Here is a 54,667-nt window from a genome sequence, read left to right as displayed (position 1 = left end):
GCCGTGGAGTTCCGTAGCTGGATCCGGGACGCCGCCGAGACCGTCACGGCGGGGCGGACCGGATAGGCGGTCCACCAGGTCGACCGGCCCGGCGGGCGGCCGGCTCACCCGGTGCTCGAAGTGTCGGTCGAGCCGGCGGGCGCCGCGAGCAGGGGCGCCAGGGCGCCCGCCGCCAGCCGGACCACGTCGGCAGGAAGCCCGCTGCGGGCGCACACGGAGAGCCGGAGCGGCTCGGGGGTGGGGAGGTCGTCGCGGCGGACCAGTCCCTCGGGGGTCTGGCCGAGGGTGGCCATGAGGGCGACGCCGAGCCCGGCGCCGACGGCGGCCTGGACGCCGGCGAGCTGGATCGCCTCGGCGCCGATGACCGCCGGTACGGCGTGCGCCGCGAGGGTCTCCAGGGCCCGGCTGCGCAGGCTGCAGGGGCTGTCGAAGGCGACGACCGACACCGGTTCCGGGGCGTGGGGCGGCGACCACGTGGGGGAGGAGTACCAGGCGAGGTCGAGCTCGCCGACGGGTACGGCGTCCGGGTCGTCGGCGTTGAGCACGAGGGCCAGGTCGATGGATCCCGCCAGGAGTCCCTCGCGCAGCCGGTTGCCGCGGTCGATGCGGAACCGGAACCGGTAGCCGGGGTCCGCCTGCTCGAGGGCGGCCGCGAGCGAGGGCAGCAGCTGGGCCGCGGCGTGCTCGGTGGAGCCGATGGTGACCTGGGCGACCTGCTCGACCGCGAAGCTGCGCAGGGTGTCGTCGTGCGCCGCCAGGATCTGCCGGGCGTGCTGCACCAGCCGCTCGCCGCCGGAGGTGAACCGGGACCCCCGCCCGTGCTTCTCGACCAGCTTGGTGCCGACCACGCCCTCGAGGCGTCGTACGTGCTGGCTCACCGCGCCCTGGCTGAGGTGGAGATGGGTCGCCGCGCGCTGGAAACCGCCGCAGTCCGCGACGGCGACCAGGCTGCGCAGCGGGGCAATGTCCAGAATCTTGCTCATAAAACAAGAGTAACCGACACCGATCACGCCCCGTGATCGGTTCGGATCACGAACCCGCGTTGGACCGCCCTCCTTAATCCGAGTAACTTGGTAGACAAACAACGGGACGAGGCGGGAGTGGGGTCGGATGGCGACGAAGCGGCAGATCCACCTGGGTGCGGTGCCCTACGGCACCGGCGGTCCGGGGAGCCACACGCTGTGGCTGGACCCGGACATCCCGGGCGACGCGAGCGTCAGCCTCGACTGGTACACCGAGATCGCGCAGCTCGCCGAGCGCGGCCGCTTCGACCTGCTGTTCGTCGTGGACAGCCAGTTCATCACCCCGCACTCGCCGCCCCACTACCTCAACCGGCTCGAGCCGCTGACCCTGCTCAGCGCGCTCGCCGGGCGCACCACCCACCTCGGTCTGGTCGGCACCGCGACGACGAGCTTCAACAGCCCCTTCAACCTGGTCCGGCGGCTCGGCTCCCTCGACCTGATCAGCGGCGGCCGGGCGGGGTGGAACGTGGTCACGACCGGCGATGCCGGCACGGCAGCCAACTACGGGCTGGACGAGCACTACGACTACGACACCCGCTACGGCCGGGCGCAGGAGTTCGTCGAGCTCGCGCGAGCGCTGTGGGACTCCTACGAGGACGACGCCTTCGTCCGTGACCGGGAGACCGGCGTCTTCCTCGACCGCGCCAAGCAGCACGTGCTCGACCACGAGGGCAGCTACTTCCGGGTCCGCGGCCCGCTCAACCTGGTGCGCTCGGCCCAGGGGCACCCGGTCGTCTTCCAGGCCGGCGACTCCGACCAGGGCCGCGACCTCGGTGCCCGAGTGGGCGAGGGCATCTTCACCCACGCACCCGACATCCCCACGGGCCAGGCGTTCTACGACGACATCAAGGGCCGCGCGCGGACCAGGTTCGGCCGCGACCCCGAGCACCTCAAGATCCTGCCCGGCATCAAGGTCGTCGTCGGCGACACCGACGAGGAGGCCCGCGAGATCGAGGCCGCCGACAACGACCGCGACCACACCTTCGCCGCTGCCCTGGCGGAGTTCGGCCGCCCCTTCGGCTGGCACGACTTCACCCGGTACGACCTCGACGCGCCCTTCCCGGTCGAGACCCTGGAGCACGGCCGGCGCTCGTTCTTCACCCAGGCCAAGGCGGTCACCGAGCGAGCGGTCGAGAACGGCTGGACGCTGCGCCAGACCGTCGAAGCCACCCGGCACTTCCGCAAGAGCGAGTTCGTCGGCTCGCCGGCGACCGTCGCCGACAAGCTCGTCGAGTGGTGGGAGGCGCGCGCCTGCGACGGCTTCAACGTCGGCGTCGACCACCCGGCGAACTTCCGCCGGTTCGTCGACGAGGTCGTGCCGATCCTCACCGAGCGCGGCGTCTTCCGCGCCGCGTACGACGCCACGACCCTGCGCGGGCATCTCGGGCTGCCCGTCCCGGTCAACCGCCACACCGCGGCGCGCGCCACCGCTGCCGCTACCGCGCCCGTCTAGACCCCGGGCGCCCGGTCGCACTCGCCGGGCGCCCGGCCACCTGACCCGAGACACCCCGAGACACCCCGAGACACCCCGAGACACCCCGAGACACCCCGAGACACCCCGAGACACCCCGAGACACCCCGAAAGCAGACACCGATGCCTCTCCGTACCCGCAAGCCCGCCGTGAAGCTCGACCGCCGGACCCTTCTCGGCGCCAGCCTCGGCGCCGGGCTGATCCTGGCGCTCGAGGCCTGCGGCGGCACCTCGGCGGGCAGCAGCGGCGGCGCCGGCGGCACCCTCACCTGGGCGTGGCAGCTGCCGACGACCTGGGACCCGGTCACCTCCTCCGCCGGGTCCGACGTGCAGATGCTCGCGCTGGTCTACGACCCCATCACCGCGCTCGACCAGGAAGGCAACGCGATCCCGTGGCTCGCCGAGTCGTGGGCCTACGACGCGTCGGGCACGAAGGTCACCTTCACCCTGCGCGCGGGCCTGACCTTCAGCGACGGAAGCCCGCTCGACGCCACTGCCGTCGCGAAGTCGATCGAGCGCGGCCGCAGCCAGCAGGGCTCGCTCATCGCCCCGCAGATGAAGACGATCAAGAAGGTCAGCGCGTCCGGCGACCGGGACGTCGTACTGGAGCTGAGCGAGGTCGACTACCAGTACCCGCTGCTGTTCGCCGGCAAGACCGGCATGGTCGTGAACCCGGCGGTCTTCGAGAAGGACGCCGCGTCCCTGGCCACCCAGCCCGCGGGCTCGGGTCCGTTCGAGGTCACGACGTACGTCCAGAACGACCACGCCTCGATGAAGAAGAACCCGAACTTCCTCGCCGCGGACGAGATCAAGGTGTCCGCCTTCGACCTCTACCCCCAGGCCGACCCGGCCACGGTCGTCGCCGCGGTCCAGTCGGGGCAGTACAACGTCGCCCGCCTCGGTGGCGCGCAGGTGCAGCAGGCCAAGGACGCCGGTCTGGACGTGCAGGTCCTCGACTCGATGTTCGTCTACTGCCTCGACGTGCACACCGGCATGAAGCCGTTCGACGACCCCGCCGTCGTCGAGGCGCTGAAGTTCGCCATCGACCGGGAGAAGATAAAGGAGGTCGCCAACTTCGGCATCGGCGACGTCAACTACCAGCCCTTCCCGCCGGGATACGTCGGCTACAACCCGGACCTGGGCGAGGTCTATGCCTACGACCCCGACAAGGCGCGGCAGCTGCTGGCCGACGCCGGCTACACCGCCCCGGTGCCGGCCGTGTTCACCAGCTCCGGGATCGCCCAGGCCGCCGTGGAGCTGATCCAGGCGCAGCTCAAGGAGGTCGGGATCGAGGCGACGATCGACACGATCCCCCAGACCCAGCACACCCAGCTGGTCTACATCGAGCACTCCAAGGCCCTGGCGTACGACGGCTTCGCGGGCCGCGAGTCGCCGGTGCAGGCCTTCCAGGTGCTCTTCGGCGCCGAGGGCCTGATGAACCCGAACCGGACCACCAGCCCCGAGCTCGAGGCGCAGCTGAAGAAGGTCAAGGAGACCCCGACCGACGACCCGGCGTACCCCTCCCTCCTCCAGGAGGCGACCCGGATCGCGGTGACCACGTTCCCCAACGTCTTCCTCTACCTCGCGCCGTCGATCGTCGCGCGCAAGGGCGTCTCCGATCTGCCGAAGTCCCCGAGCCTGCGCCGCTTCGAGGGGGTGACCACGTCGTGACGCTGGTCGCCTCCGCACCCGCTCCTCCGGCGGCGCCCGCGGCACTCGCCCCCGACGGAGCGGGCGCGGCGGTGCGTCGTACTCTTCCCGCGCTGAGGTCGTTCGCGAGCGTCGCGGCGGTGACCGTCACGGTGCTCCTCCTCGCCTCGGTCGTCACCTTCGCGCTCGGAGCGCTCAGCGACAGCAACCCGGCGGCCGCGGCGCTGGGGGAGACCGCGACGCCTGCGGACATCGCCCGGCTCGACCACGAGTTCGGACTCGACCGCCCGCTGCCGCAGCAGTACCTCAGCTGGGTCGGCAACGCCCTCACCGGTGACCTCGGCCGGTCCTGGTTCACCACGATCCCCGTCGCCGACAGCATCCGCACGGCACTCCCGGTCGACCTCTCGATCGCGTCCCTCGCGCTGGTGCTGGCGATCCTGATCGGTGGCGGCGCCGGGATCGGCGCGGCGCTCAGCAACGGCGGGGTCGTCGACCGTGCCGTGACCTTGGTCTGCTCCCTGCTCGGCACGCTGCCGCCGTTCGTGATCGGGATGGCGCTCATCGTCGTGTTCGCGGTGAAGCTCCAGCTGCTGCCGGCCGGCGGGTACGTGCCGATCCAGGCGGATCCGCTGGAGTGGCTGCGCTTCGCCATCCTGCCCGCCCTCGCGCTGAGCCTCGACGTGGCGGCCTCGATCGCCCGCCAGCTGCGGACCTCCCTGGTCGGCGAGCTGCATGAGAACTACGCCGTCGGCGCCGAGATGCGCGGCTTCGGGCGCCGCCGCGTGCTCTTCGGGCATGTGCTCCGCAACGCCGCGGGACCGACACTCGCGGTCATCGGCCTCGCGATCCCGCTCATCATCGGCGGCGCCGTGATGACCGAGAAGCTGTTCGGCCTGCCGGGCGTGGCCCAGCTGTCGCTGCAGGCGGCCGAGAAGGGCGACGTGCCCGTCGTCCTGGGCACCCTGCTGGTCACGGCCGTGGTCGTCGTCATCGCGAGTCTCGTGGTCAACCTGCTGCAGGTGCTGCTCAACCCGGTCGCCCGGCGTGGCAGCGGCGCGACGGGAGCCGCGCGATGAGCACCCTCGTGGCTCTCTGGCGCATCCCCAGCGCGCGGTTCGCGCTGCTGGTCCTGGCCGCCGTCGCCCTCCTCGCCGTGTTCGGCGGTGCGCTCGCCCCGCACGACCCGCTGAAGCAGTACACCGACGACGTGCTGCAGGGCCCGAGCGGAGCACACCTGCTCGGCACCGACTACGTCGGCCGTGACGTGCTGAGCCGGCTGATGGAGGGCACCCGCCTGTCCGTGCTCGGCGCGGTCGAGGCGGTGCTGATCGGCGGCCTGCTCGGCGTACCCTCCGGCCTGGTGTCGGCCTGGCTCGGCCCGCGGCTGGAGTGGATCACCCTGCGGATCAGCGACACGCTCGTCGTCTTGCCGTTCACCGTCTTCGCCATCGCCGTCGCCGGCACGCTCGGCAACGGGCTGCAGCAGGCCATGATCGCGATCGGGATCCTGATCAGCCCGATCTTCTATCGCGTCACCCGGGCCGCCGCGCTCGGCCTGCGCAAGGTGCAGTACGTCGAGGCGGCCGAGCTGATGGGCGCCACCGAGTGGTGGACGCTGCGCCGGCACATCTGGAACAAGGTGCTGCCGAACGTCGCCGTCACCGCCGCCCATGCGACCGGCGCCGCCCTGCTCGTGGTGGCCTCCCTTGCCTTCCTCGGCCTCGGTGTCACGCCGCCCGCGCCCACCTGGGGCGGCATGCTCTCCTCCGATCTCGGCTACCTCGCGCAGCAGCCGTGGGCGCCGATCTTCCCGGCCCTGCTGATGATGGCGACGGTCGGCTCCCTCAACCTCCTCGCCGACGCCGTCCGTGAGGCCACCGGCGCGACGACGGCGCCGCGCCGGCGTACCCGCCCCACTCCGTCCGCCTCCCGAGAGGAGCAGCGCGATGTCGTCACTTCGTGAAGAGCCCAGCACGCTGGAGGTGAGCGACCTCCAGATCTCCGTGGCCGACGGGCTGGTCGCCGTCCAGGATGTGTCCTTCCAGATCCGCCGGGGTGAGTCCGTCGGCCTGGTCGGCGAGTCCGGCAGTGGCAAGACGCTGACCTGCCGGGCCGCGCTGGGCCTGCTGCCCGCCGGCGGACGGGTCGACGCCGGCCGGATCGTCCTCGGCGACGGACCCGAGGCCGTCGAGCTGACCGGGGCGCGCCGGTCCACCTGGGACGGCGTCCGCGCGAGCCGGATCGGTGCGGTGTTCCAGGACCCGGCGTCGTACCTCAACCCGTCGCTCACGGTCGGCCACCAGCTCGCCGAGCAGCTGCGGGTCAAGCGCGGCCTGCGCCGTCGTGAGGCCCACGCCCGCACCGTCGAGCTGTTCGCCGAGGTCGGCCTGCACGACCCGGCCGGCGTCTTCCACCAGTACCCGCACCAGCTCTCCGGCGGCATGCTCCAGCGGGTCCTCATCGCCATCGCGATCTCGTGTGAGCCCGAGCTGCTCATCGCCGACGAGGCCACCACCGCGCTCGACGTCGTCATCCAGGCCGAGATCCTCGCCCTGTTGCGGGGTCTGCGGGCGACCCACGGCCTCTCCCTGCTCCTGGTGACCCACGACCTCGCCGTCGTCGCCGAGAGCTGCGAGCGGATCCTGGTGATGTACGGCGGCCAGATCGTCGAGAGCGGCCCCACCGACCAGGTCCTCGGCGACCCGCAACACCCCTACACCCGCGCACTCATGGGCGTCGCGACCATCGGCGACTGGGGACGCCGCCGGCTCGACGTGATCCCCGGCCAGCCACCCGCCGCGGGCGAGCGCCTGCCGGGCTGCCGCTTCGCGCCACGCTGCGGGTACGCCGAGGCCGCGTGCCTGACCGGGCCGGTGCCGGTGACCGATCTCGGGGCGGGCCGCACCTCCCGCTGTGTCCGGACGTCCGCATCCCTCGCAGAGGCGGTGCCGGCATGAACACCCCACGCTGTTCTTCTCCTCCGCTTCGCTCCCCCGAACAACACCGCGGGGACCCCGTATGAGCACCACGCACCTTCGCCTCCCGGAGCAGGCCGAGGCCGTCCCGACCCCGGCGCCGCTGCTGCGGGTCCGCGGCCTCTCGGTCTCCTATGCGCCGCCCCGCAAGGGCACCCACCTCGGCACCGGGGCCGCCCTCCGCGACGCCGAGCTCGAGGTCCGCCCAGGCGAGATCGTCGGCATCGTCGGCGAGACCGGGTCCGGCAAGACCACGCTCGCCCGGGCCACCGTCGGCCTGGTCGCACCGGCCGCCGGCACCATTGAGTTCGCCGGCGACGACATCGGCCGGCTGCGCGGCCGGGCCCGCCGTGCCTTCCGCCGCTCCGGCCAGGTCCAGCTCGTCTTCCAGGACCCGCTGCGCTCGCTCGACCCCGACCTGACCGTCGCGGAGCTGGTCCGCGAGCCGCTCGACATCGCCGGCCTCCTGTCCCGGTCCGAGCGGCAGCAGCGGGTGGCCGCGTCGCTCGACCTCGTCGGCCTCGACCCCGAGGCGGTCGGGCACCGCCGGCCGCGCGAGCTGTCCGGCGGCCAGCGCCAGCGGGTCTCCCTCGCCCGCGCCATCGCCACCCGGCCGCGGCTGCTGTTCTGCGACGAGCCGGTCTCCGCGCTGGACGTCTCGAACCGCAACCTGGTGCTCAACCTGCTCGACCGACTCCGGGTCGAGCTCGACCTGGCCGTCGTGATCATCGCCCACGACCTCAGCTCGCTGGCCGGGATCGCCGACCGGGTCGCGGTGTTCTACCGCGGCCGGATCGTCGAGCAGGGCCGGATCCGCGCCGTGCTGGAGGAACCGGCCCACCCCTACACGGCGCTGCTCACGGCCTCCGCCCCGAGCGTCGCCCAGGAGGATCGGCTGCGTCCCGACCAGCTCCGGCCCGCCGCCGGCACCCCGGCCTGGCCGGCCGACCTCGGCTGCGTCTTCGCCCATCGCTGCCCGGTCGCGCACGACGCCTGCGCCGAGCAGCCGGCCCCGGCCGTCGTACCGCAGGCGCCGGGCCGGCTGGTCGCCTGCCACGACGCCGTCGACTGGCGCGAGCGCCTCGACCATTCCCACCCGCAGAAGGAGTCAGCATGACCCACGCATCCCCGTCCCCGTACGACGACGTCGAGATCCTCGGCATGATCGGCACCGCCGACGCCTCCGAGATCCGGCCCGGCAACGCCGCCGTCGTCGACCCCGACTACACCGCCCGGTTCGCCCGCGCCCACGAGGAGGGCGGCTTCGACCGGGTCCTGATCGGCTACGGCTCGGGCTGGGCCGAGGGCACCCAGGTCGCGGCGTACGCCGCCGCGCACACCGAGCGCCTGGGCCTCCTCGTCGCGCACCGCCCCGGCGTCGTGCACCCGACCCTGGCGGCGCGGACGTTCACCACCCTCGACCAGTTCAGCTCGGGCAGGGTGGCGCTCAACATCGTCACCGGCAGCACCGATGCCGAGCAGCGTCGCGAGGGCGACTACCTGCCGCACGACGAGCGCTACGACCGCACGGACGAGTACCTCCAGATCCTGCGCACCGCGTGGGACACGAAGGGCCCGCGCGACTTCGAGGGCCGCTACTACCGCTTCGAGGGCGCCACCCCGCAGGTCTTCCCCCACCAGGACCGGCACCTGGAGCTGTTCTTCGGCGGCAGCTCGCCGGCGGCGTACGTCGTCGGCGCGAAGCACGCGGACACCTACATGCTCTGGGGCGAGCCGCTGGCGGAGACCGGCGAGCAGATCGCCACCGTCGCCACCCGCGCGGCGGAGGCCGGCCGCGCGCGGCGGCCGCGGATCTCGGTGTCCTTCCGCCCGATCCTCGGCGCGACCGACGAGGCCGCGTGGGAGCGCGCGCACGGCATCCTCGACACCATCAACGGCGCCGTCGGCGCGCAGTTCAAGCAGAAGGTCGGCCAGATCCACCCGCAGGGCCGGGGGCCCGAGAACGCCGGATCGCAGCGGCTGCTGGCAATCGCGGAGAAGGGCGAGCTGCACGACCGCTGCCTGTGGACCCCCACCACGAAGGCGGTCGGTGGCGGCGGCAACTCCACCGCGCTGGTCGGCTCGCCCGAGACGGTCGCCGCGGCGATCCTCGACTACGTCGAGATCGGCGTCGACACCGTGCTCATCCGTGGCTACGACCCGCTCCAGGACGCGATCGACTACGGCCGCGACCTGCTGCCGCTGGTGCGCCAGGAGCTGGCGCACCGGGCCGCGACCCGGCCCACGGACGCCGTCACGGAGCAGGCGGCCGTCTGATCCATGAGGCCATTGGAAGGAGTGCGGGTCGTCGAGCTCGCGCACGTCGCCGCCGGGCCGTTCGCGGGCATGCTGCTCGCGGACCTCGGGGCCGACGTGGTCAAGGTGGAGCCGCCGAGCGGTGACCAGATGCGGGCCTGGCCGCCGTTCGCCACGGAAGATGACGGGAGGGGCGGCAGCGAGCGGTTCAGCCACAACTTCGCCTCGGTCAACCGCAACAAGCGATCCGTCGTCGCCGACCTCAAGGATCCCGCCGACCTGGCGCGGGTCCGGGACCTGGTCGCGGCGGCCGACGTGGTCGTCGAGAACTACCGCCCGGGTGTGCTCGACCGCCTCGGCCTCGGGTACGACGAGGTCCGGGTCGGGCATCCCGGACTCGTCTACTGCTCGATCTCGGGCTACGGCCTGACCAGCCCGTACGTCAACGACGGTGCCTATGACGTCGTCATCCAGGGGATGTCGGGACTGATGAGCGTGACCGGCGAGCCCGACGGCGGACCGGTGAAGGCGGGCGTGCCCGTCGGCGACTTCACCGCGGGGCTGTACGCCGCGTACACGATCGCCGCCCTGCTGCCCCAGGTCCGCTCGAGTGGGACGTCGGTGCGGGTGGACTGCCCGATGCTCGACTGCCTGCTCGGCGTCTCGGCGCTGCAGACCAGCGAGTACTGGGGATCCGGTGCCGAGCCGCGCCGGCTCGGCACCGCGCACCCGCGCAACGCCCCCTACCAGGGCTTCGCCGCGGCCGACGCCGACTTCACCGTCGCCGCCGGCAACGACCGGCTCTGGGCCGCGGTCGCCGAGGTGGTCGGCCTGCCCGACCTGGTCGACGACCCGCGGTTCCGCACGCAGGTCGACCGGGTGGCCCACCAGCGTGAGCTCGAGGGGCTGCTCCAGGCCCGGTTCGCCGAGGAGAAGCGCGAGCACTGGCTGGCCGAGCTGCGCGCCCGCGGCGTGCCCTGCGGCCCGGTCAATGCCTTCGGCGAGATCCTCGCCGACCCGCACGTCGAGGCCACCGGCCTCGTGGGCACCGTCGACGTCCCCGTCGCGGGGCCGACGCCGACAGTGGTCTTCCCGGTCCGGGTCGAGGGCCTCGCGCCCCGGCTGGACCGGGGCGCACCCCGCCTGGGCGCCGACGTCGAGGTGTACGACGAGTGGGCGGCCCGCCGATGAATCACCCCACGAGCCTCCGGCTCGACCGCGGTGACATCTGGACGGTCACCCTGGACCGCCCGGAGCGGGCCAACGCCCTCTCGGCCGACCTGGTCGAGGCCCTGCACGACGTCCTCGACGAGGCCGCGGCGGCGCGGCCCGAGGCCTTGGTGCTGCGCGGCAACGACCGGCACTTCGCGGCCGGCTTCGACCTCGGCGGGCTCGCCGCCGAGACGGACGCGACCCTGGCCCTCCGGTTCCTGCGCATCGGGCTGCTGCTCGAGCGGCTGATCGCCGCGCCGTACCGCACGGTCGCCGTCGCGAACGGCGTGGCCGTCGGCGCGGGTGCCGATCTGGTGCTCGCCTGCGACCACCGGTTGGTGGACCCCGCGGTCACCCTGCGCTTCCCCGGCGCCGCGTTCGGCGTCGCCCTCGGCACCGTGCGCCGGGCCGAGCTCGGCGCCGGCTTCGTGACCGGCGTCCCAGGAGCGCTGGCCGAGGCGCTCGCCGCGGAGTCCCCGCCCCGGCTGCCCCACGACACCGATGCCGAGCTCGCGGCGCTGGCCCGCTCGGTCGCCGTACCCGGTCTGCGTGACCGGATCGCGGCCTACACCGCCGCCCTGACGAAGGAGAGCGCATGACCCAGCAGCAGATCGTCCCCGTCGACACCGACGTTCCCGAGCTGGCGGACTTCGCCCGGCGGGTCGCCCGGCTGATCGCCCAGGACCTCGACGAGCGGACGCTCACCGCCGCGGTGCGCGACGACCTGGCGGTGACGCTCGCCGCCGGCTTCGCGCTGCCGTCCGAGAAGACCGTGCCGGACCCCGAGCGCTACGTGATGTATCCGCTGCACGTCGCCTCCGACGGCTCGTTCTCGATCGCCAGCGCGGTGTGGAACGTCGGGCAGGGCACGCCCGTGCACGGCCACGAGACGTGGGGCGTGGTCGGCATCCACAGCGGCACCGAGGTGGAGACCCGGTTCGCGAAGCCCTCCGCGCCCGGCGTACCGCTGGTCGAGGAGGGCACCGACGAGTGGACCGCCGGGCAGGTGACCGTCTGCTGCACGACCGACGACGACGTGCACCAGGTCCGCTGCGGCGGCGACGAGCCGGTCGTCGGCATCCACGTCTACGGCGCCGACATCGGCACCCTGCCGCGTCGTTCCTATGACCCCGACACCGGGGCCGTGCACTGGTTCACGTCCACGTGGGCCCACCCGAGAGGAGAGCACCGATGACCGTGACTGCCTGGGACGAGCCCGTCGGCGGTACGCCGCGCGGGACGCTGGTGGTGCTGCCGGGACGCGGTGAGACCGCAGCGTCCTACGAGCGGTTCGGGCGGAGACTCTCCGCCGACGCCTGGCGGGTGCGGCTGGTGGGCGTCGACCTCGACGACCTCGACGCGACGCGGGAGCGCATCGAGAAGGTCCTCGCCGACGAGGCGCTGCCGGCGCCGACGGTGCTGGTCGGCACTGACGCGGGCGCGACCCTGGCCGCGCTGCTCGCGCCGACCCTTCCCGTGGACGGCGTCGTGGTCGCCGGCCTGGCCCTGCCGCGCTCCGGAGGTGCCCGGTCGTGGGGCTCCTGGGAGGAGGAGGTCGATGCCCGCACCGCGTGCCCCGTGCACCGGCGGGTGATCGCCGAGGACGACGGCTTCGGCCGAGGAGGGCTCGACCGGCCGCTGCCGTGGGGCTCGGTCCGCGTGGTCGCCCCCGGCAAGCCGGTCCTGGTCCTGCACGGCGCCGACGACGCGGTCACCCCGGTCGCCGACGTGCTCGCGGCGTACGACGCCCAGCCGGACGCGGTGATCCGTCTCGTCGACGGCGGCCGGCACGACATCCTCAACGACGCCTCGCACCGTGCCGTCGCCGCCACGATCGTGCTCTTCCTGGAGTCCCTGCGGCTGGGGCCGGACCTGCCGGACGTGGTGCGTGCTCCCGAGCGAAACGTGGCGGTCCGATGACCGTCGCCGTCGTCGTCGGCAACCCCAAGCCCGCCAGCCGCACCCTCGCCTCCGCGCTGTACGTCGCGCGGGAGCTCGCCGGCGAGCCCGACCTCGTCGTCGACCTCGCCACCGTCGGTCCGGCGCTCCTCGACTGGTCGGACCCCGGCGTCGCCGACCTGGTCACCCAGGTGGGTGCCGCGGACCTCGTCGTGGTGGCGAGCCCGACCTACAAGTCGGCGTACACGGGGCTGCTGAAGCTGTTCCTCGACCGCTTCGCCGCCGGCACCGGCCTCAACGGCCTGGCCGTGCCGCTCATGCTCGGCGGCGGGCCGGCACATGCGCTCGCGCCGGAGTACACGCTGCGCCCGATCCTCGCCGAGCTCGGCGCGACCGTGCCCGGCCGGGCGCTGTACGTCCTCGACAGCGCGCACGACGCCGACGCGTCGTACCGGCCCTGGCTCGACGCGGTCCGCCCGTTCGTGACCGCCCACCTGGAAAGCAGGACCACCGTATGACGACGCTCGCCGGCAGCTTCGCGACCAACCAGGACCTCGACGCGGACCTGCTGCGCCAGGCGTTCGGCTTCTTCCCCAGCGGGGTGGTCGCCGTCGCAGCCGAGATCGACGGCCGACCGATCGGGCTCGCGGCGAGCTCGTTCACCTCGGTGAGCATCGATCCGCCGCTGGTCTCGGTCAACATCGCCGTCTCGTCCAAGACCTGGCCCGACCTCAAGCGCGCCCCGCACCTGGGCGTCACCATCCTCGCCGACCACCACGCGTCCGTCTGCCGCCAGCTCGCCGGTCCCGTCGAGACCCGTTTCGCCGGCGTCGCCCACAGCGTCACCGACGACGGCGCACTGCTCCTCGACGACGGCCTGGCGCGCTTCGACTGCACCGTCTACCGCGAGGTCGAGGCCGGCGACCACGTCCTCGTCCTGCTCGAGCTGCACGCCGTCGACCACGTCGAGCAGGGCGCCGCCCTCGCGCCGCTCGTCTTCCACCGCAGCGGGTTCAGCCGGCTCCGGCGCGGCTGATCCGGTCGAGACGTGCAGTTGCCTGTATCCTTGAACGCGCGAGGGGGCATTACCCCCCGAGAAGTGGGCCCGATACCCGGCCGGACGACCGTGGTGTCGGGCTTCGCGCCTTCTACAGGTCGATCACGTCGACGATCGGCTCGACAGTGGCGCGGTGCTCGCCGCCGCGGGCCCAGGCCCATCCGACGGCGTCGGCGACCCACAGCAGCGGCTCCTCGTAGCGACGCTGGTGGTGATAGGCGAACGGTGGCGTTCGGTGCCCGACCTGTTGAGCGCCGGAGATGATCCACGAATGGTCGCGGTCGACGACCGAGTCGATGGTGTCGAGCACGACCCGCGCAAGCCTCAGTCGGCACGCGTCCTGAGCCAGCTGCTGGACGCATCGTCGGCGAGCCTCCATGGACGCTGTCTCCCGATCGACGCGATAGATGAGAACCTGCGGATCCATCGCGACGATGGTGCGGAGAATCCTCGGCGCCCGATTCCGCTCGTTCTTCATGTGAAGACTGCGCTGGCCCGGGAGCAGGAGGCCCCGCATCGCTGCGCGTGTGGCGGTGACGTCGCCACCGGCGATGACGGCGCACATCACCAGGTAGTCGCGGGCCGTCGACTCGTCGACGTACATGTGGCCGCCTGCGGTCGGACGGCGTGCGGCAGCGGCCATGGCGACGGAGCCTAGGTGTCGGGTCCGACGCTCGGCGCGTCCCGTGATCCGCGGCGACGCACGTCATCTTCGCCGGCGGCGGTCGTCAGCCGATCCGGTCGAGCAGGCCCGCGACGAGGTCGACCTGCCGCGCGTCGTCGCTGGTGGGGATCAGCTGGACCTCGTCGGTGCCGATCGCCGCGAACCGGTCCAGCACGACGCGCAGCTCCTCGAGCGTGCCCGCGAAGCCGGCGGTCGGGGCGAGGGCGTCGACCAGGTCGGCGGGCAGCCAGTTCATGTAGTGCCGCAGGTGCCGGTGGATCTGCCGGCGCGGATCCGGTGAGGTCTCGGCGAGCGCGAACCAGAAGGACGTCGTCAGCCGGGGGGCCGGGCGCCCGGCCTCCGCCCACGCGGCGCGGGCGACGTCGAAGAGCGCCGCGGTGCCCTCGACGTCCACGTCCAGGGTCATCCCGGCGACGCCGTCGGCCCACCGCGCCGCGTGCCGGGTCGTGCGGTGGCCGAGGGTGCCGACGAGCAGCTCGGGGCCGCCGGGCCGCACCGGTCGCGGGCCGACCGGTCGGGTGGCGCCGGTGAGGTTCTCGCCGTTCCAGACCCGGCGCAGGGTCGCGGCGCGCTCGGCCATCCCGGCCATGGTCCGGCTGCTCCAGTCGGCCGACACCGCCGCGTAGTCCTCCTCGCGGCCGCCGACCCCGAGGCCGACACTGAGCCGCCCACCGCTGAGCCGGTCGCCGGTCGCGAGCGCCTTGGCGAGGTGCACCGGGTCGTGCAGCTGCGGTACGACGACCGTCGTAGCGATCCGCACGCGGCGGGTCCACGCGGCGACCGCGCCGAGCAGGGTCAGCGCGTCGGGGTTGTCGAAGGCGACCCGCTCGCCGAAGCACAGCGAGCTGAACGGACCGGCATCGATCCGCTCGGCCCAGTCGCGCAGCACCTCCGGCGCGATGTCTGGCTCCATGACGGGCAGGGTCATACCGACGTCCAGTGCGTGGTCCACAGGGTCAGCCTCGCGTCCGCAGCCCGGTCGTCACCAGGTCGACCAGAGCCTGGTACGCCTGGGCGTCGTCGAGCCCCGTCGCGGCGCCGATCCGGCCGTCGCCGATCGCGTCCATCACCTCGGCCACCGCGGCGCCCACGAAGGTCGCGTTCACCCGGCGCAGCGTGCCCGCCTCGACGCCCTCGGTGACGAGGGCCTGGACGCGCTGCGCGGCATGGACGGTGTTGGCGCGGTAGACCTCCGCGCCGGGCGGGAAGCCGGCCAGGTCGGCGTAGAAGCGCGGGGAGGCGGGGGCGAGCTCGTCGGCGACCGCGGTGAGGTACGTCGCCAGGCGGTCCGCCGGGTCCGCGACCGCGGCGACGCGCTGCTCGATCCGCTCGGCCGCGCGCTTGAAGAAGTGCCGCACGGTGGCGGTGATGACCTGCTCCTTGCTCGGCGCGACGAGATAGAGGGTGCTCCGGGAGCAGGACAGGCGCTGGGCCAGCTCGCCGATCCCGAAGCCGGCGAAGCCCTCGGCGAGGAACAGGTCGACGAGGTCGTCGAGCAGGACGTCCCGGCGCTGGCGGGAGCGCGCGGGGAGGGTCCGGGGCTGCTGCACGCTCGCAGGCTAGCAACGAGAGGAGTACCGTGGTCCGTACCAGCATCGCGTTTTCAGTACTCATGGAGGAACCATGCCCGCACGTCGCCTGATGGCGTCCGAGGAGACCGCCGACCTGCTCCGCCTGGCCCGCCAGCTCGCCACCGACGAGCTGCTGCCGCGCGCCGCGGAGGCCGAGGCGACGGGGACCTTCCCCCGCGAGGTGTTCCGGCTGCTCGGCCGGTCCGGCTTCCTCGGCCTGCCCTACCCGGAGGAGGTCGGGGGCGCCGGGCTGCCCTATGAGGTCTATCTGCAGGTGCTCGAGGAGATCGGCGCCGTCTGGTCGAGCGTCGGCGTCGGTGTCTCGGTGCACGCCCTGAGCTGCTTCGGCCTGGCGACCTTCGGCACCGACGAGCAGCGCGCGCGGTGGCTCCCCGAGATGCTGGGCGGCGAGCTGCTCGGCGCCTACTGCCTCTCCGAGGCGCACGCCGGGTCCGACCCGGCGGCGATGCGCACCCGCGCCCGCCGCGACGGCGACGAGTACGTCATCGACGGCGCCAAGGCGTGGGTGACCCACGGGGGGCAGGCCGACTTCTACAAGGTCATGGCGCGCACCGGCGACGGTCGCGGCGACATCTCCTGCTTCCTCGTCCGCGCCGGGACCCCCGGCCTGTCGGCCGACGCGCCCGAGGACAAGATGGGGCTGATGGGCTCGACCACCGCGACGATGCGGTTCGAGGGTGTGCGGGTGCCTGTCGAGCAGCGCCTCGGCGACGAGGGCCAGGGCCTGCGGATCGCGCTGGCCGGGCTGGACGCCGGCCGGCTCGGCATCGCGGCCGTCGCGACCGGCCTGGCCCAGGGCGCTCTCGATCGCGCCGTGGCCTACGCCCAGCAGCGTGAGGCGTTCGGGCAGCGGATCATCGACCACCAGGGCCTGGCGTTCGTCCTCGCCGACATGGAGGCCGCCGTGCAGTCCGCACGCGCCACGCTGCTGCACGCCGCCCGACTCAAGGACCTCGGCCTGCCGTTCTCCCGTGAGGCCTCGATCGCCAAGCTGGTCGCGACCGACACGGCGATGAAGGTGACGACCGATGCCGTCCAGGTCCTCGGCGGGGCGGGCTACACCAAGGACTTCCCGGTCGAGCGCTACATGCGGGAGGCCAAGGTGATGCAGATCTTCGAGGGCACCAACCAGATCCAGCGGATGGTCATCGGCCGCTCGCTCGACCGGGAGTCCGGCGCCGGCGCCATCGTCTCCGTCTGAGGTGCTGCGGCCCGCCTGGGCGCCCGAGCTGCGTCGTACCCGGCATCCGGGTCGGGTCCGCGCCTGTCCGGCGACCCGGATGCCGGGTACGACGTCCCTGGCCGACCCCGGCACGTCCTAGGGTGGGCGCCGTGAGCGACGCGGAGCTGCCCGAGCCGGTCGAGCGCCGGCTGCAGCGGCTGTGGGCCGAGGCGGCCGAGCGCGGCGGACCGATGCCCAGCGAGCTCGCGCTGGCGTCTTCGCTGGAGATCAGCCGGCCCGCCGTACGCGAGGCGCTGGTGCGGCTCGAGGAGCGTGGGTTCATCCATCGCCGCAAGGGCGCGGACACCGCGGTCAACAGCTCGTTGCTCGGCATCCCGGCGCGCTTCGAGCAACGCCTCGAGAGCGCGGAGCTGATCGCCGCGATGGGCCGGACGCCGTCGGTACGCCTCGTGACGGCCGAGATCGGCGAGGTCACCCTCGACGAGGCGCGCGAGCACGACGTCTCACCGCGCCGGTCCGTGCTGCGCACGACCAAGGTCTGGTCGGCCGACGACGAGCCGGTTCTCGTGGCCCGCGACGTCGTCCCGGTGCTGGCGCGGACCGACCTGGCCGACCTCGATCCGGCCGCGCCGATGCCGGAGCTCGCCCGCGCGCTGGTGGGGGAGCAGGTGGGCTGGGAGCTGGTGTGGCCGGGCGCCGACGGACTCTCCGAGGAGGAGGCCGGCCTGACCGGCCGCGCGGTGGGCGAGCCGGCGATGACGCTCGACGCGACGGGGATCAGCAGGTCCGGCACCGTCTGCTACTGGACCCGCGAGGTGCACCTGCGGGGTGCGTTCCGCTACGCGCTGGTGCGCCGCGCGGACTGGTAGCGCCGACTACCGCACCAGCTGCGTCGTCGTCTCCGACTCGGCGACGACCCGACCGGCCCGGACCACCCAGCGCGGGCGGGCGTGCTCGGTGAGCACGTCGCGCAGCCGCTCGTCCGGGTGGACGCACAGGTTGGCGGGATTGCCCTCGCCGATCGCGTGGTCCGGTACGCCGAGCACGTCGGCCGCCCGCGTCGTGATCATCTCGAGCAGCAGCCGCTGGTCGGCGCCGGTCAGGAAGCGCAGGGTGTGCGCGGCCAGGAACGCCACCTCCAGCATGCTGTGCCGCCCGAACGGGTAGTAGGCGTCCTCGATGTCGTCCTGGCCGAGTGCCACCGGGATGCCGTCCTCGAGGAACTCCCGCACCGGCAGGTGCAGCGGCCCGGTGTGAGGGTCGGACACGAAGCCCAGCCCGGCCGCGTGCGCGAGGTCCATCAGCCGTTGCAGGGTGGGCTGCGGGTAGGTCGCCAGGGCCCGTGCGTGGCAGGCGACGCCGCGTCCGCGCAGCCCGTGCTCGATCATCGCCTCGGCCAGCATCTGCGTGGTGCGCAGGCCCGGGTCGCCGGCGTCGTCGACCAGCATCGCGACGCGGCGGCCGTGCGCCGAGGCGAGCCGGCAGGCCCACTCGACGTGGGCCCGGGCGTCGGTGTCGGTCATCTCGATCCAGGGGATGCCGCCGACGACGTCGGCGCCCATCCGCAGCGCCTCCTCGCACAGCTCTGCCGCGCCGGGGTCGCGGAGCAGGCCGTCCTGGGGGAACGCCACGACCTGGAGGTCGAGCAGGTCGCGGTACTCCTCGCGCACGGCCAGCACCGCCTCCATCCCGACCAGGCGGGCCGTCGTGTCGACGTCGACGAACGCCTGGATGTGCAGGACGCCGTGGGCGACCGCGGCGTCGAGCGCGCGCCGGATGTTGGGCTCGAGCCAGGCGCGGTCGTACTGCCGCTTCACCTGGCTCGCCTCACGCACGATCGAGCGCAGTGCGGCGCCCATGTTCCCGGAGGTGTACGCCGCCAGCGCGCCGTCGCCCGCGCGGTCCAGGGTGTGCACCTTCTCGAGGTGCATGTGCCCGTTGACGAAGGACGCGGTCACCAGCCCGCCGGCGGCGTCGATGGTCCGCGTCGCGGTGGCGCCGGCCGGTGGCTCGGCCGCGACGTGTGCGTAGTGGCCGTCGCGGATGCCCAGCGCGACCGGGGACCCGTCGGCCAGGCGGGCGTTCGTGACGAGCAGGTCGAAGGCGTTCGCGGGGCCGGTCATGCCGCCACCTCGAAGGAGATGGTCTCCTGCAGGGTCAGCGCGCGGCGCAGCGTGTTGCCGACCGGGCAGGTCTCGATGCCCTGCCGCAGCGCCTCCTGCTGCTCGGTGGTGAGGTCTCCGTGGACCGTGACCGCGGCGATGATCCGGGAGATCCGCAGCTCCCGCTCGCCGGGGTCGAGCGGGCCGGACGTGGGTCGGTTGATCCGCAGCGAGAGCCGGATCTCGGCCCGCTCGTAGTCGAAGCCCTGCTGGCGCGCGACCCCGCGCAGCGTGCCGGCCATGCAGCCGCCGAGCGCCGACAGGACGAGACCGAACGGGTTGGGCGCCGTACCGCCGCCCTCGAACTCGCGCGGCTCGTCGATGACGACGGTGTGCTCGCCGCCGACGACGGCGAGCGAGGCGAAGCCGGCCAGGCTGTGCACGACGACGTCGCGGTTGGCCGACGCGTGGGTGGTGGTGGTCATGGTTCCCTCCTTGGGCCCGATGATCTGTCTGACAGGAGGTTCACAACCTGTCTGACAGGTGTCAAGGGTGCGGAAGGGTCGGACGACCCGCTCGTCAGATGTCGCCGAGCCGGACCGGCGGCTCGGGTCAGGAGTTGCCGTCGACCGGTACGACGCCGGCGCGGTGCCGCCGGGCGAGCTCGGCGTAGTAGGGAGCGTTGGTCTCGATCCAGAGCTGGGCGCCGGTGCCCTCGATCGGCTTCTTCGCCTCGGCGGGTGCGCCGGCCGCCAGCACGCCCTCCGGGATCGCGGTGCCGGGCGTGCTGGCATCGCGGGTGCACGACGGAGTGGAGGAACGCGGTCGCGGCGGTCGCGCATCGCCGACACTCCAGAAAGTTAATGACTTGTAAGACTTCGCAAGGTCGTTCAAGGCGTACGCTGTGCGCGAAACGACGATTCTGGATGCTTGTTGTGAATGGTGGATCATCGGATGGGAGAGAGATGAAAATCGGACCACTGGCTGGGCTTCGGGTTGTGGAGCTGGCCGGCATCGGGCCCGGCCCTCATGCCTGCATGCTCCTGGCCGACCTCGGTGCCGACGTGCTGCGCATCGAGCGGGCAGGTGTCGAGCCCCACCTCGTCGATCACACGTTGCGCAACCGACGGATCGTCGGGCTCGACCTCAAGGATCCTCGCGATGTCGAGCGCGTCCTTGGTCTGGTCGAGACGGCCGACGTGCTCGTCGAAGGCTTCAGGCCAGGCGTCACCGAGCGACTGGGGATCGGTCCGGACGACTGTCTGACGCGCAACCCGCGCTTGGTGTACGGGCGGATGACCGGCTGGGGACAGCACGGGCGCTATGCCTCCATGGCAGGCCATGACATCAACTACGTCTCCATCACCGGCATTCTGGAGAACGTCGGCCGCCCCGATCAGCGGCCGGTGCCCCCTCTGAATCTCGTCGGCGACTTCGGTGGCGGGTCGATGTTCCTGGTGATGGGTGTGTTGGCCGCTCTCCTCGAGCGGGAGAGGTCCGGCGCGGGCCAGGTTGTCGACGCCGCCATGTGTGACGGCGCGAGCGTGCTCGCCCAGATGATGTGGGCGTTCCGCGGCATGGGCCAGTGGTCGGACGGTCGCGGAGCCAACCTGATCGACGGGTCCCGGCCCTACTACGACACCTACGAGTGCGCCGACGGCCGGAGCATGGCGGTGGGCTGCATCGAGCCCCAGTTCTTCGCCGAGGCGGTGCGGCTGCTCGGGCTCGAGGATGCCGGCCTGCCGGATCAGGACGACATGGCCAGGGCGGACGAGCTTCGCGCCGCGTTCGCCGCGGTGTTCCGGACCCGGACCATGGCCGAGTGGACAGAGGTCTTCGACGGCACCGACGCCTGTGTGACCCCGGTACTGACCTACGCGGAGGCTCTCGCGCACCCGCATCTGTGTGACCGCGGAACGCTCACGGAGGTCGACGGCGTGGAGCAGCCGCGGCCGGCGCCGCGGTTCTCGCGTACGCCGACCGCGGATCCTGCTCCACCTCGACGGGGGAGCGGTCTCGACTGGTTGTCGGGCTGACTGAGCCTCGGGCGGCCGGAGTGCCGCCGGTCTTGTCGAGGATGCCGAGGCCTGCCACGCCCGCGACAGCGGGATGGCGGCGACGAAAGACGCTGCGGGCCCGGTCAGGTCGTAGTGCCGGCGGGTCCCGTCCTCCACCTCAATGATCCTGCGGAGCATGGCCGAGATGACCGCCAGTCCCCACAAGGCCTGATCCACTCTTGACTTTAAGACGCGGATAACGGTGCACGCATTCAACTCAATCTCGAACTGTGCTTACTCACCGTTGACTTAACGGGTGAACTTCTCTACTCTTCGGCGTGTGAGGCACGTCATACGCCTCATGGCTTCGCGTACGGCTCGGGGGCGAAGGCGCCATGTCAGGCCAGCTGCGGACGGCAGGCCGGAGACCATCCGCGTGCGGTGCCGCACAGGTGATCAGGAGAGACAATGAAGCGAGTGAAGACAGCGGCCGTTGGCGTCGTGGTGGTCCTGGGCGTCACCGCCCTGGCTGCCTGCAGCCCTGCCGAGGACGACAAGGCCACCGTGAAGGGGTCGAACGTGGCGACGGGTGACCCGATCACCGTTGGCGCGATGACGCCGAGTGAGGGTGCCGGGGCCTTCGTCGAGAACGAGTACGGTCTGCTCGCCGGTGTCTGGTACGTCAACAACGAGCTCGGCGGCATCAACGGACACAAGCTCGAGGTGGACCTCTGCAAGGGCAACGGCAGCCCGGAGACCGCCGTCGCGTGCGCCAACGGCTTCGTCGGCGAGAAGTACCCGGTCGTGATCGACGGCTACGACTTCTCCTTCGGCGGGGCTCGTCCCATCCTCGTCGAGGCCGGTATCCCGTTCGTCGGAGCGATCGCGGGCGACCCGACCAACGAGAAGGCCGAGTATGGCCAGGGCTTCTACTGGACCGGCCCCCTCGCCACGACGGCCGCCGGCATGGCGAACGTCTGGGAGCAGAACGAGGTCGAGAGCGTGCACCTCGCTCTGTCCGACACTCCGCAGACGCATGCCTACATCGACAGCACGTTCAAGCCGATGGCCGAGGCGCTGGGGGTCGAGGCGGATGTGCAGTACGTCGACCCGACCAAGGCCAACTGGGACGCCGTGGCGGCCGCGGAGCTGAAGACCGAGCCTGACCAGGCCGGGTCCATCTCGCTCCCCGAGGACGGCTGCACCGGCCTGTTCGACGCCCTGCGCAAGCAGGGCTGGACCGACCAGATCTTCGTCGGCTCCTGCACGAAGTACGTCGAGGAGCTCGATCCGAAGGCGTCGGCCAACACCGTCACGATTCCCCGGACCTGGCTCCACCAGGCCAAGGAGCACGCACCGGCGGAGGTTGTCGAGCAGCTGGAGGACTTCCAGACCGCGATGGAGGCCGTAGGCCACGGCGACTCCCTGGAGGCGCGAGCGATCTACGCCTTCAACTCGGTGGTCACCCTGGCTCAGATCCTCAACGACCAGAAGGTCGAGGACCTCACGTCCGCGAGCGTCGTCGCCGCCATCGAGGCGACGAAGGACTTCCCGTCCTTCCTCGGCCCGAAGGTCACCTGTGACGGTCAGCAGTGGCCCGCCACGCCGACCGCGTGCAGCAACGAGTCGATCTACTTCGAGGTGCAGGAGGACGGCAGCTACAAGCCCGGCATCGACTCCGGCTACGCCCCGATCCCCGACGTCGTCGTCGAGGCTCTGACGAGCTGACCTTTCCGCCGGCGCTCCCAGGAGGAGGAACCCATGAGTACCTACCTGCAGTTCGCGGTGTTCGGTCTGAGCCTCGGCGTCCTCTATGCCGCGCTGGCCAATGGCCTGATCATGGTCTATCGGGCGACCGGCATCATCAACTTCGCCATGGGTGCGATGGCGATGTGGGGTGGCTACGTCTACGCCTTCCTCCGCAAGGAGTCGGTCCTCTACCTCCCCGTCGGACAGGTCTACTTCCCCGACGATCCGGGGTTCTGGCTGTCGCTGATCCTCGCGCTGGCCTCGTCGGTGCTCGTCTCGGCGCTGGTCTACTTCCTGGCCTTCCGCCCGGTGCGCCAGGCGCCGGTGCTGGCCCAGGTCGTGGTCTCCATCGCGGTCATGCTCACCCTGCAGGCCCTCGCGCTCATCCGGTTCGGCGGGGACACGGTCCGCGTCGACCGCTTCCTCGCCGCGGACGCGGACGCGTGGAAGATCGGCGGCGTAACGATCGAGCCCCAGACCGTGTGGTTCACGGTCATCGTCGTGGTCCTGTCGGCGCTGCTGTGGGCCTATCTGCGCTTCACCCGCCAGGGCATGGCCACGCGCGCTGCGGCCAGCAACGAGCGGGCCGCCATCTTGATGGGCTACTCGCCGAGCCGGCTGGCCGCGATCGCGATGATCCTCGCGGGCCTGATCGCCACCGTCGCCGTCCTGCTGACGGCGCCCACCACCGGGCTCAACCCGGTCAGCTACACCCTGTACGTCGTCCCGGCGCTCGCGGTCATGCTGGTCGCGAAGATGTCGTCGATCGGCGTCGCCACCGGCTTCGGCATCGCGCTGGGCGCCTTCCAGTCGATCCTCGCCTACCTCGTCACCCAGTCCTGGTGGCCCGAGTGGGCCGCGTCCGGCGTGGACCAGGTCGTGCCCTTGATGATCGTGATGATCGCGCTGCTCGCCTTCGGCAACAAGCTGCCGGCCCGCGGCTCCCTGCAGACCATGCGCCTCCCCGACGTGGACATCCCCCGGATCCGACCGGTCAGCGCGACCGTCGTGTTCGTCGTGGCCGCCGCGCTCCTCGCCCTCAGCCAGGACGAGTGGCGCTTCGGACTGACCACCTCGCTGATCATGACGGTGCTGGCGCTCTCCTACGTGATCGTCACGGGCTACCTCGGCCAGATCTCCCTGGTGCAGGTCGCCTTCGCGGGTACCTCGGGCTTCGTCCTCTCCAAGTTCGGGCAGGACGTCGGCATCCCGTTCCCGATCGTCGTCGTGGTCTGCGCGCTCACCGCTGTCGTCGTCGGGCTCGTCGTCGCCCTGCCGGCGCTGAGGATCCGCGGAGCCCAGTTGGCGATCGTCACCCTCACTGCTGCTCTGGCGATCGAGCGGTTCGTCTTCAACAACTACTCACTGACCCCGGCCGAGGGCAACAACATCGGCGCGCCGCAGCTCTTCGGCCTCGACTTCGGCATCCGCCAGGGCCCGGACGTCAGCCGCCTCGCCTTCTCCTGGATGGTGCTCGTGGTCGTCGCCGTCATGGTGCTGGTGTTCGTCCGGGTGGCGTCCGGCGACCTCGGTCGCGCCTTCCTCGCCGTCCGCGCCAACGAGCGGGCCGCCGCGTCCGCCGGCATCGACGTGCGGATGACCAAGATGACCGGCTTCGCCCTGTCGGCCTTCTTCGCCGGGGTCGCCGGCTGCTTGATCGGCTACTCCCACGGGCAGCTGTCGGCAAGTTCCTTCACCGTGTTCGTCGGCCTGCAGATCCTCGCGGTCGCCTACCTGGGGGGCATCACCTCCTGGGGTGGCGCGGTGGTCGCCGGCATGCTGGCGCCGCTGGGCCTGGTCCACACCGTCATCGACCACTTCTGGACCACCGGCAACACCTACGCCCTGGTCGCGGGTCTGCTGCTCATCCTCACCGCGATCCTCAACCCGTCGGGGATCGCGGGCGCCACCAAGCACCAGATCGCCTTCGTCCGTGCCCATCGGGGCCGACGGCAGCCAGGGGCCGTCGCGGAGACGGCAGCCGAGATCGACGCGAACGCGAACAGGGAGCGTACGACCAGTGTCTGAGAGCCAAGCGGGGCTGCACGCCCACGGCATCACGGTCCGGTACGGCGGCGTCACGGCCGTCGAGCACGTCAGCATCAGCGTCCTCCCCGGCCAGATCGTGGGACTGATCGGGCCGAACGGTGCGGGCAAGACGAGCTTCGTCGACGCCATCACCGGATTCGCCCAGGCAGAGGGGTCGGTCGTGCTCGACGGCCGGGACCTGACCGGCCTCAAGCCGCACCAGCGCCGCTCGGCCGGGCTCGCTCGCACCTGGCAGGCCGGTGAACTGTTCTCGACGATGACGATCGAGGAGAACGTGCTGACCTCCGCCGCCCCGCCCGGTGCGGCCACGCTGTTCCGCGACATCTTCCTGCGCCGGCCCGACCGTCGCGCGACGGTCGACGGTCATCTCGACGTGGTCGGCCTGTCCGGCCGGGCCGAGGTCTCCGCCGGGTCTCTCACGCTGGGCCAGCAGAAGCTGGTCGGCGTCGCACGGGCGCTGGCCGGAGGTGCCTCGATCCTCCTGCTCGACGAGCCCGCCGCCGGCCTGGATTCGAATGAGAGCCTCGAGTTCGCCGACCGCATGCGACGCATCACCGACCATGGCGCGGGGATCTTGATCATCGACCACGACGTGGATCTGATGATCAAGGCATGCGACCTCATCTACGTGCTCGAGTTCGGGAAGCTGATCTTCCAGGGCACACCGAGCGAGATGCGATCCGACCAGCGGGTGATCGCCGCCTATCTGGGCTCCCCGATCGAAGGAGGCGCGGCATGAGCGAGGTGCTGCTGCAGGCGACGGGCGTGACGGCCGGCTACGGTCTGGTACCCGCGATCCAGGGCATCGACCTGACCCTGCGGGCCGGCGAGGTGGTCACCCTGTTGGGGCCCAACGGCGCCGGCAAGACGACCACCCTGCTCGCCCTGACCGGTCTGCTCCCGATCAGTTCGGGATCGGTGCAGGCGCTGGGCATCCCCGTGAAGGCGGGGCGCGCGACCAAGCTGTCCAGGGCGGGGACGATCCTGGTGCCCGACGACCGCGGAGTCTTTCCCGACCTCACCGTGAGCGAGCACTTCCGGCTCGTGGACAGCCGCCGGCGCCGCGAGCGCATGGCCCGGGTGCTGGATGCCTTCCCCGCGCTGGCGAAGCTGACCGGCCGCAGGGCCGGTCTGCTGTCCGGCGGGGAGCAGCAGATGCTGGCGATCGCGAAGTCGCTGCTCGCCGGGCCGAGGATCCTGATGGTCGACGAGATGAGCCTCGGCCTGGCGCCGATCATCGTCCAGGAGATGCTCCCGGGCATCGCCGCCCTGGCGCGGGAGGAGGGCTTCGCCGTCCTGCTCGTCGAGCAGCACGTCGCCATCGCGCTGTCCGTGTCCGACCGCGCCCTGGTGCTGAGCCAGGGCCGGCCGGTCCTGGAGGACTCCGCTGCGGCCCTGCTGGCGGACCCCTCGCGGGTGGAGACGGCCTACTTCGGCGCCGTGAGCGCGTGATGGACCTGACGTCCTCCTCCGTCCTCGTGGTCGGTGGTGCCACGGGCCTGGGGCGTGCCGTTGCTGAGGAGCTCGCGCCCCGGTGTGCGCATCTGGTGGTGGCCGACCTGAACGCGGACCGAGCCGCCGAGGTGGAGTCCGTGGCCGGTCACGTCACCTTCGTGACGACCGACGTCACCGACGACGAGTCGGTGCGGCGGGCGGTCGCCGTCGCCCGGGAGACAGCGCCGCTGCGTTGCGCCGTCGCGACCGCCGGCATCGTGTCCACGACCCGGATCCTCGGCCGGCGAGGCGTCATGGACACCCGGGACTTCCGGAAGGTCGTCGACGTCAATCTCGTGGGCTCGGCGTCGGTGATCTCCCATGCGGCTGCGGCCATGGTCGCCAACAATCTGGTGGAGGAGGAGCGCGGACTGATCGTGCTGACCTCGTCCATCGCCGGCTTCGACGGTGGACAACTCGCCTACTCGGCCAGCAAGGCAGGAGTGGCGGCGATGGTGCAGTCGGCCGCGTTCGAGCTGGCCGAGCATGCCGTGCGCGTGGTGGGAATCGCTCCGGGGATCTTCGACACCGGCATGTTCGACGGCACCGCGCCGGCGGTGCAGGCACTCGAGAACTCCATCCCCCACCCCCGGCGTCGCGGTCGGCCCGTCGAGTTCGCACGGATGGTAGCGACGATCCTCGACACGCCGATGCTCAACGGCGAGGTCATCCGCCTCGACGGCGCGATGCGCCTTCCACGCATTGTGCCCCGGTCTCGGCCAACCGGCTGAGTGCAGCGCCTACCACCACCGATACCCAGACCAGAACCGACAGGAGCGCATCTTGTACCTGACCCAGTCCCTCCACCGCCGCGCGCAGGGCATGCCCGACGCGCCCTTCACCGTGTCGGGCGACCGTGTCGTGAGCAACCGCGACGCCGTCGACCGGATCAGCCGGATCGCGGGTGGCCTGAAGGAGCATGGCGTCGCCGGTGACGCGAACGTCGCCGTGCTCGACCTGAACACCGACTTCTTCTTCCTCACCTCAGCCGCGATCGCCTGGACGGACGCGGTGATTGTCCCCGTCAACTACCGCTGGTCGGTGAAGGAGATCGCCTACTCCCTCATCGACTCGGCTGTCGAGGTCATGTTCGTGGGCGACCACCACCTGCCGCTGGTCGACGACATCATGACGGCCGTGCCAGCGCTCAACAAGGTCATCCACGCCGGAGTGGCAGAGACCCCCGACGGCCTGATCCCCCTCGCAGACCTGCTGGCCTCGGCGCCCGTCGAAGATGCCCACCGCGATGGGACCCAGACTCTCGGCATCTTCTACACCGGCGGCACCACGGGCCTGCCGAAGGGCGTGGTCCTGAGCCACCGCAGTGTGCTGACGTCCGCCACCGCGGCGATAGCCCAGGCGGGCTGCCCGCGTGGCGGAACCGCGCTCATCGCGGCCCCGGCCTTCCACATGGCTGGCTTCTGCTCCTGGGTGCTCAGCCTGATCCAGGACCAGGGCGCCGTGCCCCAAGCCGAGTTCGTGCCACGCGAGGTGCTGGCCTCCGTCGAGAAGTACGGCGTGACGCAGACGACCTGGGTGCCGACCATGATCCAGATGCTGGTCGACCACCCCGAGGTGGGCGACTTCGACCTGTCCAGCATGGAGATGATCGTCTACGGCGCCTCGCCGATCAGCACCGCTCTCCTCGACCGGGCGAAGGCGGTCTTCCCGAACTGCCGGTTCACCCAGAACTACGGCATGACCGAGCTGTCGCCCACGGCGACCGTACTTCGTGACGAGGACCACGCGCATCCCGAGCACCGCAAGTCGGCCGGGCGCCCCCTGCTGGCCGTCCTGCTGAAGATCGTGGATGCCGACGACAACGAGGTTCCGCGCGGGATAGTCGGCGAGATCGTCGTCAAGGGCGACACCGTGATGACGGAGTACCTCAACAAGCCGGAGGAGACCGCGAGGGCATTGGCCGGTGGCTGGATGCACACCGGTGACAGCGGTTTCCTGGACGAGGACGGCTATGTCCACGTGGTCGACCGGATCAAGGACATGATCATCAGCGGGGGGGAGAACGTCTACTCCATCGAGGTCGAGAAGGTCGTCGCCAAGTACCCCGGTGTCGTCCAGTGCGCGGTGATCGGGCTACCCGACGACAAGTGGGGCGAGCGCGTGCACGCCGTCGTCCAGTTGGCCGACGGCGCCTCGGTCACCCTCGAGGAGCTACGCGAGTTCTGCAAGGCCGAGATCGCCGGCTACAAGGCGCCGGGGAGCGTGGAGGTCGTCGACGCCTGGCCGCTGTCGGCGGCCGGCAAGATCCTCAAGCGTGAGCTGCGGGCGCAGCGCCGGTAGCGACGCCGCATCCGAGTCCGGCGCCCGGCCCTCGACGAGGAGCAGGCCGACCTGGTCGCCTGGAGCCCGCAGTCGCTGCTGGCCGATCTCGGCGCGACCGCCAGCCAGCGCCCGCCGACGCAGCGCTCCCGTCGAAGCCGAGGACCACGCCTGCGTGTGTCCAGCACGCCGGACTCCCTCTCCCGAGGGTCGCCGCGAACCTTGATGTCAATCGAATGTAAGAGTAGTCGAAGTCAATGCCGCTGGTGCGGATTCGCCACCTCGTGGGCGCCGGCCATGGACATGGGACGACGAACGCTCGTTTCCCGGATGCTCTCGAGCTCGGGTGTTGACTGAAAGTAAATGATAAGTAAGATGCAGTGAGTCAACTATCACGGTCGAAGGAGCAGGACATGACGCGAGTAGTGGTGGCGGGAGTCGGAATGATCCCGTTCGCGAAGCCGGGGCGCAGCGACAGCTACGAGGTCATGGGCGCGACTGCCGCGCGGCGTGCCCTGGAGGACGCCGGCTTGGACTACAGCCTGGTCCAGCAGGCCTATGTCGGATACGTCTACGGCGACTCGACCGCGGGCCAGGCAGCGATGTACGGCGTGGGGATGACCGGCATCCCGATCGTCAACGTCAACAACAACTGCTCGACCGGTTCCTCGGCCCTCTATCTTGCTCGCCAGGCCGTCGAGTCGGGCATGGTCGACTGTGCGATCGCCGTTGGCTTCGAGCAGATGATGCCGGGTGCGCTTCCGACCATCTACCCCGACCGGCCCAGCCCGATGCAGCGCCAGCAGGAACTCATGGAGAGCCTGCAGGGCGCCGATCCTGTCGCGCCCAACGCCGCGCAACTCTTCGGCGGTGGCGGTCAGGCATACGTCGACGAGTACGGCATCGACCCGGCGACCTTCGCGCACATCTCGGTCAAGGCGCGCAAGCATGCGGCGAACAACCCCTACGCCGTGTTCCGCGACCCGATCACCCTCGACGAGGTTCTCAACTCGCCCCGGCTCTGGGGTCCGCTCACCCGGCTCCAGGCCTGCCCCCCGACCTGTGGGGCCGCGGCCGCGGTCGTCTGCTCGCCCGAGTTCGCGGCGAAGCACGGCCTCGACCGTACGGTCGTGATCAAGGCCCAGGCGATGGCTACCGACCTCCCGTCGACGTTCGACGACAAGGACATGCGCAAGGTCATCGGCTACGACATGGCCGTGGCCGCGGCGCAGCAGGTCTACGAGCAGGCCGGCATCGGGCCCGAGGACATCCCGGTCGTCGAGCTCCACGACTGCTTCAGCACGAACGAGTTCCTCACCTACGAGGCGCTCGGTCTCACTCCCGAGGGCACGGCCGAGAAGTTCGTCCTCGACGGGCAGAACACCTACGGCGGCACGATCGTCACCAACCCCTCGGGTGGCCTGCTCTCGAAGGGACACCCGCTCGGCGCCACGGGCCTGGCCCAGTGCACCGAGCTGGTCTGGCAGCTGCGCGGCCAGGCCGAGGCCCGTCAGGTCGAGGGTGCCAAGGTCGCGCTGCAGCACAACCTCGGCCTCGGCGGTGCTTGTGTCGTCACGCTCTACGAGAAGGTGGACGGCTGATGCCACTCGACCGCTCCGTGATCGGCCGGGCCACCCGGGGCGAGTCCCTGTTGATCTCGCGCAGCCGGTTGCGGTTCTTTGCGAAGGCGACCGGTCAGAAGGACCCTGTCTACACCGATCTCGACGCTGCCCGCGCGGCCGGACACCGGGATCTGCCGGTGCCGCCGAGCTTCTTCACCGCCATCGAGCTGGAGAGTCCCGATCCGTTCGCCTGGCTCGACGAGCTGGGCGTCGACCTGCGCTCGATCCTGCACGGGGAGCAGGAGTTCACCTACCACCGGATGGCATATGCCGGCGACGAGCTCCGCACGCGTTCGAAGATCACCGACCTGTACGACAAGAAGGGCGGCGCGCTCCAGTTCATCGTGCGCCGCACCGAGATCACCAACCAGGCCGCCGAACCGGTCGCCGACGCCGTCAGCGTCACTGTCGTGCGCCAGCTCAGCCTTACGTGAGGAGATGACCGAGATGACAACCGCCTCGTGGCAGCCGGGCGATGTCGTGAGCTCGCTCGCGCTCGAGCCGATCAGCCGGACCACCCTGTCCTACTTCTCCGGAGCATCCGGCGACCACAACCCCATCCACCTCGACACCGACGTCGCGGCCTCGGCCGGGCTCGATGACGTCTTCGCCCAGGGCATGCTGTCGATGGCCTATCTCGCGCGTGCCGTCACCGACGTCGTGCCCCAGGAGCGGGTACGACGGCTCGGCGTCCGGTTCACCGCGATCACCCCCGTCCACGGTCAACCGACCTGCAGGGCGACGGTGGAGTCCGTCGAGACCGTCGACGGCGAGCGGCTGGCGACCCTGGCCCTCGACGTACGGCTGGCCGACGGCACCACCACTCTCGCGGGCACGGCCCTCGTCCGGGTCGACTGACCCGCCCCGAACAGATCTCGAAAGGAAGAGCAACCATGGGAAAGCTTGACGGAAGGACCGCGCTGGTCACCGGCGGCGGTCGAGGCATCGGCCGGTCGATCGCGCTGAAGCTTGCCGGCGAGGGCGCGAAGGTCGTCGTCAACGACCTGGACCACGAGCCCGCTGAGGCGGTCGTCAAGGAGATCGAGGCCGCCGGCGGCGAGGCGCTTGCCCACCCGGGCAGCGTCACCGAGACCGAGTTCGGCGACCAGTTCGTGGCGGCTGCGGTCGACGCCTTCGGCGGCGTGGACATCGTCATCAACAACGCCGGCTACACCTGGGACTCGGTCATCCAGAAGATGGGCGACGACCAGTGGGACGCGATCCTCGACGTCCACCTGAAGGCGCCTTTCCGGATCCTCCGGGCGGCGCAGCCGGTCATCAGTAGGGCGGCGAAGGCCGAGGCGGCCGAGGGACGCTCGGTCAACCGCAAGGTCGTCAACATCTCCTCGCTCTCGGGCGTCTTCGGCAACGCCGGCCAGGTCAACTACTCCTCGGCCAAGCTGGGTGTGGTGGGCATGACCAAGGCGCTGGCCAAGGAGTGGGGTCGCTACAAGGTCAACGTGAACTGCGTGGCCTTCGGGCTCATCGAGACCCGCCTCACCGAGGTGGCGGCCGACGGCGATGCGTCGATCGATATCGAGGGTCGCAAGATCCGGGTCGGGATGAACCCGCAGTTGCTCGAGATGATGAACAACGCGATCCCGCTCGGCCGGCCCGGCACCCCGGAGGAGGCCGCCGGCTCGGTCGTCATGCTGACCTACCCCGAGGCCGACTACGTCAGCGGACAGCTTCTGCTGACCGCCGGCGGCTTCGAAGGCTGACATGACACTCGTACGCGTGGAACGCCCGGCCGACGGCGTCGCCCGTCTCGTGCTGGCCCGGCCGGAGAAGAGGAACGCCCAGAGTCCCGAGCTGCTCTACGAGCTCGACGGCCGGCTGCTCGAGGCGACCAACGACGCATCCGTGCGGGTGATCGTGCTGGCCGCGGACGGTCCGGACTTCTCGTCGGGACACGACCTGCATGCAGGCTTCTACGTCCCGTGCGACCCGGTGGCCACCATGGGTGGTCACCTCGACGCCGGCGGCGTGGAGGGCCACTACGCGTTCGAGTGCGAGTCCTACCTGGGCCTCTCGCGACGGTGGCGAGACCTCCCCAAGCCCACCATCGCGCAGGTCCAGGGACGGACGATCGCGGGCGGCCTGATGCTCGTGTGGCCGATGGACATCGTGGTGGCCGCCGAGGACGCCACCTTCGCCGACCCGGTGACGGCGTTCGGCGTCAACGGAGTCGAGTACTTCACCCACCTCTGGGAGGTGGGGCACCGCAAGGCCAAGGAGATGCTGTTCACCGGGGACAGCATCTCGGCGCCGGACGCGCAGCGGCTCGGCATGGTCAATCAGGTCGTGCCCGCCGCGGACCTGGAGGCCGCGACCCTGGACCTGGCGGTCCGGATCGCCCAGCGACCGGCGTTCGGCCTGCGCCTGGCCAAGGAGAGCGTCAACCGGTCCCTCGACGCCCAGGGCCAGTCCGTCGCCCTCGACTCCGCGCTGGCCCTGCACAACCTGGGGCACGCGGCGAACCTCGCTCGCCACGGCGAGCTGGCGCCGACGGACGGCGCGGCCGCGATCCGCGCCGCGAGCCGGCGTACCTCCTGATCCCTGGCGCCGTGCACCGGCGCACCTGACGACGAAAGATCGCACCCATGACCAGCTATCCCTCGAACGTCCCCTACCGGTCGGCCTGGAAGGACGACGACGTCCTCGCGATCAGCGAGACCGCCGAGAAGTTCTTCGCCACCCAGCTGATCCCGCGCCGGGAGGAGTTCGAGGCCGCCAAGCGCGTCGACAAGGACGTCTGGCGCAAGGCCGGCGACCTCGGCCTGCTCTGCTGCTCGATCCCCGAGGAGTACGGCGGCGGGGGCGGTACCTTCGCCCACGATCTCGCCGTCCTCGAGGCCCAGGCCCGCCTGGGCGACGTCTCGTTCGGCAACGGCGTCCACAGCGGCATCGTGGCGCACTACATCCTGGCCTACGGCACCGACGAGCAGAAGCACCGCTGGCTGCCCAGGCTCGCCTCCGGCGAGTGGGTCGCCGCCGTCGCGATGACCGAGCCCGGCGCGGGCTCCGACCTGAAGAACGTCCGCACCCGTGCGGTCCGCGACGGCGACGACTACGTCGTCAACGGGTCGAAGACCTTCATCACCAACGGTCAGACCGCGGACCTGATCGTGACCGTCGCGAAGACCGATCCCGCCGCCGGCGCGAAGGGGATCTCGCTCATCGTCGTCGAGGCCGACCAGTGCTCCGGTTTCCACCGGGGGCGGGTGCTGGACAAGGTCGGCCAGCCGATGGCGGACACCTCCGAGCTGAGCTACGAGGACGCCCGGGTGCCCGTCGCCAACCTGCTGGGCGGCGTCGAGGGCCAGGGCTTCGGTCAGCTGATGACCCAGCTCGCGCAGGAGCGGTTGATCATCGGGATCGTGGCCACGGCGATCATGGAGGCCGCGCTCGAGACCACGGTCGACTACGTCAAGTCGCGTGGCGCCTTCGAGCAGACGATCTGGGACTTCCAGAACACCAAGTTCACGCTCGCCGACGTGTCCACCGAAGTGCACATTGCCCGCGTCTTCATCGACTCCTGCATCGAGCGACACCTGCGGGGGGAGCTGGACGGGGCGACGGCCGCGATGGTCAAGTGGTGGATGACCGAGCAGCAGGTCAAGATCGTGGATCGCTGCGTGCAGTTCTTCGGCGGCTACGGCTACATGCGCGAGTACCTCATCGCCCGCCTCTACCAGGACTCCCGGGTCACCAAGATCTACGGCGGCGCGAACGAGGTCATGAAGGACCTCGTCGCCCGCGTGCTCTGAGGTTCGACACGATGGCGACCGCGGCGACGGCGGCTGGAGGTTCGGGATGCGATGCACGTCAGCACGAGGCTCGCTTCCGCCTCGGGCTCGCCCGATCGGTCACGACCTCGTCCCTCGAGGTCGCCGGTGCCGCCGTTGCCGTACGCCGCTGGGACAACCCCGGGCTGCACCCGGTCGTCTTGGTCCACGGGGGTGGTGCCCACGCCCGCTGGTGGGATGCCGTCGCCCCTCACCTGACCTCCGGACCGGTTCTCGCCCTCGACCTCAGCGGTCACGGCGACAGCGACCACCGGCCTGCCTACACGCAGCAACTGTGGGTCGGGGAGGTGCGCGCCGTCGTACGGCAGGTGCAGGGCGTGCCGCTCCTGGTCGGGCACAGCATGGGCGGCCTGGTCGCGGCACTCCTGGCGCGCGCGGGTGACGTCGAGCTGGCCGGAGTGGTGATGATCGACTCGCCGATCAACGACGCCGCGCCGGTGCCGGACGTCGCCCCGGCGCTCGGACGGCCACGCCGGTACGCGGCGACCGCCGCGGAGGTGGAGCAGCGATTCCGTCCGATCCTCGACTCGGGGCGGATGGCGTCCGAGGTCCGCGCCCATGTCGCTCGACACTCGGTCCGGCGCTACGACGGGGGCTATGGCTGGAAGTTCGACCCTGCCTTCCACCACGCCGGCCGGATCCGCGACGTGCTGGACGTGCGTCCGGCCTGCCCGGTGCACTACGTCCGGCCGACCGAGGGCCTGGCCACCGACGAGATGTTCACGCAGGCTCACGACCGGCTCGGCCCGGACGCGCTCGCGGTGATCGAGATGGAAGGCGTCGGACACAACCCCATGCTGGACGCGCCCGTCGAGCTCACCGCGATCCTGCGTGACGTCGTCAGGGAGTGTGGATGACGCCGAACGAGTTGGCGAACTCGCCAATGACCGGGCTCGACCGTGTGGCGGACTGGATGAGCGGACTGGGCCTGGGGGCCGGTCCGCTCCAGGACGCGACCCGGCTGCGGGGCGGCACCCAGAACGTGATGGTCCGCTTCCGGCGCGACGGCCGCGACTACGTGCTCCGCCGCGGACCCGAGCACCTGCGACCGCGCAGCAACGACGTGATCCGCAGGGAGTTCCGCCTGCTGGAGGCGCTCGGCAGGACGACCGTGCCGCATGCCCGGCTCATCGCCGCCTGCTCCGACGAGTCCGTGCTCGGCGGCGCCGTCTTCTACCTGATGGAGCCGGTCGACGGCTTCAACGTGGCCGTCGAGCTGCCCGAGCCGCACCGCACCGATCCGGCAGTGCGGAAGCAGATGGCCTACGGGTTCGTCGACGCGCTCGCCCTGCTCGGCGGCGTCGACCACCAGGCGGTCGGCCTGGGCGACTTCGGCCGGCCCGACGGCTTCCTGGAGCGACAGGTCGGTCGCTGGCTGGCCGAGCTGGCGACGTACGACGAGGTCGCTGAGTACCCCGGGCCCGCGTTCGGGCCGGTGGAGGACGTGGCCCGCTGGCTGGAGCGGCACCGTCCGCGACAGTGGCGCCCGGGCATCCTGCACGGTGACTACCACCTGTCCAACGTCATGTTCTCCCGGACCGCGCCGGAGGTCGCGGCCATCGTCGACTGGGAGATGTGCACGATCGGCGACCCGCTGCTCGACCTGGGCTGGGTGCTGGCGACCCGCCAGCTGTCGGACGTGCCGGAGTTCGGCGGGCTGCTCTTCGCGGCCGGGGGCCTCCCGAGCGGTGACCAGCTGGTCGAGCGCTACGCGCGGCGCAGCGACCGCTCACTGGAGGAGCTCGACTGGTACGTCGTCCTCGCCTGCTTCAAGCTCGGCATCCTCCTCGAGGGCACCTGGGTGCGTGCGCTGGCCGGCCGAGCCCCCTACGAGACCGGCGCGCGCCTGCACGCCTGGACCGGGCGGCTCTTCGAGCACGCCCAGAGCCTGATCGACCCCTGAGCCCCCTGACCAGACCCGATGAATGGAGCACCATGATCGACTTCGAGATCCCCGCCGAGCTCGCCGAGCGGCGCGACCGGATCCGCCGGTTCGTGGCGGAGCAGGTCGTCCCTTACGAGACCGACCCGCGGATCACGGCCCACGGACCCTCCGACGAGCTGCGCCAGGAGCTCGTGGAGCTGGCCCGCGCGGCGGGACTGCTGACCTTCCAGGCGCCGGCCGAGTACGGCGGCACGGCGCCCAGCCACGTCGAACAGGCCGTGCTCTTCGAGGCGGCCGGCTGGTCGACGATCGGACCGGTGGCGCTGAACTGCGCCGCGCCCGACGAGGGCAACATGTTCCTGCTCGGGAAGGTGTGCAGCCCCGAGCAGGCCGAGACCTTCCTGCGCCCGGTGATCGAGGGGCACCAGCGCTCGGTGTTCGCCATGACCGAGCCCGACGGCGCCGGCGCCGACCCGAGCCAGCTCACCACCACCGCCGTCCGCGACGGCGCCGAGTTCGTCATCAACGGCCGGAAGTGGCTGATCACCGGTGCCGACGGGGGACGGGTCTGGATCATCATGGCCCGGGTCGAGCCCGGCAGCTCCGAGCACGGACCGACGCTGTTCCTGTGCGACGGCGACACCCCGGGGATCGTGATCGAGCGGACCATGGACACGATTGACCGCAACTACGTCGGCGGCCACGGCGTCGTCCGGTTCGACGACCTGCGCCTTCCGGCATCCGCGGTGCTCGGCGAGGTCGGCCAGGCGCTGCGCTACGCCCAGCTCCGACTGGCCCCGGCACGGCTGACCCACTGCATGCGCTGGTTGGGCGCCGCCGAGCGCGCGCACTCCATCGCGGTCGACCACGCCAAACGTCGCACGGCCTTCGGCAAGCCGATCGGGCAGCACCAGGGCGTCGGGTTCATGCTCGCCGACAACGAGATCGCGCTCCAGCAGTGCCGCTTGGCGATCTGGTGGGCCTGCTGGACCCTCGACCAGGGCCACCAGGGCCGGCACGAGAGCTCGATGGTCAAGACCATGGTGTCGGAGGAGCTCTACAAGCTGGCCGACCGCTGTGTCCAGATCCTGGGCGGCATGGGCATCAGCGACGAGACCCCGGTCGCCGGGATCTTCCGCGACCTGCGTGCCTTCCGGCTGTACGACGGCCCGACCGAGGTCCACAAGTTCGCCATCTCGCGGGCGATCCTGCGCGACTGACCATCCCGGACACCTCCCGCATCCCGGCCGGGGCGGGTCTGCGAACCCAGAGGAGGGGGCGTTGGTAGCGTCCCGAGCCATGAGTGGCAGTGCGACGACGCCGCGCAAGCGTCCCAAGGACCGCAAGGCGCAGATCCTCGTCAACGCGCGCGACCTCTTCGTCGAGCAGGGCTATGCGAACGTCTCCATGGCGATGATCGCGGAGAGCGTGGACATCACGGCGGGGGCGCTCTACCGGCACTTCGCCAACAAGGCCGTGCTCCTCGCGTCGGTGTTCGACGACAGCTTCCACTACCTCGACGCGCCTCCGCGCGGGGAGACCTTCGCCGAGCTGGTCGACGACGCCGTCGGCAAGGTCAGGGACCGGCGCTACGTCGCGGAGCTGTGGAGTCGGGAGGTGCGTCATCTTCCGGCCGAGAGCCAGGCGGCGTTGCGATCCAGGATGCGGAAATGGGCCCGGGCCTTCCTGCCGGCGCTGCGCGACCTTCGCCCCGATCTCGACGACGGGCAGCTCGACCTCCTCGCCTGGGCGTTGCAGTCGCTGCTCTCCGGCCTGGCCAGTGCCGTCGTGAGCGTGTCTCCAGATGTGCGTGCGGGGGTGGTCAGCCAGGCCATGCGCCTCGTAGCCGAGACGGACCTCGTGCCCACGGGAGAGCCACGATCACCGGGTCGGCGGCGTTTGGCTCCGCAGTCGATGCGAGAGCGACTGCTGCTCGCCGCCATCGACCAGTTCAGCCGCTTCGGCTATGCGGACACGTCCTTGGCGAGCATCGGGGCGGCGGTCGATGTCACGGGGCAGAACCTCTACGGCTACTTCGCCAGCAAGGCGGATCTGTGGCAGGCCGTGGTCGATCGCGGGGTCCACGCCGCGTGGCTCGGGCTTGACGAGGCACTCGCCGTCGCGGCGACGCCGGAGGACGCCCTGGCCGGTGCCCTTCGCTCGCACCTGCGACTGGAGCATCCGTGGATCGACGTACGACTTCCCCAGCACTTCGAGGACGACTCCCGGGATCGTCTCCGTGCCGGCCAGCGAGAGTATCTCGAGGAATGGATCGCTCTTCTGGGGCGGATCCATTCCGCGTCGGACCCACGGCTGGCGCGACTGAAGGTCCTGTTGGTGTTCACGCTGCTCAGCGACCTCAGCGCGACCCCCCATCTGGTCTCGAGAAGCTCGTTCGAGGACAATGCGTGCCGGATGGCCCTCCACATTCTCTTGTCGCACGATTGACCTGATTGGGTATTTACTTTCGTGTTGTGACTGCGGTTCTATTTCTCCTGAACGGCGCCGGCTGACCTGAGTCGACGTTCGCGTTCGAGGGAAGGTGGCAGGGGTGGGTGAGCACGGGACCGGGCCCGCCGTCCTGGTGTCGGGGGGATCGCGCGGCATCGGCGCGGCGATCGTCGACGAGCTGGTGGCTCGGGGCGCCCAGGTGATGGCGACCTCGCGCCGCATGGCGGTCGAGGATGACCGCGAGCCTCGCGCAGGCGTCGCGCAGACGTCCTACGCGTTGGGCGACGACGCCTCCGCCGCGCGCGCCGTCGAGGTCGCCGTCGACGCCTTCGGCGCGCTCGACCATGTCGTCGCCAACGCCGGGGTGTGGCGGGGAGGTCGACTTGCCGACGTGGACCTGCGCGACTGGGCAGCGGTCCTGGAGCAGAACGTGCTCGGAACCGCCCAGCTGTGTCGTGCTGCGATCCCTCGGCTTCGAGGCAGCCGGCACTCGCCCAGCCTGACCGTCGTGTCGTCGGTGGTCGCGCGGATCGGCAGCCCGGGGGACACCGCCTACGCCGCGGCCAAGGCCGCTCTCGGCGGCCTGACGCGGTCGCTGGCCTGCGAGCTGGCCGTGGACGGGATCCGGGTGAACGCGGTCCTTCCCGGCCTGGTGCGCACCGACATGACCGATGCGCTGCCCGCGGGCACGCTCGACAAGCTGGTCGCGCGGCTGCCGATGCGGCGTACGGCCGAGGCGGAGGAGATCGCGCGTGCCGTGGGCTTCCTGGCCCTCGACGCGACCTATTGCACGGGCACCGAGCTCGTCGTGGACGGAGGATGGCAACTGTGAGTGAGGAACAGCGCTCGACGAGGCTGGCCGGACGGGTGGCGATCGTGACCGGAGCCGGCGGTGGTATCGGGCGCGAGCACGCCCTGCTGCTGGCGCGCCATGGCGCGGCCGTGGTCGTCAACGACATCGCGCACCGGCGCTCCGCGGACGCCGAGGCGGTGGCCGAGGAGATCCGGGCGCAGGGCGGCGCGGCGGTCGCCTGCAGCGACTCGGCGACCTGGGACGGCGCCGAGCAGATCGTCCAGCTCGCCCTGGACACCTTCGGACGGGTGGACATCCTGGTCAACAACGCCACCGCCGCGTACGCCGGCGACCTCTGGGCGATCTCGGAGGAGCAGTGGGACCTCACCTACGACGTGAACGTGAAGGGCTACTTCGCGATGATGCGCCACGTGGTCCCGCACATGGCGCGTCAGCACCACGGCGTGATCATCAACACCGCCTCGGGCTCCGGATTCGGCGATCCCGGCAACGTGCCCTACGCGTCGGCCAAGGAGGCGGTGGTGGGGATGACGCGCTCGGCCGCCCAGGAGGTGGCGCGGTTCGGCATCCGCGTCAACGCGCTCCGGCCGATCGCGCTGAACCGGTCCTACCGCGACTACGCGAACGTGATGGCGCCGTGGCACCGCATCACGGAGCTCGCCACGGGGGTGCACCCCAGCCGGGGACTGTCACCGGAGCGGTTCACCCCCGAGCGGGTCGCCGTCTTCGCCGTCTGGCTGTGCACCGATGCCGCGGCCGCGGTGAACGGCCGCACGTTCACCGTCGCGGGCGAGCACGTCATTCTCCACTCAGACCGTTCCGACGAGCGCACCATCGTGTCCGACTCCGGCTGGACGATCGACGCGCTGGATCTCCATGCGCCGCGCCTGCTGCTGCACGGCGTCGTCGACCAGTTCGCCGTGCCGGACCATCCGGACCTGCACGTCTTCCGCCGCCCGGGCGAACCGATGGACGCCACGCCGGTCTGAGGGGCTCGCCGCCGTGGGAGATGCGCGGTTATCCGATCCCGCGGTCGCTGCCCTCCCAGTGCTTCTTGCGCAGGTCACGCTTGAGCACCTTGCCGGCGCCGGACACCGGCAGTGCCTCGATGACCTCGATCGGCCGGGGGAGCTTGTAGTTGGCGATCCGGTCGCGGCAGAAGTCGCGCAGCTCCTCGACGGTGACCTCCGCGCCGGCCGCCAGGACGAGGACGGCGTGGACCCGCTCGCCCCAACTGTCGTCCGGGACGCCGATGACGGCCGCCTGGGCGACAGCAGGATGCGCCACGACGGCGTTCTCGACCTCGGCGGTGTAGACGTTCTCGCCCCGGTGACGATCATGTCCTTGATCCGATCGACGACGAAGACATAGCCGTCGTGATTCATGTAGCCAGCATCCCCCGTGTGCATCCAGCCGCCGCGGAGCGCGACCTCGGTCTCCGCCGACTTGTTCCAGTACCCCTGCATCACGTGGTCGCCGCGCACCACGATCTCGCCCACCTCGCCGTGGGGAGTTCGTGATCACGGTCGTCGACGACCCGAACCTCGGCGTGGGCGGCGGCCCGGCCACAGGACCGAGCGAGCGCGGGGTCGTCGTGGTCGTCGGCCGTGAGCAGCGTCGCCACCGGCGCCAGCTCGGTCATGCCGTAGGCCTGGGTGAACCGCCGGGGTGAAGGACGGCACCATGACGTGGGTCGATCCGGTCATGTTGGCGACGTTCCAGGCGAGGTCGGCAAGGTGGAACATCGGCGCGGCATGCAGCAGGACACCGCCGCGGCTGAGGATGTCGGTGGTAACCAGGCTGCCCATAGCCGACGTGAGGCACGCCCAGTGGCTGAGCATGACGCCCTTCGGGAAGCCCGTCGTCCCGCCGGTGTAGAAGATGCCGAACAGGTCGTCCCCGCCGCGGTGGGCATCCTCGACCGGCTCGTGGGTGGCGACCAGCTCCTCGTAGGAGAGCATGCCTTCCGGCGCGTGTCCGTCGCCGGCGAGGATCACCGTGCGGAGGTTGGGGCCTGTGCGCGGAGGGCCGGCACCAGATCCACGAAGTGCTCGTCCACGATCAGTGTGTCGCTCTGGCAGTCGACCAGCGAGTAGGCGATCTCCTGAGGGCTCCATCGGGTGTTGACGGGGTTCAGGACCGCGCCGGCCCACGGTATGGCGAGCAGTGCCTCGTGGTAACGGTCGCTGTTCAGACCGTAGATGGCGACGCGATCGCCGTCATCGATGCCCAGGTCGCGCAGTGCCGCCCCGAGCCGCGCCACCCGGTCGACCGACTCGGCCACCGTGCGCCGACGCTCCCCGAAAAGATCGTGACGACCTCGTCGGGGATTTGCTGCACCGCGTTGTGAAGGGACTGGGTCATCCGCATGGCGGCTGCTCCTGACGTGAACCATTGTTAAGTATGAATGGGATACGATTCCTCGGGGCATCCCCAATGTCAAGCGGCGCCACTCTTTGAAGTGAACTGTGATTCACGCATGATCGGCCTGTGGGTGCCTGCGTCCGGCGACGGCCCTGGGCCGACCACGGCTTGACCCGGGTCGTGGCGCCGGCGCCATCTGCGGCGGATTTGATGACCCAGCCCCGCCCCCGGCGCCGATGGTCCGGGTGGCCGTCGCGGCGGCAAGGGTGGTGACGCGGGCGTACCGGCGTCCGCGGATCCCAGGTGACGGCGGATCCGGCGGCCAGGTGGGACTATCGCACCGATCTCACTGGATCGGTACGACGCCGGCGCGGTGCCGCCGGGCGAGCTCGGCGTAGTAGGGAGCGTTGGTCTCGATCCAGAGCTGGGCGCCGGTGCCCTCGATCGGCTTCTTCGCCTCGGCGGGTGCGCCGGCCGCCAGCACGCCCTCCGGGATCGCGGTGCCGGGCGTGACGACGGCACCGGCGGCGACCAGCGAGCCGGCACCGATCGAGGCCCCGTCCAAGACGGTGCTCGCGTTGCCGAGCAGCGACTTCTCGCCCATCGCGTCGCCGTGGAACACGCAGCCGTGGGCGACGGTGGCGTTCGGGCCGATGTCGACGACCACGTCGGGGGCGCCGTGGACGACGGAGTTGTCCTGGATGTTCGAGCCCTCGCGCACGATGATCGTGCAGATGTCGGCGCGCAGCACGGCGCCGTACCAGACGCTGGCGCCCTTCTCGACGCGCACGTCGCCGATCAGCGTCGCGGTCGGCGCGACGAACGCCTCGGGGTGGACCTGGGGCCGACGGCCCTCGAACTCGTAGAGGAACACGGCCCCACGGTAGGGGCCGGGCTTCCGCCCGCGGCGGTCAGGGCCGCAGGTCGAGGAGGCGCTTGACCTTCCCCTCGCCACCGAGGCCGGTGTACGGCGCGAGCGTCCCGGCGGGGACCAGCTCCACCCCCACGCGGGTGCCGAACGCAGCCTTGATGCCGTTCTCCATGTCCTTCTGCAGCCCGGGGTCGCGGCCCGGGACGCGCTGCTCGACGCGGACCGTCATCACCTCGCGGGAGCCGAGCCCCTCGCCCTCGACGCCGACCACGCAGAGGAACTCGCCCGTGGTGCGCTCGTCGCCCATGACCACGTCCTGGGCCGCGCGCGGGAAGACGTTGTTGGCGCGGAACTTCACCATCTCGTCGCTGCGTCCCAGGAAGCCGGAGAACTTGGCGGTCCGGATGCCGCAGGGACACAGCTCGCGCGGGCGGGTCTGGATCAGGTCCTTGAGGTCGTAGCGGATGACCGGCGGCACCGAGCGGTGCAGGCTGGTCACAACCAGGTTGCCGGTCTGGCCGTGACCCAGGACCTCGTCGGTCTGCGGGTCGAGGATCTGGACCACCGCCGTGTCCTCGTTCATGTGCATGCCGTCCTGCTCGGCGCACTCGAACCCGATCAGGCCCACCTCGTGGGTGCCGTAGTTGTCGTAGACCGGCACGCCCCAGGTTTCCTCGAGCAGCCGGCGCAGGTGGCCGGCCGTGTCGACGCCGAGATAGGAGTGGATGAACCGGGTGGCCAGGTCCCGCTTGAGGTCGATGCCGGCCTCGTCGGCGGTCTGGGCCAGGATCTTGAGGTACTCGCCGAACGCGACCCAGCCGGTGGTCCCCCATTCGCGGGCGAGCTCGAGCTGGCGCAGGCTGCCGGTGACCAGACCGGATCCGGTGGTCATCGAGATCGCGCCCAGCCAGTTGTAGGCCGCTGTGTGCGCACACCAGGCGATATTGGCGAGGCTGTTGGTGAGCGTGATCTGGAGCAGCTCGTGGGGGCGGGCGCCCTGGGCCCACAGGGCCCGGGCGTACTGGACCGCCTGGACCTCCCAGGCGATCGGGTCGAACAGCGTCGGCCGGGGCAGGCCGGTCGTCCCGCCGCTGGTCTGCAGCTTCAGTGGCAGGGTCGGGTCGTCCAGCGCGAAGGCCTGGTGCGAGCCGAACGGCGGCGCGGACTCGATGCTCTCGCGCAGGTCGTCGCTCGTGAACGCCGGGATCGCGGCCAGGTCGTCGAGGCCGCGCACGTCACCGGGCTCGAGCCCGGCCGCGGACCAGCGGTCGCGGTAGAAGGGGATCTGCCACGCCTCGGACATGCGGGCGAGGAAGCGCGTCTCCTGCAGGCCGTGCAGCTCGTCGTCGCTCATCGCCGCCGTGTGGTCGGCGTAGTGGGGCGGCGGCGGGAAGTCCGCCATGAACGCCGGCCAGTCCACCGACGACCAGTAGTACGGGATCGACGTGCTCGTCATGCCTGGGACCTGCCTTCTGCGTACTCGACTCATGGCTGACTAGGTGGTCGGTTTTCCGACTGTTCGGACGGTAATGTGAGCCGGCTCTCGCGTCAAGAAGACGATCCAGGCGCAGTGTCGCGGTTGACAACTGTGCCGTGCGTCACTCAGAGTATCGACGACTTGGTCGAAAAAGCGACCAACGGGTTGGATTCGGGATGGCCCGGTGACTAGCCGAGAGGGATCGAGATGAGGAAGACATGGCGCAGCGGCCTGCTGGCGGCGGGTCTGTTGGCGTCCGCCGGACTGACGGCGGCGTGTGGCGACAGCGGTGCGGACGGCGGTGACGACGCGTTCGTCATCGGCGTGATCGAGGACAAGTCGGGCGGCTCGACCTTCTACTCGCAGACGTCGGTCGGTGCGCTGAAGGTCTTCGTGAAGGCCCTCAACGACGGAGAGACCGGCTACGGCACCGAGCTGGTCGGGACCGAGAAGGGCATCCTCGGCCAGGACGTCGAGCTCCTCTTCGAGGACGACCAGAACAACCCCAACAACACCACGCTCAAGGTGCGCTCGCTCATCGACCGGGGCGCCGACGTCATCTACTTCACCTCCGGCTCCAGCTCCACGCTCCAGGGTCGCTCGGTGTGCACCCAGGAGAAGATCTTCTGCTTCGCGCCGACCAACGTGAACGCCGCGATCGTCGAGGAGCCCAACAACGAGTTCGTCTTCACCGCGGCACCCCCGTCGAGCCTGTCCGCCCAGGTCTACGTCGATGCGTGGGAGGACGCCGGCTACCGGACGATCGCGTTCTTCGACGAGGAGACGGCGACCTCGGTGGCGGTCGCGGACGCCTACAAGGCCGTCGCGGAGAAGGCCGGACTGCAGGTCGTCGCCGAGGAGACGCTCGCGGCCGGTGGCCGCGACGTCACCGCCCCGGTCGCCCGCGTGCTGGAGAAGGACCCGGACGTCGTGTTCGACGCCACCCAGCAGGCCGCGGAGTCGGGTGCCCTCTTCAAGGGACTGCGTCAGGCGGGGTCGACCGTGCCGGTGTGGTCCCAGAACTCCCTCACCGCGCAGCCGCGCGCCTGGGAGATCGCGGGCCCGGCCATCGACGGCGTGCTGGTCGTCGATCCCCTCTCGCCCACCAACCCGCGCGCCGTCGAGGTCGGCCAGCTGCTGGCCGACGGCGGCAACGACGAGCACCTGACGTTCATCCAGACCTCGGTCTGGGACGCGCTGTTGCTGACCAAGAAGGCGTTCGAGGACGCCGGCGAGCTCGACGGCGCCAAGGCGGTGGCGGCGCTCGAGAAGATCACCGACTTCCCGGGGGCGACCGGCCAGGAGAGCTTCCGCTACTCCTTCGCCGCGGACCGGCACAACGGCTCCCGGGCCGACCAGAACGTCGTCGTCGCGTTCGCCGACGGCAAGCCCAGCAAGCTGCCGGCCGAGCTGCAGCCGGCCGCCGAGTAGCACCCCATGGACCTGCAGGTTCTCGTCTCGGGCGCGCTGGCGAGCTGCCTCTACGCCACCCTCGCGCTCAGCTACTTCCTGATCGTGCGGGCGACCCGGCTGGTCAACTTCGCGGTGGGCGGCTACGGCGTGTTCGCCGGCATCGGGATCGCCTACCTCGTCGCGCGGGGATGGCCGACGCCCGGTGCGGTGGTCGCGGGCCTGCTCGCGGCGGTGGTGCTCGCCGTGGCCACCGAGCTGATCGTCGTCCGCGTGATGGAACGGCGGCAGTCCGGGCTGGCGACGATCGAGATCGCCATCGTGGCGGTCCTCTTCGTGATCGAGCAGGGGGCGGGACTGCTGTTCGGGCGGCAGCCCTCCCTCGTGATCACCTGGCTGGACGGCGGCGTGCGGATCGGGGACACCCGGGTCCCGCACCAGGCCCTGCTGACCGTCGCCCTCACCCTTGCGGTCTTCGGCGCCGTCGCCTGGTGGCTCTCGCGTGCCCGGTTCGGCCGGATGCTCCGCGCGGTCGGCGACAACCCCGGCGCGGCCGAGGTGCTCGGCCTGCCCGTGGCCCGGGTGCGCACCATGGGCATGGTCGTGGCCGGGTTGGCCGCCGGCGTCGCGGGCGTGCTCGCCACGACGCAGTCGGCGCTGACGGTCGAGGCCGGGACGTCCTTCACCCTGCTGGGGTTCATCGCACTCGTGCTCGGCGGCACCGCCCATGTCTGGGCGCCCCTCGCGGGAGGTGCCCTCCTCGGGTTCCTCGAGGCCCTCAGCGCCCGGGTGCTCGGCAACGACGTGCGCGACTACATGCTGCTCGCGCTGGTCCTCGTCGTCTTCACCTTCCGACCCAAGGGCCTCTTCGCCGTGAAGGAGCGGACATGATCGACCGCCTACGACGCGCCGCCTTCAGCGGCTCCTCCGTCGCACTGGTGCTGGTGGTGCTCGGCCTGCTCTACGCCGGCAGCAGCGCCTACCGCCAGGAGCTGGCGATCCTGGCGCTCACCTACGCCTTCCTCGCCGTCGGCATGTACCTGCCGCTCGCGCTCACCGGGCAGCTGTCCCTCGCCTACAACGCCTACTTCGCTATCGGCGCCTACGCCGTGGTGATCTGGTCCAACGAGACGACATCCGCCAGCCTCTACGCCGTACCTGTCGCTGTGGCGGTCTCGATGGCGGCCGCGCTCGCGCTCGGGCTGGCGACGGTTCGGCTCACCGGCTTCCACCTCGCGGTGTCCACTCTCCTGTTCGGCATCGCGGTCCGGCAGTGGATCCTGTCGGAGGACGAGCTGACCGGCGGCGTGCTCGGCCTCGGGGGCGTCCGCCCCCCGGAGCTGTTCGGCTGGGTGCCGGACCGGGACGCGATGGTGGTGCTCGGCGCGCTCGCGCTGTGGACGATCTGCGTCGCGATCGGCCGGGCGCGGCGTACGTCGGTCGGCGTCGCCCTCCGCGCCCAGCAGGACGCGCCGGCCGCCGCCGCGGCCGCCGGCTTCCCGCCCCGGGTGTCCTCGTTGCTCACCCTCACCGTCGGTGCCGGGGTGGCGACCCTCGGCGGATGCTTCTTCGCCTACCTCAACGGCTTCGTGCTGCCCGACTCGTTCACGGTCTCGGTGGCGTTCCTGGTGCTGTTCATGCCCGTGCTCGGCGGCCTGCGCACGCCGTGGGGGGCCTTCCTGGGTGCCGTCCTGGTCATCTGCTTCACCGAGGCCTTCACCTTCCTGAAGGGCCCCGGCGCGCTGACCTTCGGCGCCCTCACCCTGCTCGCGCTGGCCCTGGCGCCCGCGGGCCTGCTCGGCCTGCTGGCCGCGGGCTCGGACCGGATCGGGGAGCGACTGCGACGCCGGCGGGGCCCGGCCCAGCCGGCCGACCATCCGACGGACGAGAAGAAGGTGGTGTCGGCATGACCGCATTGCTGGAGGTTCGCGGCGTCACCAAGAGCTACGGCGGCGTCGAGGTGCTCCGCGGTGTCGACCTCGTGGTCACCCCGGGTGAGATCCACGGCCTCATCGGGGCCAACGGCGCCGGGAAGTCCACCCTGATCGACATCCTGTGCGGTCAGAACCGCCAGGACGCGGGCGAGATCGTGTTGCGAGACCGGACCCTGACGGGCAGCCCCGGCCGGCGCAGTCGCAGCGGCCTCGCGCGCACGTTCCAGCAGCCGCAGGTCTCCGCGGCCCTGACCGTTGCGGAGAACATCTCGCTCGGCCTCGCCGGCCAGGAGCTCGCCGGACTGCCCCGGATCCTCGGCCGGCTCGCCCGCGACATCCTCACGCCGCATCGCTCGGTCGACCCACGGGTGGTCGCCGCCGCGGAGGCGGTGGGCCTGGACCGGCTCGACCGGCTGGTCGGGTCGCTGTCCTTCGGCGAGATGCGCCTGGTCGAGGTGGCGCGGGCCCTGGTCGGGTCGCCCTCGCTGATGCTGCTCGACGAGCCGTTCCCCGGAGTCGGCGACCGTGGCCTGGACGCCACGCTCGCCGCCCTGCGCCGCCTGCGTGCCGCCGAGCACAGCGTGCTCCTCGTCGACCACAACGTCGACGTGGTGCTGGGTCTCGTCGACCGGGTCAGCCTGCTCGTCAAGGGCGTGATCGCGTTCGTCGGCACCCCGGCCGAGTGCCAGCGCAGCGAGGTCTTCCGCAGTGTCTACCTGGGAGAGCGAGTCCGATGAGCCAGCCACTCCTGTCCGCCGAGGGCATCGGCGTCACCTACGGCAAGGCGCGGGCGGTCGACGACGCCGACCTGTCGTGTCCGGCGTCGGCCGTCACCGCCCTGCTCGGGCCCAACGGAGCCGGCAAGTCGAGCCTGCTGCACGCCCTCATCGGCGGCGTGCGCGGGGCCGGCGGGTCGGTGCGGCTCGCCGGTGAGAGCCTCGACGGCCTCGGCCCCAACGCGCGGACCGCGCGCGGAGTCAGCCTCGTCCCGCAGGGGCGCCACGTGTTCCGGTCGCTGTCGGTGGAGGAGAACCTCGCCGTCATCGCGGACTCGCTGAAGCTCCCGAGGGAGACCATCGGGACGGCTCTCGACCGGTTCCCCATCCTGCGGACCCGGCGGAAGGTGCTGGCCGGGCTGCTCAGCGGCGGTGAGCAGCAGATGCTCGCCATCGCCCGGGCGCTCATGTCGGCCCCCCAGGTCCTGCTGCTGGACGAGCCGGCGCTGGGCCTCGCGCCCAGCATCGTCGACGAGCTGATGGCGACCGTGCGCGAGGTGGCCGCCGACGGTGCCGCCGTACTGATCGCGGAGCCGTCCCTGGCGACCCTGCGCATCGATGTCGAGCACGGCCTGGTCATGCAGCGCGGCCGGGTCGTCGCGCGCTGCGCGGGTTCCGAGCTCGACCAGACCTACCACGACGTCCTGGGCGTGAGCGTGTGAGCGCCGCCCGTCCCAACGCAACCAACCAACCGACACAGGAGAACAACCCGGCATGAGCGTTTCAGTCAACGGCATCAACATCGCGGTCCGTGACCTGCCCGCCGCGACGGACCGCTACGAGCGGCTCTTCGGGGTCAAGGGCGAGCACGTCGGTGCCGACGGGTTCGCCTTCCCCGGCCTCGAGGGCACCAGGATCGACATCGACGGCTTCATCCTCAACCTGATCACCTCGACCCAGGAGGGCACCTCGGTCGCCCGGTTCCTCGAGCGCAACGGTGAGGGTGTGTTCCTCTTCTCGGCCAAGGTCGACGACATCGACGAGACGGTCGAGGAGCTGCGGGCCCTCGGGATGCCCCCGCTCCTCGCCGAGACCGTGCGCGGCGACTTCGGGGCGGTCAACTTCATCCACCCGCGCGAGCTCAACGGCGTCCAGCTGGAGCTGATCGAGCACCCCTGAGTCCTCGGCACCGCGCGCGCCCGCCCGCTGTTACGTCTATCTTCTGGAGTTGTGACTGATGTTTCTGACCGGACCGGAGAGGACACGGCCGTGTCGGTGCGCAACGCGGTGATGCGCGAACGGATCACCGGTGCTGCCGCCCGGCTGTTCCAGACGCGCGGCATCGGTGGCGTCACGATGCAGGAGGTCGCGGCCGAGGTCGGCCTGTCGAAGGCCGCGCTCTACCACTACTACCAGAGTCGTGAGGACCTGCTGCGCCACATCTTCGGGGACTGGGCGCGCGACGAGGTCGAGCGGGCGCGCGCGATCGCGGAGTCCGGTGACGATCCCGCGACCAAGCTCGCCGCGTTCGTCCGGCTCCACCTGAACTCCATCGTCGACAACCTCGACCTGTACTCGCTCTCCTTCCGCGAGGAGGCGCAGCTGCCCGAGGACGTGCGGGAGGAGTTCCGCGCGCTCAAGCGGGACAACGACGTCCTGGTCCGCCAGATCGTCCGCGAGGGGGTCGCGTCCGGGGCGTTCGAGCCGGTCGACGAGACCCTCGCGGTGTTCGGGATCGTGGGCATGTGCAACTGGCTGTGGAAGTGGTACCGGCCGGGCGTCGGCAAGAACGCCGACGAGATCGCCGAGACCTTCTCGCACCTGGTGCTGCACGGCCTCGTGCTCGACTCCTCGGCCGGTCTGGACGCCGAGGAGTCCGACCCCGGTGCGGGCGCGCTCGCCTACCACGCGCGCGCCATCCGTCATCACACCCGCCAGCTGGAGCTGCTCCTGCCCGGTCAGTGAGGCGGCACCGGCACGCGCCGGGCGACGTACGTCTCCGCGACCCCGGTGAGGAGCTCCTCGCCGGACGCGGAGGTCAAGGTGCACGCGAGCCGGACCAGGCCCATGGCCGGCCGGTCCAGTGTCACGGACTCGACCCGGGCGACGCCGGTCAGCACCGTTCCCGGCCGGACGGGACGGAGGAAGACCACGTCGGTCAGGGCGCGTCCCGCGACCACCTGCCAGGTCGAGTAGACCCCGTCCACGCACAGGCGCTGCAGGACCGCGAGTGACTGGATCCCGCTGGCGATCACGCCCGTGAAGCGTGGGTGCGCGCGCTGCGCCGGATCGACGTGGAAGGGCTGCGGGTCCCATGCGCGCGCGAAGCCGACGATGTCGTCCTCGGTGAGCGTGTGCCGCCCCAGCCGGTACGCCGTGCCGGGCGTCAGGTCCTCGGCGTAGGCGTGTCGAGACGGTGGTGCTGCGTCGGTCGGTCCGGCGGTCATCGGCCCTCCTCGTCGGCGTCCTCGGTTTCTCCGTGTGCCTTGACGGAGGCCGTCGGACGTGCCGACAATACGTGAGCGACCGCTTAGTCGAAAATATGACTCACTGGTCGGACATCGAATCGCGATCCGGAGGACCCGTCATGCCCGAAGCCGTCATCGTCTCCACCGCCCGCTCCCCGATCGGCCGTGCGGGCAAGGGGTCCCTGCGGGACCTCCGCCCCGACGACCTCGCCGCGCAGATGGTCCGCGCGGCCCTGGCGAAGGTGCCCGAGCTCGACCCCCGCGAGGTGGACGACCTGATGCTCGGCACCGCCCAGCCGGCGGGCGAGGGCGGCTACAACCTGGGCCGGGCCGTCGGCGTACTGGCCGGCATGGACCACCTGCCGGGCGTCACCGTGAACCGGTACTGCTCCTCGAGCCTGCAGACCACGCGGATGGCGCTGCACGCCATCCGCGCCGGCGAGGGGCACGTCTTCGTGTCCGCCGGGGTCGAGACCGTGAGCCGGTTCGGCCACGGCATGGCCGACGAGAACCCCGGCACCCACAACCAGCTCTTCACGGAGGCCGAGGCGCGCACCACGGCCCGCACGGCCGAGGGCGCCGAGCGCTGGACCGACCCGCGGGAGACCGGCGCGCTGCCGGACCTCTACATCGCGATGGGGCAGACGGCCGAGAACGTCGCGCAGCTCACCGGCGTCACCCGCCGCGAGCAGGACGAGTTCGGCGCGCGCAGCCACCAGCGCGCCGAGGCCGCGATCGCCGCCGGCTTCTTCGAGCGGGAGATCACTCCGGTGACCCTGCCCGACGGCCAGGTCGTCCGCGCCGACGACGGCCCGCGGCCCGGGACGACGGTCGAGGGGGTCGCGCAGCTCAAGCCGGTGTTCCGTCCCGACGGCACCGTCACCGCCGGCAACTGCTGCCCGCTCAACGACGGCGCCGCCGCGCTGGTCGTGATGAGCGACACCAGGGCCAGGGACCTCGGCCTGACGCCCCTCGCCCGGATCGTGGCGACCGGCGTCTCCGGCCTCTCCCCGGAGATCATGGGCCTCGGTCCGGTCGAGGCGAGCCGGCGGGCGCTGGCCCTGGCCGGCATGAGCATCGGCGACATCGACCTGGTCGAGATCAACGAGGCCTTCGCCGCGCAGGTCATCCCGTCGGCGCGCGAGCTGGGCGTCGACGAGGACCGCCTCAACGTCCACGGCGGCGCGATCGCGCTGGGCCACCCCTTCGGCATGACCGGGGCCCGGATCGCGACGACGCTGATCAACGGGCTGCAGACCCGCGACCAGCAGTTCGGGCTCGAGACCATGTGCGTCGGCGGTGGCCAGGGCATGGCGATGATCCTGGAGCGGCTGTCGTGACCGCGCCGCACCACGGCCGACGGTACGACGGCCGCACGGTGCTGGTGACCGGAGCCAGCCGGGGGATCGGCCTGGCGATCGCCCGTCGCCTGGTCGAGGAGGGCGCCCGCGTCTGCATCACCGCCCGCAAGGAGGGACCGCTCGCGGAGGCCGTCGACGCGCTCGGCGGGCCCGAGGTCGCCCTCGCCGTGGCCGGCTCGGCCGACGCCGCCGAGCACCAGCAGCGTGCCTTCGAGGAGACCGCGCGACGCTGGGGGCCGGTCGACGTGCTGGTCAACAACACCGGCGTCAACCCCGTCTACGGCCCGCTGCTGGAGGTGGACGAGCGTTCGGCCCGCCGCATCCTCGACGTCAACCTGTGGGGTGCGCTCGGCTGGGCCCGGCGCGCCTGGGAGACCAGCTTCGCCGAGCGCGGGGGCGTCGTCGTCAACGTCGCCTCGGTGGCGGGGGTGCGACCGGCCGAGGGCATCGGGTTCTACGGAGCCAGCAAGGCCGCGTTGCTGCACCTCACCCAGCAGCTCGCCACCGAGCTGGGGCCGCGCGTCCGGGTCAACGCGGTCGCGCCCGCCGTCGTACGGACCCGGTTCGCGACCCCGCTCTACGACGGTCGGGAGGAGGACGTGGCCGCGGGCTACCCGCTGGGGCGGATCGGCGAGCCGGAGGACATCGCGGCCGCGGTCGCCTATCTCGGCTCGGACGACGCCGGCTGGGTCACCGGCCAGGCCCTCGTCGTCGACGGTGGACTGACGTTGGGCGGCGGCGTGTGAGGTTCAGGAGCCGGCGGCCCGCAGCCGGTGCTCGGCCTGGCGCCAGGGCTTGACCCAGGTCATGTCCTCGGGCCGGAGGCGTTCGCCGCAGGCGCTGCAGGTCTCGGCCCGGGTCGTCTCCTGGCCGCAGGTCTCGTGGCGCAGCGCCATGTGCGCGCCGCCCTCGGGCAGGCGGGTGTGCTTCTCGCCCCAGAGCGCGAGCTGCTGGAGGAGGGGGAGCAGGTCGGCGGCGGCCTCGGTGGCGACGTACCGCTGCCGGGTGCGGCCGTCGCGCACGTAGTCGACGGTGTCGAGCAGGCCCGCCTCGCGCATCGCGCGCAACCGGCGGCTGAGCACCGCCTCGGAGATCCCGAGGTTGTCGCGCAGCTGCTCGAACCGACCGCTGCCGTGCAGCACGTCGCGCACGATCAGCAGCAGCCACGGGTCGCCGAGGACGTCGAGGGAGCGGCGGACGGGACAGTGGTCGGCCGACCAGTCGGAGCGCAGCGCCATGCGTGCTAGCGTACCGCTCTGACTTCGCTCAAGAAAGCCTGCTGCGATGACCTCGACGACCGCCCGGCCCGCCACGCGCCGCGGCCTCCACCCCGCGTGGGCCGTGGCGGCTGTCGCGTTCCTCGCGCTCATCGGCGCCGCCGGCTTCCGCGCCGCCCCGGGCGCGCTGATGGTGCCGCTGCACGACGAGTTCGGGTGGTCGACCAGCGTGATGTCGCTGGCGGTCAGCATCAACCTCGTCCTGTTCGGGCTGACCGCGCCGTTCGCGGCCGCGCTGATGGACCGGTTCGGCATCCGACACGTGGTCGCCGCCGCGCTCACCCTGGTCGCGCTCGGCGCGGGCGGCAGCGTGCTGATGACCGCGTCCTGGCAGCTGCTCGTGAGCTGGGGCATCCTGATCGGCCTCGGGACCGGCTCGATGGCGCTGGTCTTCGCCGCGACCATCGCGAACCGCTGGTTCGAGCGGCGCCGCGGCCTGGTGATGGGTGTGCTGACCGCGGGCTCCGCGACGGGCCAGCTGATCTTCCTGCCGATCGTCGCGGCGCTGGCCGAGGGCGCGGGCTGGCGCCCGGCATCGCTCGTCATCGCGGCGGCCGCGCTGGCCGTCGTACCCGTGGTGTGGGTGGTGCTGCGCGACCACCCCGCGGACCGCGGCGTCCTGCCCTACGGCGCCGACGCGTCCTGGGCCCCCGCGCCACCGGTCACCGGCAGCGCGACCCGGCGCGCGCTCGAGGGCCTCGGGTACGCCGCCCGTACCCGCTCCTTCTGGGGGCTCGCCGGTGCCTTCGCGATCTGCGGGGCGACGACCAACGGCCTGATCGGCATCCACTTCATCCCCTCGGCCCACGACCACGGGATGTCCGCGACCACCGCGGCCGGGCTGCTGGCGGTGGTGGGCGTCTTCGACATCGTCGGCACCATCGCCTCCGGCTGGCTCACCGACCGGTTCGACCCGCGCGTGCTGCTCGTCGCCTACTACCTCTTCCGCGGCCTGGGCCTGCTCCTGCTGCCCAGCCTGCTCGCGGACGCCGTACATCCCAGCATGGTGCTGTTCATCGTGATCTACGGCCTCGACTGGGTCGCGACCGTGCCGCCCACCGCCGCGCTGTGCCGCGAGGCCTTCGGTGAGCGCGGCACCATCGTCTTCGGCTGGGTCTTCGCCGCCCACCAGCTCGGTGCGGCCGCCGCCGCTCTCGGTGCCGGGATCATCCGCGACACCCTCGGCGCGTACACCTGGGCCTGGTGGGGCGGCGCGGCCCTCTGCGCCGTCGCTGCCGTGCTGTCCCTGATGCCGCGACCCGGCGCAGACTGAATGTGGAAACGCGCCGACCCGGCGCAGACTGAACCTGAGAACGCGCCGACCCGGCGCAGATTGAACCTGAGAACGCGTCGACCCGGGGCAGTTTGTAATCCCGCGCGGTGGATGGGGGCCGGGGGGGGGTTGCTGCGGCGTGAATGGGCGGCGGGTGGGGGGGAGACCGTGGTGCATCGGCGGCGGGGCGGCGGGGGGCCGGGGTCGATGAGCGACGGGGCGGGGTGCGGCGGTGTTGTCGCAGACGACCGCGCCGGTG

Annotated in this window: 59 protein-coding genes and 1 pseudogene (1 of these 60 only partly in view); 45 read left to right on the top strand and 15 right to left on the bottom strand. The window is 71.3% G+C overall.

Going from position 1 to position 54,667, the window contains the following annotated elements:
* On the top strand, positions 1-66 hold the end of the coding sequence (locus KVF89_RS20640; RefSeq protein ID WP_257428223.1) for a hypothetical protein. The gene continues 660 nt to the left of window position 1, outside the view; the window shows 66 of its 726 coding nt (coding positions 661-726); the start codon falls outside the window, past its left edge; it ends in the stop codon at positions 64-66.
* A 38-nt stretch (positions 67-104) separates the two neighbouring features.
* Here KVF89_RS20640 and KVF89_RS20635 read toward each other — a convergent pair whose 3' ends face one another.
* Positions 105-983, bottom strand: coding sequence for a LysR family transcriptional regulator (locus KVF89_RS20635; protein ID WP_257428221.1), 879 nt, complete (start codon positions 981-983; stop codon positions 105-107).
* A gap of 127 nt (positions 984-1,110) precedes the next feature.
* Here KVF89_RS20635 and KVF89_RS20630 point away from each other — a divergent pair, with 127 nt between their 5' ends.
* From KVF89_RS20630 to KVF89_RS20570, 13 genes are all read left to right on the top strand, one after another.
* Positions 1,111-2,475, top strand: coding sequence for an LLM class flavin-dependent oxidoreductase (locus KVF89_RS20630; RefSeq protein ID WP_257428219.1), 1,365 nt, complete (start codon positions 1,111-1,113; stop codon positions 2,473-2,475).
* A 141-nt stretch (positions 2,476-2,616) separates the two neighbouring features.
* The gene (locus tag KVF89_RS20625) at positions 2,617-4,164 is read left to right on the top strand and encodes an ABC transporter substrate-binding protein (RefSeq protein ID WP_257428217.1); all 1,548 of its coding nucleotides are present in this window, start codon (positions 2,617-2,619) and stop codon (positions 4,162-4,164) included.
* On the top strand, positions 4,161-5,222 hold the full coding sequence (locus KVF89_RS20620) for an ABC transporter permease (RefSeq protein ID WP_257428215.1): 1,062 nt from the start codon (positions 4,161-4,163) through the stop codon (positions 5,220-5,222). Before KVF89_RS20625 ends, KVF89_RS20620 begins: the two co-directional genes overlap by 4 nt.
* Positions 5,219-6,109 (top strand): ABC transporter permease, encoded by an 891-nt coding sequence (locus KVF89_RS20615; protein WP_257428214.1) that lies wholly within the window; start codon positions 5,219-5,221, stop codon positions 6,107-6,109. The genes KVF89_RS20620 and KVF89_RS20615 overlap by 4 nt, the downstream gene beginning before the upstream one ends.
* Positions 6,093-7,103, top strand: a complete 1,011-nt coding sequence (locus KVF89_RS20610; RefSeq protein ID WP_257428212.1) for an ABC transporter ATP-binding protein — start codon at positions 6,093-6,095, stop codon at positions 7,101-7,103. Before KVF89_RS20615 ends, KVF89_RS20610 begins: the two co-directional genes overlap by 17 nt.
* Positions 7,104-7,164: 61 nt before the next feature.
* Positions 7,165-8,238: an ABC transporter ATP-binding protein gene (locus KVF89_RS20605; protein WP_257428211.1), complete on the top strand. Its 1,074-nt coding sequence runs from the start codon at positions 7,165-7,167 to the stop codon at positions 8,236-8,238.
* The gene (locus tag KVF89_RS20600) at positions 8,235-9,398 is read left to right on the top strand and encodes an LLM class flavin-dependent oxidoreductase (protein WP_257428210.1); all 1,164 of its coding nucleotides are present in this window, start codon (positions 8,235-8,237) and stop codon (positions 9,396-9,398) included. The genes KVF89_RS20605 and KVF89_RS20600 overlap by 4 nt, the downstream gene beginning before the upstream one ends.
* A gap of 3 nt (positions 9,399-9,401) precedes the next feature.
* Positions 9,402-10,568 (top strand): CaiB/BaiF CoA transferase family protein, encoded by a 1,167-nt coding sequence (locus KVF89_RS20595; RefSeq protein WP_257428209.1) that lies wholly within the window; start codon positions 9,402-9,404, stop codon positions 10,566-10,568.
* Positions 10,565-11,188 carry an enoyl-CoA hydratase/isomerase family protein gene (locus KVF89_RS20590; protein WP_257428207.1) on the top strand — a complete coding sequence of 208 codons (624 nt, stop codon included), beginning with the start codon at positions 10,565-10,567 and terminating at the stop codon, positions 11,186-11,188. Before KVF89_RS20595 ends, KVF89_RS20590 begins: the two co-directional genes overlap by 4 nt.
* Entirely contained in the window at positions 11,185-11,784 is a 600-nt protein-coding gene (locus KVF89_RS20585; protein ID WP_257428206.1) for a cysteine dioxygenase family protein, read from the top strand. Before KVF89_RS20590 ends, KVF89_RS20585 begins: the two co-directional genes overlap by 4 nt.
* Entirely contained in the window at positions 11,781-12,509 is a 729-nt protein-coding gene (locus KVF89_RS20580) for an alpha/beta hydrolase (RefSeq protein ID WP_257428204.1), read from the top strand. The genes KVF89_RS20585 and KVF89_RS20580 overlap by 4 nt, the downstream gene beginning before the upstream one ends.
* The gene (locus KVF89_RS20575; protein WP_257428202.1) at positions 12,506-13,006 is read left to right on the top strand and encodes an NADPH-dependent FMN reductase; all 501 of its coding nucleotides are present in this window, start codon (positions 12,506-12,508) and stop codon (positions 13,004-13,006) included. The genes KVF89_RS20580 and KVF89_RS20575 overlap by 4 nt, the downstream gene beginning before the upstream one ends.
* Positions 13,003-13,524, top strand: coding sequence for a flavin reductase family protein (locus tag KVF89_RS20570; RefSeq protein ID WP_257428200.1), 522 nt, complete (start codon positions 13,003-13,005; stop codon positions 13,522-13,524). The genes KVF89_RS20575 and KVF89_RS20570 overlap by 4 nt, the downstream gene beginning before the upstream one ends.
* Before the next feature lie 112 nt (positions 13,525-13,636).
* Here the strand turns inward: KVF89_RS20570 and KVF89_RS20565 are convergent, their stop codons facing one another.
* From KVF89_RS20565 to KVF89_RS20555, 3 genes are all read right to left on the bottom strand, one after another.
* The gene (locus KVF89_RS20565) at positions 13,637-14,188 is read right to left on the bottom strand and encodes a hypothetical protein (RefSeq protein ID WP_257428198.1); all 552 of its coding nucleotides are present in this window, start codon (positions 14,186-14,188) and stop codon (positions 13,637-13,639) included.
* 85 nt (positions 14,189-14,273) lie between these two features.
* Entirely contained in the window at positions 14,274-15,143 is an 870-nt protein-coding gene (locus tag KVF89_RS20560; protein WP_257428196.1) for an LLM class flavin-dependent oxidoreductase, read from the bottom strand.
* 43 nt (positions 15,144-15,186) lie between these two features.
* The gene (locus tag KVF89_RS20555; RefSeq protein WP_257428194.1) at positions 15,187-15,780 is read right to left on the bottom strand and encodes a TetR/AcrR family transcriptional regulator; all 594 of its coding nucleotides are present in this window, start codon (positions 15,778-15,780) and stop codon (positions 15,187-15,189) included.
* 73 nt (positions 15,781-15,853) lie between these two features.
* Between KVF89_RS20555 and KVF89_RS20550 the strand changes: the two genes are divergently transcribed.
* Positions 15,854-17,023 (top strand): acyl-CoA dehydrogenase family protein, encoded by a 1,170-nt coding sequence (locus tag KVF89_RS20550; protein WP_257428192.1) that lies wholly within the window; start codon positions 15,854-15,856, stop codon positions 17,021-17,023.
* A 131-nt stretch (positions 17,024-17,154) separates the two neighbouring features.
* Positions 17,155-17,874, top strand: coding sequence for a GntR family transcriptional regulator (locus KVF89_RS20545; RefSeq protein WP_257428190.1), 720 nt, complete (start codon positions 17,155-17,157; stop codon positions 17,872-17,874).
* Positions 17,875-17,880: 6 nt separating this feature from the next.
* Here KVF89_RS20545 and KVF89_RS20540 read toward each other — a convergent pair whose 3' ends face one another.
* The 3 genes from KVF89_RS20540 to KVF89_RS20530 all read right to left on the bottom strand — a co-directional run bounded on the left by KVF89_RS20540 (position 17,881) and on the right by KVF89_RS20530 (position 19,866).
* Positions 17,881-19,128, bottom strand: coding sequence for an amidohydrolase family protein (locus KVF89_RS20540; RefSeq protein WP_257428189.1), 1,248 nt, complete (start codon positions 19,126-19,128; stop codon positions 17,881-17,883).
* A complete protein-coding gene (locus KVF89_RS20535) occupies positions 19,125-19,592 on the bottom strand; it encodes an OsmC family protein (protein ID WP_257428188.1) in 468 nt (155 codons plus the stop codon). Before KVF89_RS20535 ends, KVF89_RS20540 begins: the two co-directional genes overlap by 4 nt.
* Positions 19,593-19,719: 127 nt before the next feature.
* On the bottom strand, positions 19,720-19,866 hold the full coding sequence (locus KVF89_RS20530; protein WP_257428186.1) for a hypothetical protein: 147 nt from the start codon (positions 19,864-19,866) through the stop codon (positions 19,720-19,722).
* A 104-nt stretch (positions 19,867-19,970) separates the two neighbouring features.
* On the opposite strand from KVF89_RS20530, the gene KVF89_RS20525 reads away from it, so the two are divergent.
* The 19 genes from KVF89_RS20525 (at position 19,971) to KVF89_RS20435 (ending at position 40,246) form a co-directional block, all read left to right on the top strand.
* Positions 19,971-21,143, top strand: coding sequence for a CaiB/BaiF CoA transferase family protein (locus KVF89_RS20525; RefSeq protein ID WP_273475626.1), 1,173 nt, complete (start codon positions 19,971-19,973; stop codon positions 21,141-21,143).
* A 429-nt stretch (positions 21,144-21,572) separates the two neighbouring features.
* The gene (locus KVF89_RS20520) at positions 21,573-22,832 is read left to right on the top strand and encodes an ABC transporter substrate-binding protein (RefSeq protein ID WP_257428185.1); all 1,260 of its coding nucleotides are present in this window, start codon (positions 21,573-21,575) and stop codon (positions 22,830-22,832) included.
* 33 nt (positions 22,833-22,865) lie between these two features.
* Positions 22,866-24,881 carry an ABC transporter permease gene (locus tag KVF89_RS20515; protein ID WP_257428184.1) on the top strand — a complete coding sequence of 672 codons (2,016 nt, stop codon included), beginning with the start codon at positions 22,866-22,868 and terminating at the stop codon, positions 24,879-24,881.
* Positions 24,874-25,641, top strand: coding sequence for an ABC transporter ATP-binding protein (locus KVF89_RS20510; RefSeq protein WP_257428182.1), 768 nt, complete (start codon positions 24,874-24,876; stop codon positions 25,639-25,641). The genes KVF89_RS20515 and KVF89_RS20510 overlap by 8 nt, the downstream gene beginning before the upstream one ends.
* On the top strand, positions 25,638-26,354 hold the full coding sequence (locus KVF89_RS20505) for an ABC transporter ATP-binding protein (RefSeq protein WP_257428181.1): 717 nt from the start codon (positions 25,638-25,640) through the stop codon (positions 26,352-26,354). The genes KVF89_RS20510 and KVF89_RS20505 overlap by 4 nt, the downstream gene beginning before the upstream one ends.
* Positions 26,354-27,127, top strand: coding sequence for an SDR family NAD(P)-dependent oxidoreductase (locus KVF89_RS20500; RefSeq protein ID WP_257428180.1), 774 nt, complete (start codon positions 26,354-26,356; stop codon positions 27,125-27,127). Before KVF89_RS20505 ends, KVF89_RS20500 begins: the two co-directional genes overlap by 1 nt.
* Positions 27,128-27,179: 52 nt before the next feature.
* A complete protein-coding gene (locus KVF89_RS20495) occupies positions 27,180-28,697 on the top strand; it encodes a class I adenylate-forming enzyme family protein (RefSeq protein ID WP_257428179.1) in 1,518 nt (505 codons plus the stop codon).
* A gap of 392 nt (positions 28,698-29,089) precedes the next feature.
* Positions 29,090-30,277 carry a lipid-transfer protein gene (locus KVF89_RS20490; protein WP_257428178.1) on the top strand — a complete coding sequence of 396 codons (1,188 nt, stop codon included), beginning with the start codon at positions 29,090-29,092 and terminating at the stop codon, positions 30,275-30,277.
* A complete protein-coding gene (locus tag KVF89_RS20485; protein ID WP_257428176.1) occupies positions 30,277-30,732 on the top strand; it encodes a MaoC family dehydratase N-terminal domain-containing protein in 456 nt (151 codons plus the stop codon). The genes KVF89_RS20490 and KVF89_RS20485 overlap by 1 nt, the downstream gene beginning before the upstream one ends.
* Positions 30,733-30,736: 4 nt before the next feature.
* Positions 30,737-31,156 (top strand): MaoC/PaaZ C-terminal domain-containing protein, encoded by a 420-nt coding sequence (locus KVF89_RS20480; protein ID WP_257428174.1) that lies wholly within the window; start codon positions 30,737-30,739, stop codon positions 31,154-31,156.
* A 35-nt stretch (positions 31,157-31,191) separates the two neighbouring features.
* On the top strand, positions 31,192-32,019 hold the full coding sequence (locus tag KVF89_RS20475) for an SDR family NAD(P)-dependent oxidoreductase (protein ID WP_257428172.1): 828 nt from the start codon (positions 31,192-31,194) through the stop codon (positions 32,017-32,019).
* 16 nt (positions 32,020-32,035) lie between these two features.
* Positions 32,036-32,854 (top strand): enoyl-CoA hydratase, encoded by an 819-nt coding sequence (locus KVF89_RS20470; protein WP_257428170.1) that lies wholly within the window; start codon positions 32,036-32,038, stop codon positions 32,852-32,854.
* A 47-nt stretch (positions 32,855-32,901) separates the two neighbouring features.
* Positions 32,902-34,068, top strand: a complete 1,167-nt coding sequence (locus KVF89_RS20465) for an acyl-CoA dehydrogenase family protein (RefSeq protein WP_257428168.1) — start codon at positions 32,902-32,904, stop codon at positions 34,066-34,068.
* An 11-nt stretch (positions 34,069-34,079) separates the two neighbouring features.
* Positions 34,080-34,964: an alpha/beta fold hydrolase gene (locus tag KVF89_RS20460; RefSeq protein ID WP_257428166.1), complete on the top strand. Its 885-nt coding sequence runs from the start codon at positions 34,080-34,082 to the stop codon at positions 34,962-34,964.
* Entirely contained in the window at positions 34,961-36,010 is a 1,050-nt protein-coding gene (locus tag KVF89_RS20455) for a phosphotransferase family protein (RefSeq protein ID WP_257428164.1), read from the top strand. The genes KVF89_RS20460 and KVF89_RS20455 overlap by 4 nt, the downstream gene beginning before the upstream one ends.
* Before the next feature lie 32 nt (positions 36,011-36,042).
* The gene (locus tag KVF89_RS20450) at positions 36,043-37,212 is read left to right on the top strand and encodes an acyl-CoA dehydrogenase family protein (RefSeq protein ID WP_257428163.1); all 1,170 of its coding nucleotides are present in this window, start codon (positions 36,043-36,045) and stop codon (positions 37,210-37,212) included.
* Positions 37,213-37,291: 79 nt separating this feature from the next.
* The gene (locus KVF89_RS20445; protein ID WP_257428156.1) at positions 37,292-38,440 is read left to right on the top strand and encodes a TetR/AcrR family transcriptional regulator; all 1,149 of its coding nucleotides are present in this window, start codon (positions 37,292-37,294) and stop codon (positions 38,438-38,440) included.
* 103 nt (positions 38,441-38,543) lie between these two features.
* Positions 38,544-39,275, top strand: a complete 732-nt coding sequence (locus KVF89_RS20440) for an SDR family NAD(P)-dependent oxidoreductase (RefSeq protein WP_257428154.1) — start codon at positions 38,544-38,546, stop codon at positions 39,273-39,275.
* Positions 39,272-40,246, top strand: a complete 975-nt coding sequence (locus tag KVF89_RS20435) for an SDR family NAD(P)-dependent oxidoreductase (protein ID WP_257428153.1) — start codon at positions 39,272-39,274, stop codon at positions 40,244-40,246. Before KVF89_RS20440 ends, KVF89_RS20435 begins: the two co-directional genes overlap by 4 nt.
* Before the next feature lie 28 nt (positions 40,247-40,274).
* Here KVF89_RS20435 and KVF89_RS20430 read toward each other — a convergent pair whose 3' ends face one another.
* From KVF89_RS20430 to KVF89_RS20410, 6 genes and pseudogenes are all read right to left on the bottom strand, one after another.
* Positions 40,275-40,781 carry an AMP-binding enzyme gene (locus KVF89_RS20430; protein ID WP_257428151.1) on the bottom strand — a complete coding sequence of 169 codons (507 nt, stop codon included), beginning with the start codon at positions 40,779-40,781 and terminating at the stop codon, positions 40,275-40,277.
* Positions 40,723-40,899, bottom strand: coding sequence for a hypothetical protein (locus KVF89_RS30620; protein WP_372497950.1), 177 nt, complete (start codon positions 40,897-40,899; stop codon positions 40,723-40,725). The genes KVF89_RS20430 and KVF89_RS30620 overlap by 59 nt, the downstream gene beginning before the upstream one ends.
* A gap of 84 nt (positions 40,900-40,983) precedes the next feature.
* Positions 40,984-41,218 (bottom strand): annotated as a pseudogene (locus KVF89_RS30615) (AMP-binding protein); the annotation flags it as partial.
* Between the two features lie 32 nt (positions 41,219-41,250).
* Positions 41,251-41,652, bottom strand: coding sequence for an AMP-binding protein (locus KVF89_RS20420; RefSeq protein WP_257428149.1), 402 nt, complete (start codon positions 41,650-41,652; stop codon positions 41,251-41,253).
* A gap of 315 nt (positions 41,653-41,967) precedes the next feature.
* Positions 41,968-42,495, bottom strand: coding sequence for a gamma carbonic anhydrase family protein (locus tag KVF89_RS20415; protein WP_257428147.1), 528 nt, complete (start codon positions 42,493-42,495; stop codon positions 41,968-41,970).
* A gap of 37 nt (positions 42,496-42,532) precedes the next feature.
* Positions 42,533-43,948: a phenylacetate--CoA ligase family protein gene (locus tag KVF89_RS20410; RefSeq protein WP_257428146.1), complete on the bottom strand. Its 1,416-nt coding sequence runs from the start codon at positions 43,946-43,948 to the stop codon at positions 42,533-42,535.
* 228 nt (positions 43,949-44,176) lie between these two features.
* On the opposite strand from KVF89_RS20410, the gene KVF89_RS20405 reads away from it, so the two are divergent.
* The 7 genes from KVF89_RS20405 (at position 44,177) to KVF89_RS20375 (ending at position 49,994) form a co-directional block, all read left to right on the top strand.
* Entirely contained in the window at positions 44,177-45,400 is a 1,224-nt protein-coding gene (locus tag KVF89_RS20405) for an ABC transporter substrate-binding protein (protein WP_257428145.1), read from the top strand.
* Between the two features lie 6 nt (positions 45,401-45,406).
* Positions 45,407-46,270: a branched-chain amino acid ABC transporter permease gene (locus KVF89_RS20400; protein WP_257428144.1), complete on the top strand. Its 864-nt coding sequence runs from the start codon at positions 45,407-45,409 to the stop codon at positions 46,268-46,270.
* On the top strand, positions 46,267-47,289 hold the full coding sequence (locus KVF89_RS20395) for a branched-chain amino acid ABC transporter permease (protein WP_257428142.1): 1,023 nt from the start codon (positions 46,267-46,269) through the stop codon (positions 47,287-47,289). Before KVF89_RS20400 ends, KVF89_RS20395 begins: the two co-directional genes overlap by 4 nt.
* Positions 47,286-48,050 carry an ABC transporter ATP-binding protein gene (locus KVF89_RS20390; RefSeq protein ID WP_257428139.1) on the top strand — a complete coding sequence of 255 codons (765 nt, stop codon included), beginning with the start codon at positions 47,286-47,288 and terminating at the stop codon, positions 48,048-48,050. Before KVF89_RS20395 ends, KVF89_RS20390 begins: the two co-directional genes overlap by 4 nt.
* Positions 48,047-48,751: an ABC transporter ATP-binding protein gene (locus KVF89_RS20385; RefSeq protein WP_257428137.1), complete on the top strand. Its 705-nt coding sequence runs from the start codon at positions 48,047-48,049 to the stop codon at positions 48,749-48,751. Before KVF89_RS20390 ends, KVF89_RS20385 begins: the two co-directional genes overlap by 4 nt.
* A gap of 52 nt (positions 48,752-48,803) precedes the next feature.
* Positions 48,804-49,208, top strand: coding sequence for a VOC family protein (locus KVF89_RS20380; protein WP_257428135.1), 405 nt, complete (start codon positions 48,804-48,806; stop codon positions 49,206-49,208).
* A gap of 90 nt (positions 49,209-49,298) precedes the next feature.
* On the top strand, positions 49,299-49,994 hold the full coding sequence (locus KVF89_RS20375; RefSeq protein WP_257428133.1) for a TetR/AcrR family transcriptional regulator: 696 nt from the start codon (positions 49,299-49,301) through the stop codon (positions 49,992-49,994).
* Here the strand turns inward: KVF89_RS20375 and KVF89_RS20370 are convergent.
* A complete protein-coding gene (locus tag KVF89_RS20370; RefSeq protein WP_257428132.1) occupies positions 49,988-50,476 on the bottom strand; it encodes a MaoC/PaaZ C-terminal domain-containing protein in 489 nt (162 codons plus the stop codon). The two genes, KVF89_RS20375 and KVF89_RS20370, sit on opposite strands and share 7 nt — an antisense overlap.
* Positions 50,477-50,616: 140 nt before the next feature.
* On the opposite strand from KVF89_RS20370, the gene KVF89_RS20365 reads away from it, so the two are divergent.
* The gene (locus KVF89_RS20365; RefSeq protein WP_257428130.1) at positions 50,617-51,837 is read left to right on the top strand and encodes an acetyl-CoA C-acetyltransferase; all 1,221 of its coding nucleotides are present in this window, start codon (positions 50,617-50,619) and stop codon (positions 51,835-51,837) included.
* Complete coding sequence (locus KVF89_RS20360) at positions 51,834-52,604, top strand: SDR family oxidoreductase (protein ID WP_257428128.1); 771 nt, start codon at positions 51,834-51,836, stop codon at positions 52,602-52,604. Before KVF89_RS20365 ends, KVF89_RS20360 begins: the two co-directional genes overlap by 4 nt.
* A 3-nt stretch (positions 52,605-52,607) precedes the next feature.
* On the opposite strand, the gene KVF89_RS20355 is transcribed toward KVF89_RS20360, so the two are convergent.
* Positions 52,608-53,096, bottom strand: a complete 489-nt coding sequence (locus tag KVF89_RS20355) for a winged helix-turn-helix transcriptional regulator (protein WP_257428127.1) — start codon at positions 53,094-53,096, stop codon at positions 52,608-52,610.
* A gap of 46 nt (positions 53,097-53,142) precedes the next feature.
* On the opposite strand from KVF89_RS20355, the gene KVF89_RS20350 reads away from it, so the two are divergent.
* Positions 53,143-54,408, top strand: coding sequence for an MFS transporter (locus KVF89_RS20350; RefSeq protein ID WP_257428126.1), 1,266 nt, complete (start codon positions 53,143-53,145; stop codon positions 54,406-54,408).
* The last annotated feature ends 259 nt before the right edge of the window (positions 54,409-54,667 follow it).

This window comes from Nocardioides carbamazepini, from assembly GCF_024614185.1.
Classification (GTDB): domain Bacteria; phylum Actinomycetota; class Actinomycetes; order Propionibacteriales; family Nocardioidaceae; genus Nocardioides; species Nocardioides carbamazepini.
Note: the sequence above shows the minus strand (reverse complement) of the source record. Positions and strands in the feature narration are given on the sequence as shown.

Coding starts and splice junctions, on each gene's coding strand:
- KVF89_RS30620 (WP_372497950.1), bottom strand. CDS start 40,899: ATGACCGAGCTGGCGCCGGTGGCGACGCTGCTCACGGCCGACGACCAC.
- KVF89_RS20475 (WP_257428172.1), top strand. CDS start 31,192: ATGGGAAAGCTTGACGGAAGGACCGCGCTGGTCACCGGCGGCGGTCGA.
- KVF89_RS20390 (WP_257428139.1), top strand. CDS start 47,286: ATGACCGCATTGCTGGAGGTTCGCGGCGTCACCAAGAGCTACGGCGGC.
- KVF89_RS20590 (WP_257428207.1), top strand. CDS start 10,565: ATGAATCACCCCACGAGCCTCCGGCTCGACCGCGGTGACATCTGGACG.
- KVF89_RS20370 (WP_257428132.1), bottom strand. CDS start 50,476: ATGACCGCCGGACCGACCGACGCAGCACCACCGTCTCGACACGCCTAC.
- KVF89_RS20610 (WP_257428212.1), top strand. CDS start 6,093: ATGTCGTCACTTCGTGAAGAGCCCAGCACGCTGGAGGTGAGCGACCTC.
- KVF89_RS20625 (WP_257428217.1), top strand. CDS start 2,617: ATGCCTCTCCGTACCCGCAAGCCCGCCGTGAAGCTCGACCGCCGGACC.
- KVF89_RS20460 (WP_257428166.1), top strand. CDS start 34,080: ATGGCGACCGCGGCGACGGCGGCTGGAGGTTCGGGATGCGATGCACGT.
- KVF89_RS20380 (WP_257428135.1), top strand. CDS start 48,804: ATGAGCGTTTCAGTCAACGGCATCAACATCGCGGTCCGTGACCTGCCC.
- KVF89_RS20395 (WP_257428142.1), top strand. CDS start 46,267: ATGATCGACCGCCTACGACGCGCCGCCTTCAGCGGCTCCTCCGTCGCA.
- KVF89_RS20535 (WP_257428188.1), bottom strand. CDS start 19,592: ATGACCACCACCACCCACGCGTCGGCCAACCGCGACGTCGTCGTGCAC.
- KVF89_RS20355 (WP_257428127.1), bottom strand. CDS start 53,096: ATGGCGCTGCGCTCCGACTGGTCGGCCGACCACTGTCCCGTCCGCCGC.
- KVF89_RS20405 (WP_257428145.1), top strand. CDS start 44,177: ATGAGGAAGACATGGCGCAGCGGCCTGCTGGCGGCGGGTCTGTTGGCG.
- KVF89_RS20385 (WP_257428137.1), top strand. CDS start 48,047: ATGAGCCAGCCACTCCTGTCCGCCGAGGGCATCGGCGTCACCTACGGC.
- KVF89_RS20520 (WP_257428185.1), top strand. CDS start 21,573: ATGAAGCGAGTGAAGACAGCGGCCGTTGGCGTCGTGGTGGTCCTGGGC.
- KVF89_RS20575 (WP_257428202.1), top strand. CDS start 12,506: ATGACCGTCGCCGTCGTCGTCGGCAACCCCAAGCCCGCCAGCCGCACC.
- KVF89_RS20350 (WP_257428126.1), top strand. CDS start 53,143: ATGACCTCGACGACCGCCCGGCCCGCCACGCGCCGCGGCCTCCACCCC.
- KVF89_RS20490 (WP_257428178.1), top strand. CDS start 29,090: ATGACGCGAGTAGTGGTGGCGGGAGTCGGAATGATCCCGTTCGCGAAG.
- KVF89_RS20515 (WP_257428184.1), top strand. CDS start 22,866: ATGAGTACCTACCTGCAGTTCGCGGTGTTCGGTCTGAGCCTCGGCGTC.
- KVF89_RS20560 (WP_257428196.1), bottom strand. CDS start 15,143: ATGGAGCCAGACATCGCGCCGGAGGTGCTGCGCGACTGGGCCGAGCGG.
- KVF89_RS20565 (WP_257428198.1), bottom strand. CDS start 14,188: ATGGCCGCTGCCGCACGCCGTCCGACCGCAGGCGGCCACATGTACGTC.
- KVF89_RS20595 (WP_257428209.1), top strand. CDS start 9,402: ATGAGGCCATTGGAAGGAGTGCGGGTCGTCGAGCTCGCGCACGTCGCC.
- KVF89_RS20465 (WP_257428168.1), top strand. CDS start 32,902: ATGACCAGCTATCCCTCGAACGTCCCCTACCGGTCGGCCTGGAAGGAC.
- KVF89_RS20420 (WP_257428149.1), bottom strand. CDS start 41,652: ATGGTTCACGTCAGGAGCAGCCGCCATGCGGATGACCCAGTCCCTTCA.
- KVF89_RS20455 (WP_257428164.1), top strand. CDS start 34,961: ATGACGCCGAACGAGTTGGCGAACTCGCCAATGACCGGGCTCGACCGT.
- KVF89_RS20500 (WP_257428180.1), top strand. CDS start 26,354: ATGGACCTGACGTCCTCCTCCGTCCTCGTGGTCGGTGGTGCCACGGGC.
- KVF89_RS20450 (WP_257428163.1), top strand. CDS start 36,043: ATGATCGACTTCGAGATCCCCGCCGAGCTCGCCGAGCGGCGCGACCGG.
- KVF89_RS20630 (WP_257428219.1), top strand. CDS start 1,111: ATGGCGACGAAGCGGCAGATCCACCTGGGTGCGGTGCCCTACGGCACC.
- KVF89_RS20585 (WP_257428206.1), top strand. CDS start 11,185: ATGACCCAGCAGCAGATCGTCCCCGTCGACACCGACGTTCCCGAGCTG.
- KVF89_RS20550 (WP_257428192.1), top strand. CDS start 15,854: ATGCCCGCACGTCGCCTGATGGCGTCCGAGGAGACCGCCGACCTGCTC.
- KVF89_RS20525 (WP_273475626.1), top strand. CDS start 19,971: ATGACTTGTAAGACTTCGCAAGGTCGTTCAAGGCGTACGCTGTGCGCG.
- KVF89_RS20485 (WP_257428176.1), top strand. CDS start 30,277: ATGCCACTCGACCGCTCCGTGATCGGCCGGGCCACCCGGGGCGAGTCC.
- KVF89_RS20505 (WP_257428181.1), top strand. CDS start 25,638: ATGAGCGAGGTGCTGCTGCAGGCGACGGGCGTGACGGCCGGCTACGGT.
- KVF89_RS20635 (WP_257428221.1), bottom strand. CDS start 983: ATGAGCAAGATTCTGGACATTGCCCCGCTGCGCAGCCTGGTCGCCGTC.
- KVF89_RS20445 (WP_257428156.1), top strand. CDS start 37,292: ATGAGTGGCAGTGCGACGACGCCGCGCAAGCGTCCCAAGGACCGCAAG.
- KVF89_RS20570 (WP_257428200.1), top strand. CDS start 13,003: ATGACGACGCTCGCCGGCAGCTTCGCGACCAACCAGGACCTCGACGCG.
- KVF89_RS20400 (WP_257428144.1), top strand. CDS start 45,407: ATGGACCTGCAGGTTCTCGTCTCGGGCGCGCTGGCGAGCTGCCTCTAC.
- KVF89_RS20600 (WP_257428210.1), top strand. CDS start 8,235: ATGACCCACGCATCCCCGTCCCCGTACGACGACGTCGAGATCCTCGGC.
- KVF89_RS20580 (WP_257428204.1), top strand. CDS start 11,781: ATGACCGTGACTGCCTGGGACGAGCCCGTCGGCGGTACGCCGCGCGGG.
- KVF89_RS20480 (WP_257428174.1), top strand. CDS start 30,737: ATGACCGAGATGACAACCGCCTCGTGGCAGCCGGGCGATGTCGTGAGC.
- KVF89_RS20540 (WP_257428189.1), bottom strand. CDS start 19,128: ATGACCGGCCCCGCGAACGCCTTCGACCTGCTCGTCACGAACGCCCGC.
- KVF89_RS20605 (WP_257428211.1), top strand. CDS start 7,165: ATGAGCACCACGCACCTTCGCCTCCCGGAGCAGGCCGAGGCCGTCCCG.
- KVF89_RS20410 (WP_257428146.1), bottom strand. CDS start 43,948: ATGACGAGCACGTCGATCCCGTACTACTGGTCGTCGGTGGACTGGCCG.
- KVF89_RS20615 (WP_257428214.1), top strand. CDS start 5,219: ATGAGCACCCTCGTGGCTCTCTGGCGCATCCCCAGCGCGCGGTTCGCG.
- KVF89_RS20365 (WP_257428130.1), top strand. CDS start 50,617: ATGCCCGAAGCCGTCATCGTCTCCACCGCCCGCTCCCCGATCGGCCGT.